This window comes from Mycobacterium asiaticum, from assembly GCF_001673635.1.
GTDB lineage: Bacteria > Actinomycetota > Actinomycetes > Mycobacteriales > Mycobacteriaceae > Mycobacterium > Mycobacterium asiaticum_C.
This window is the reverse complement of record NZ_LZMH01000073.1, coordinates 57,407-114,325: the sequence shown is the minus strand read 5'-3', so window position 1 is coordinate 114,325 and position 56,919 is coordinate 57,407. Positions and strand designations below refer to the sequence as shown.

The window sequence follows — 56,919 nt, the reverse complement described above, 5'->3', positions numbered from 1 at the left end:
GGCGATCACCACGTCGTAGGCGCCGGCGATGACGCCCTGAGCGGCGAAGCTGATGGCCTGCTGGCTGCTGCCACACTGCCGGTCGACGGTGGTGCCAGGGACCGACTCGGGAAAACCGGCTCCGAGCAACGCGTTTCGGGCGATGTTGACGGCTTGGTCACCGACCTGGGTGACGGCGCCGGCGATGACATCGTCGACGAGCACCGGGTCTACGCCGGTGCGGGCCACCACCTCGCGCAGGCTGTGGGCTAGCAGGTCGGCGGGCAGCACATCATGCAGGGCGCCGTTGGCCTTGCCTTTGCCGATGGGGGTGCGGACAGCGCCGACGATAACGGCGTCACGGGACATGGCTCCTCCTTGAGCTGGGTACATATCACTGTACTCAGCTATAACAGCTAGGTATAGTGAAAGCAACCCAGATTGAGGAGTGATTTGCGTGACAATGCTGCAGGGGGCTCTTGCCGATCGTGACTCCTGGTCGGCGATCGGCGAGTGCGCGATCGAGAAGACGATGACCGTGGTGGGCACCAAGTCCGCCATGCTGATCATGCGCGAGGCGTACTACGGCACCACGCGGTTCGACGACTTCGCCCGCCGGGTTGGCATCACCAAGGCCGCGACCGCGGCCCGGCTGGCCGAACTCGTCGAGCTCGGCCTACTGGCCCGCCGGCCCTACCGCGAGCCCGGCCAGCGCAGCCGTGACGAGTATGTGCTGACCGAATCCGGCGTGGAGTTCATGCCGGTGGTGTGGTCGATGTTCCAGTGGGGGCAGCGGCACCTGCCAGGCCGGCACCGGCTGCGGCTCACGCATGTGGGTTGCGGAGCCGATGCCGCGGTGGAGATACGTTGCACCGAAGGGCATTTGGTTGCTCCGGACAAGCTCGGCATGCGGCTGGCCAAGTCGCGAAGCTAGCTGCCCCGCCCGCTCGCCGAGCGTGCGGAGAATGCCACGCCCGCTCGCCGAGCGTGCGGAGAATGCCACGCTCCTCGGCGTGTCGGCGTACATGTGCGCACGTTGGGCGATCGCTCGGGTCACGTCTCCCTCAGCACGGCCAACAGACGCCGGGCCGCGGTTACCCGGCGCACCGCGGTGCCAGTCAGCGCGTCCAGCGCACACTCGGGGTCGGCCGGCGGGCCCATGTGCCCGCAGCCGCGGGGACAGTTTTCGATCGCCTCGGCCAGGTCGGCGAACGCCAACAGCACATCGTCGGGCTGAATATGGGCCAGCCCGAACGAGCGGATTCCCGGCGTGTCGATCACCCAACCGCCGTTCTCCAGCGGCAGTGCCACCGACTGTGTCGACGTGTGCCGCCCCCGGCCGATATCGGTCACCACGCCGACCGCCCGGTCAGCCTCTGGCACAAGACGATTCACCAACGTTGACTTGCCCACCCCGGAATGACCGAGCAGCACGGTGATCTTGCCGGGAAGCAATTCCGCCACGGCAAGCAGCGGATCGTCGACACCCCCGGCGACCACCGTCAGGTCCAGGTCGACGAACTGCTCGGCGAACGGTCCGGGCGGGGCGAGGTCGGTCTTGGTCAGGCACAGAATCGGCCGTAACCCGCCGGCATAGGCGGCGATCAGCGCCCGGTCGACCAGCCCGGTGCGGGGCGGGGGGTCGGCCAACGCCACCACCATCAGCAGCTGGTCGGCGTTGGCGACCACCACCCGCTCGGTCGGGTCGGTGTCGTCGGCGGTGCGCCGCAACACCGTTCGTCGTGTCCCACGCCGCACGATGCGGGCCAGCGTGTCGGTGCGCCCGGAAAGATCGCCCACGATGTCGACATCGTCACCGACGACGATGGGGGTGCGACCCAGTTCACGCGCGCGCATCGCGGTGACGCGGCGATCCGGGCGTCCGCCCAGCACGCATCCCCAGCGGCCCCGGTCGACACTGACCACCATGGCGGCCTCGGCATCGGCGTGCAGCGGACGGGTCTTGGTCCTGGGCCGCGTCCGTTTTCCGGCGCGGACCTTGACGTCGGACTCGTCGTAGTCGCCAGGCCTCAAGCGCCGGGCTCCGGCTCGATTGTCCGGCTCCTCCTCGGGCCGCCAGGGCGGCCCGCATCGTCGCCGGACACCATCTGGCCCCACAGCTGCGGGAATTCCGGCAGCGTCTTCGTCGTCGCCGCGATGTCGTCGACCTCGACGCCAGGCACCCGCAATCCGACGATCGCACCCGCCATCGCCATCCGGTGATCGGCATAGGCCCGCCAGAGGCCGGAACGCAGCCGGGTCGCGGTGATCACCAGGCCGTCGGGCGTCTCCCGACACTCGCCACCGAGTCGGTTGATCTCGGCGCTCAAGGCGGCGAGCCGGTCGGTTTCGTGGCCCCGCAGATGCGCGATGCCGCTGAGGTGTGACACCGACCCGGGCGTGGCCAACGCCGCCAGGGCGGCCACCGACGGGGTGAGCTCGCCGACGTCGCGCAGGTCGACGTCGAAGCCGTCGTATCCCTCCGAACCGCGCACCTCCAAAGACGAATCAGATTGCGAAACAACGGCATTCATCTTCTGCAGGACGTCGAGGATGTGTCCGGCCGGCTGTACGCTGGCCGCCGGCCAGCCGGTGATGCGCACCGCGCCGCCGGTGACGACGGCGGCGGCGAGGAACGCGACGGCATTGGTCAGGTCGGGTTCCACCTGCCAGTGCCGGGCGTGAACCGCGCCCGGGGGGACCCGCCAGGTATTGGCGGCAGAATCGTCGACGTCCACTCCGGCCTGGCGCAGCATCGCCACCGTCATCGCGATATGTGGCGCCGACGGCAACGACGCGCCCGTGTGCCGCACGGTCAATCCGTCGGTGAACGACGCCCCGGCCAGCAGCAGCCCCGAGACAAACTGCGACGACGCCGAGGCGTCGATCGCGACGGTGCCGCCCGCGACGGATCCGCTGCCCTGCACCCGAAACGGCAGCCCGGTTCCGTCGACGACGACGCCGAGTCCGCGCAACGCCTCCAGCAGCGGTGCGATGGGCCGGGCCCGAGCCTGCTCGTCACCGTCGAACACGACGGGGACCGAACTGAGTGCGGCCAGGGGAGGCACGAACCGCAGCACCGTGCCGGCCAGGCCGCAGTCGACCCGGGCATCGGGCCCCGGTGCGATGCCGCCACCGACCGTCAACTCGGTGCCTGCTCCGTCGACGTCGAGGCCCAGGGTGGCCAGCGCGCCGATCATCAGGTCGGTGTCGCGGCTGCGCAGCGCTCCGGTGATCGTGGAACTGCCCTGGCCCAGGGCCGCCGCCAGCGCCGCCAGCACCAGCGTCCGATTGGTCTGCGATTTCGAGCCTGGCACGGTCACGGTCGCGTGCACCGGTGCTGTGGTGGACGGGGCCTGCCATGCGCTCACCGGTCCATCATTGCGTGTCAGCCCGGTCAGGCAACATGGAGATATGTGCGGGCGTTTCGCGGTGACCACCGACCCGGCCTTGCTGGCCGAGAAGATCAAGGCGATCGACGAGGCCACGGGCGCCTCTGAAACGGGTGCGGGGCCCAATTTCAACGTCGCGCCCACCACCACCATCGCGACCGTGGTGACCCGGCACAACGAGCCGGACGACGAGGCCACGCGCCGGGTGCGGCTGATGCGCTGGGGGCTGCTGCCTCCGTGGGTCAAGGCGGGTCCGGACGGGGCGCCGGACACAAAGGGCCCGCTGCTGATCAACGCCCGGGCCGACAAGGTCGCCACCTCGCCCGCTTTCCGCAATTCGGCCAAGAGCAAGCGCTGCCTGGTGCCGATGGACGGCTGGTACGAGTGGCGCGGCAGCCTCGACGGCCCAAAAGGCAAAAAGGGCGGTAAGACACCGTTTTTCATGCACCGCGCGGATGGTGGTTTGGTGTGCATGGCCGGTCTGTGGTCGGTCTGGAAGCCGCACAAAGAGGCCGATCCCTTGCTGAGCTGCACCATCATCACTACCGACGCGGTGGGCGAGCTGGCTGGGATCCACGACCGGATGCCGCTGATGCTGGGTGAGGCGGACTGGGACGCCTGGCTGAATCCGGATGCTCCGTTGGATCAAGAGTTGCTGTCCCGCCCGCCCGACGTCAGCGGCATAGAGATGCGTCAGGTGTCGACGCTGGTCAACAGTGTCCGCAACAACGGGCCCGAGTTGCTGGAGCCGGCCGAAGCCGAGCCGGAGCAGATCACGTTGCTCTAAAAGCTAGCGGGGCAGTCGTCCCTCGACCATCACGCAGTGCGGAACCCCGGCGTCGTCCTCTTGCGGCGCGCGGCGCTGATAGCGGGCCATCATGTCGTGCACCTCGAGCTCGTCCGCCCGCCAGCCGTGTTCGCGCAGCCAGTCGGCTAGCTCGCTCCGCTCTTCGTCGAAGAAGAGGCTCGGCGTGTCCGGCAGGTCTCCACCGTTGCGAATCATCACCTCCCTGATCTCAGTGAAGAAGCTTCCGAGCCGAGTCAGGTTCTTTGGCAGAAAAAATGCGGCATTGAGCGCGTCGACGGCTATCCGGCTGCCCGGCGCGCTCAGGGCGTGCAGGCGTTCGAGGAGTACCTCCTGCGCGCTGGCCGGCAGGTAGGCCAGCAAACCCTCCACCGACCAGGCGGTCGGCAGGGCCGGGTCGAATCCGGCCTCGCACAAGGCTTTTGGCCAATCGGTACGTAGGTCGATCGGCAGGGATATCCTTCGTGCCGCCGGCTCTGCGCCGTGAGCTCGCAGCGTCTCGTCTTTGAATTCCAACACCTTTGGCTGATCTATCTCATACACGACCGCATCTGGTTGCCACTTCAGTCGCCACGCGCGAGCGTCCAGCCCGGCGGCCAGGATCACCGCCTGCCGGATGCCCGCCGCGGTTGCCGCGGCGAAGAAGTCGTCGAACCATTTGGTCCGTGCCGCGACAAAGTCTTGCTGCGCCCGCACACCCCGCACGATGTGTGGGTCGCTCTCCTGCAGCCGCGCCATCAGTTCTTCGCTGAACTCCGAGCTCGGAATTCCCCGGGCGGCGACCGCGTCGAGGAAGACCTGCGCGTAGGGATCGGTGAACAGCCGGTCCGGGCGGACGTTCTCCCGGGCACGCCATTCGGCGGCTCCGAGGGCGGTAGCGCCCACGCTCTCGCCCACGCCCCACGTGTCGTCGGCAGTTCATAGGTGATTCTGGCCCGGTTCGCGCACGCAAACAACGCCTAGCATTTTCGGTGTGACCGGCAAGTACACCTACACCTTCGAAGACATTCAGGACCGGCCCGTTGCGGTGATCGGGGCGGGGACGCTGGGTCCCCGGATTGCGCTGATGCTCGCCAGCCGCGGCGGGACCGTTCAGATCTACGCCCGGCGCGCCGAGCAGCGCGCCGAAGCCGTCCGGTTTGTGACCGAGAACCTGCCGAAGTTGTTGCAAAACAGAGGCTTTGGCGAGTTAGGCACCGCGGTGGGAACCGGTTCGCTCCACGAAGCGCTGGACGGCGCCTGGCTCGCTGTAGAGTCGGTGCCGGAACGGCTAGATATCAAGATCCCGCTTTGGGGCGAAATCGACCAGGCCGCCCCACCGAACACCATCTTCGCCACCAATTCGTCGTCGTTCCCGTCGCGGCTGATGGCCGAGAATATTCGTGACAAAACCAGGCTGTGCAACACGCACTTCTACATGCCGCCGCAGTTCAACGCTTTGGACCTCATGTCAGACGGGCAGACCGACCGCGGCCTGCTCGACACGTTGCTGGCCGTCCTGCCCGAGTTCGGGGTGCATCCCTTCGAAGCCCGTAGGGAGTGCACCGGCTTCATCTTCAATCGGGTCTGGGCCGCCATCAAACGCGAATCGCTGGCCGTCGTCGCCGAAGGCGTGGCCCGCCCGGAAGATGTCGACGGCATGTTCAAAGTGAACTGGGGGGTACCGGCTGGGCCGTTTCAGATGATGGACATCGTGGGTCTGGACGTGGTGCTCGACATCGAAAACAACTACGCGCAGGAGTTTCCGCACCTGCCCAAGAGCGTGCGTGAACTGCTGCAGTCCTACGTCGACGCAGGCAAGCTCGGGGTCAAAACGGGTGAGGGGTTTTACAACTACCGGTGACACCCGCCGGCGCGAGGGTAGCCTCGCGCTCATGACCGCTCTGAGCGCCAACCTCGTCGCCTCGAAAGAACGCGACCCCGACCACATCGCCCTGCGCTTGGACGATCTGCAGATGACCTTCGCCGAACTTGATTCCGCAGCGGCTCGGGTGGCCACCTTGCTGGAGCGCGCCGGCATCGAACCCGGCGACCGGGTCGGGCTCATGCTGCCCAACATCCCGGCGTTCGCCGTCGCCTTCTACGGAATCCTGTACCGCGGCGCCGTCGCCGTCCCGATGAACCCGCTGCTCAAGGGCCGCGAGGTGGCCTTCTACCTGTCCAACAGCGGCGCCAAGGCATTGTTCGCCACTCCGTTGTTCGCCGACGCGGCCACCGCCGGAGCCGGCGAAGTGCAGGCCGAGTGCTGGCTGGTCGACGACGCGGCCCTGACCGAGCTGATCGCCGACCTGCCCGCCCAATCTCCGTTGGACCGCGCCGACGACGACGTCGCGGTCATCCTGCACACCTCTGGCACCACCGGAAAACCCAAGGGCGCCACACTCACTCACGGTGGGTTGAGCCGTAACGCAGAGCTCACCGTCCGCACGCTGATCGAGATCGGGCCCAACGATGTGGTGATGGGCTGCCTTCCGCTGTTCCATGTCTTCGGGCTCACCTGTGGGCTCAATGGCGCGATTCTGGCGGGCGCGACGCTGACGCTGATACCGCGGTTCGACCCCGGCAAAGCGCTGGAAGTGATCAAGCGTGACGGTGTGACGGTGTTCCAGGGCGTGCCCACGATGTACGCCGCGCTGCTCAGCCTGGCCGACGAGACCGGACCAGAGGCCACCGCAAGCCTGCGCGCCTGCGTCTCCGGCGGCGCCTCGATGCCGGTCCAGGTGTTGAGCGACTTCGAAAAAGCCTTCGACTGCATAATTTTGGAGGGCTACGGACTTTCCGAGACTTCGCCGGTCGCCTCGTTCAACCATCCCGACCGCCCCCGCAAACCGGGTTCGATCGGGACCCCGGTGGAAGGGGTCGAGATGCGGGTGGTGGACGTCAACGGCGCCGAGGTCGCTCAAGGCGAGCCGGGCGAGATCCAGATCCGCGGGCACAACGTCATGAAGGGCTACTGGAACCTGCCCGACGCCACCAACGCCACCATCTCCGAAGACGGCTGGCTGTCCACCGGTGACATCGGTCGCGTCGACGAGGACGGCTACTTCTTCATCGTCGACCGCACCAAGGACATGATCATCCGCGGCGGCTACAACGTGTATCCGCGCGAAATCGAGGAAGTGCTTTACGAACACCCGGCCGTGGCCGAAGCGGCCGTCGTCGGTGTCCCGCACGACGAGCTCGGCGAGGAGGTCGGCGCGGCGGTGGCGCTGAAGAAGAACTCCGACGTCGAGCCCGACGAACTGCGCGAGTTCGTCAAAGACCGGGTCGCCGCCTACAAATACCCACGCCGGATCTGGGTCGTCGACGAACTGCCGAAGGGTCCGACCGGCAAGGTGCTCAAGCGCGAAATCAAAGCCCCGCCAAGCTAAGCCAGGATGTCGGCGGTGGTTGCCTCGGTCAGCCGGATCAGATCCCGGGGCGCCACGGCGACGTCCCAGCCCCGCCGGCCCGCGCTGCAGAAGATGCGGTGCCAGCCGAGCGCAGTCTCGTCGACGACGGTGGGCAGTTGCCTGCGCTGTCCCAACGGCGAAACTCCACCGACCACATAACCGGTGGCGCGCTGCACCGCCGCGGGCTCGGCCATCACGGCCTTGGCCACGCCCAGCGCCGCCGCGGCCGCTTTCAGCGACAACTTCGACGGCACCGGCACGACCGCCACCGCCAACCCGTCGGGCACCGCGATCACCAAGGTCTTGAAGATCTGCTCCGGCGCAACGTCACCGGCATCGGTCAACGCGCTGACCGCCGCCGCCCCGAACGACTGCTCGCGCGGGTCATGGGCGAACTTCACCACCTCATGCGGCACCCCGGCTTTGATCAGCGCCGCAATCGCGGGGGTAGCGGATGCGGCCACGTCGAACTAGGGGCCGGAGTATCCCGGCGGGTTCACTCCGTCCACCCAGAAGTCGACGCCGAGTTCGCCACCGGGCACGCAGTTGTACACCGACAGGTCGGTCACACCGGACTCCACCAGCACGTCCTCGCACAGCAGCGTGTTCCCGGTGTACTCGCGGGAGGGCTTGTTGAGGATGACGTAGGCCGCGTCCGAATACACCTCGGGCTTGCGGGCGCGTCCCATCGCCTCGTCGCCGCCGAGCAGGTTCTGCACCGCGGCCGTGGCCACCAGCGTGCGCGGCCACAATGTGTTCGACGCGATGCCCTCGTCCCGCATCTCCTCGGCGATTCCCAACGCGCACAACGTCATCCCGAACTTGGCCATCATGTACGCCGTCGGTTTCAACCACTCCTTGTCCAGCAGCACCGGCGGCGACAACGTCAGGATGTGCGGGTTCTCCCGGCCCTTGAGGTGCGGGATGCAGGCTCGCGACACCGCGTACGTGCCGCGCACCTGGATGCCGTTCATCAGGTCGAAACGCTTCATCGGCACGTCGGTGATCGAGCCCAGATTGATGGCCGACGCGTTGTTGACGACGATGTCGATGCCGCCGAACTGCTCCACGGCCTTGGCCACCGCGGACTCGACCGACTCCGGGTCGCGCACGTCGCCGACGATCGGCAAAGCCTGTCCGCCGGCTTCCTCGAGCTCCTTGGCCGCGGTGTACACCGTGCCCGGCAGCTTGGGGTGCGGCTCGGCCGTCTTGGCGATCAGAGCGATGTTGGCACCGTCTTGAGCGGCGCGTTTGGCGATTGCCAGGCCGATACCGCGGCTGGCACCGGAAATGAACATGGTCTTACCTTTGAGGGACATGGCGTCACACTAATACTCGCTCCGATCGCAAAATGCATGGGTCGCCGCTGCCGCACCGCGCCCGGGTTTGCCGGCAGGCGCAGGAAATAGACCGCCGCAAATTCCCGTTACTGAGGGCGGCGCCTGCACATGTCGGCCGCGGGCCTTAGATTGGGGAGGAGGAATCCCGGTGTCAACTGCGACGAGCCTGTTGGGTGCGGAGTGGTTGGATCGCGACACCGCAATCGAAGGGACCGTGTTAATCGAAATGGCCGACATCGATGGCGTGGCGGGGTCCGAGGTTGTCGAGGCCAGGCCGCCCGAGACCGACGCGGAGCTGACGGCGCGCTTCGAGCGCGACGCGATTCCGCTGCTAGACCAGCTCTACGGCGGTGCCCTGCGGATGACGCGCAATCCCGCCGACGCCGAGGACCTGCTGCAGGAAACGATGGTCAAGGCTTACGCCGGCTTCCGTTCCTTTCGCGAAGGCACCAACCTCAAGGCGTGGCTGTACCGGATCCTTACCAACACCTACATCAACAGCTACCGCAAGAAGCAGCGGCAGCCCTCGGAATATCCGACCGAGGAGATCACCGACTGGCAGTTAGCCGCAAACGCCGAGCATTCCTCGACCGGGCTGAGGTCGGCCGAGGTTGAGGCGTTGGAAGCGCTTCCGGACACCGAAATCAAAGCCGCCCTGCAGGCGTTGCCGGAAGAGTTCCGGATGGCCGTTTACTATGCCGATGTCGAAGGTTTTCCGTACAAGGAGATCGCCGAGATCATGGGCACCCCGATCGGTACCGTGATGTCGCGTCTCCACCGGGGGCGACGTCAGCTGCGTGATTTGCTGGCCGATGTCGCCAAGGACCGGGGCTTCGCCCGTGGTCAGCAAGCGCACGAGGAGGTGTCGTCATGAGTGAGATCACTGGCTCAACCGGCTCCTGCTCCAGCAATCACGAGTCGCACCTGGGCTGCGCGCAGGTCATCGCCCAGATCTGGACCCTGCTCGACGGCGAATGCCAGCCGGACGAGAAGGCGATCCTGCAGCGGCACCTCGACGCATGCCCGGGCTGCTTGCAGCACTACGGGCTGGAGGAGCGGATCAAGGAATTGATCGCGACCAAGTGCAGTGGTGAGAAGGCGCCCGAACGGTTACGGGAACGCCTGCGCCTCGAGATCCGCCGCACCACCATCGTGCAGACGGAAATCGAGACTCAGTAGAGCCAGACTCAGGCGTTGGGCCGCTTGCCGTGGTTGGCCTTGCTGTACTTGCGGTCACGCTTCTTGCGGCCACGCTTGGCCATGGTCGAACCTCGTTTCGTCTGATTTAGCGCAAATGCGGAGCGGCCGGCGGGCCGCTCAATTGATACCCATTGTCTCATGCGCAGGCCGACGCGCCCTCATCAGCCCGCGCGACATCGGTCTCACCGGCCTTATGGTTCGATATACGCAACCAACGGGCCGAAACGAGTGGGGTGATGATGTCCGAGGAGGTTCGCGCCGAAATCGTGGCCAGCGTGCTCGAAGTCGTGGTCAACGAAGGCGACCAAATCGGTCAGGGTGACGTCGTCGTGCTGCTGGAGTCCATGAAGATGGAGATTCCCGTGCTGGCCGAGGTCGCCGGAACCATCAGCCAGGTGAACGTGTCGGTCGGTGACGTCATCCAGGCCGGCGACCTCATCGCCGTCATCAGCTAGCTGCTCGCCCGTTGTCCACTCTCGGTAATCTGCTCGCCGAGCACACCGTCCTGCCCGGCAATGCCGTCGACCACCTGCACGCGGTGGTGGGGGAGTGGCAGCTGTTGGCCGATCTGTCGTTCGCCGACTATCTGATGTGGGTGCGCCGCGACGACGGTGTGCTGGTGTGTGTGGCGCAGTGCCGGCCGAATACGGCTCCGACGGTGCTGCAGACCGACGCGGTCGGCAGCGCCGTTCCCGAGGACCGGGCGCCGCTGGTAGCCAAAACCTTCGCCACCGGTGAGGCCGTGCCGGAAAGCGAAGCGGGCGAACAAAATTCGTGGCCATTGCCGGGACCGAACGTGTCTGCCTCGCCGGTGCGTTACCGCGATCAGGTGGTGGCGGTGCTCACCCAGCATCAGACCGAACTGGCCGCCGAGCGCATGTCCGGGCACCTGGAAACCGCCTACCGGGAGTGCGCCACCGACCTGCTGCAGATGATCGCCGAGGGAACCTTCCCCGACGTCGGCGACGTGGCGATGTCGCGCTCGACGCCGCGGGCCGGGGACGGCTTCATCCGGCTGGACGTGGACGGCATCGTCGCCTATGCCAGCCCCAACGCGTTGTCGGCCTACCACCGGATGGGCCTGACCAGCGATTTGGAAGGGCACAACCTGATCAAGGTCACCCGCCCGCTGATCTCGGACCCGTTCGAGGCGCAGGAGGTGGCCGAGCACGTCCTCAACCTGCTGGCCGGCGGGTCGAGCATGCGGATGGAGGTCGACGCGGGCGGCGCCACCGTCCTGCTGCGCACCCTGCCGCTGGTGGTGCGCGGTGAGAACGTCGGTGCGGCCATCCTGATCCGCGACGTCACCGAGGTGAAACGCCGTGACCGGGCATTGATCTCCAAGGACGCCACGATCCGCGAGATCCACCACCGAGTGAAGAACAACCTGCAGACCGTGGCGGCGCTGCTGCGACTTCAGGCCCGCCGGACCGTCAACGCCGAGGGGCGTGAGGCGCTGATCGAGTCGGTGCGCCGGGTGTCCTCGATTGCACTGGTGCACGACGCACTGTCGATGTCGGTCGACGAACAGGTCAACCTCGACGAGGTCATCGATCGGATCCTGCCGATCATGAACGACGTGGCGTCGGTGGACCGGCCCATCCGGATCAACAGGGTCGGCGACCTGGGTGTGCTGGATTCCGACCGGGCGACCGCGTTGATCATGGTCATCACCGAGCTGGTGCAGAACGCCATCGAGCACGCCTTCGACCCGACGGCCACGGGCGGATCGGTGACCATCCACGCCGAACGCTCTGCGCGGTGGCTGGACGTGGTGGTGCACGACGACGGACGCGGCCTGCCCGAAGGGTTCAGCCTGGAGAAGTCGGACAGCCTGGGCCTGCAGATCGTGCGCACGCTGGTGTCGGCGGAATTGGACGGCACACTGGGTATGCGCGAGGGTGCCGACCGCGGCACCGACGTGGTGCTACGGGTGCCGATCGGGCGGATGGGCCGCCTGTTTGTTTGAGCGCGCAGCAATACGGCCCCGACAGAAGCTGTCGGGGCCGCAAAGCTGCTTAGCCGAGTTGTCAGACTCCGCTGCGGGCCTTCGTCCGGGCGTTACGACGCTTGAGTGCACGCCGCTCGTCTTCGCTCATCCCACCCCAGACGCCCGAGTCCTGGCCGGTATTCAGAGCCCATCCGAGACACTCAGTGGTCACTGGACACCGATTACAGACCAGTTTCGCGTCAGCGATCTGCGCGAGTGCCGGGCCGCTGTTCCCAACCGGGAAGAACAGCTCCGGATCCTCGTCACGGCAGACCGCCCTGTGGCGCCAATCCATTAGTTGCTACTCCTCACTATGTGCGCAGCACTGCGCACGGGCGATTTTCCCTTGCCGGTTTCCTTGCTGTTGAGCGTGCGCAAGAAAGGTTTCCGTACCTCTGCATATCTCTGCATGCAACCTTTTGATCGTTTCACAGGCTCAACAGATGTCAATAGTGTTACGTGGGCCCGTGGGGTATCTCACTTCAACGAACTCTTACCCAAGCCCTTACTCCGTTGTACTACACTACCTGGGAAATTTCGCCCCACAATTTCGTCGCGGGCTTGTCACATCTTAGATTTCCGCAGGTCACGGCCTATTTCGGCGGTGGCGCTACAACTGCCAATGCATCCGGAACAGCCCGGAACGTCATGGATTCGCGCAGCCCGAGGTATTCCCCGTCGAACTGGCAGGCGGCGGGTGACGTCATGCTGCTAATCCGTACGTAATCCACGTCGTCGTCGCGGATCAGCTGCGGCGCCTCCAGCTTCGGACGCTTGGCGAGCAACTGGCGGAGCAACCTCAGCGTCGGGACCACCCTCATCTCGGTCAGCGCGAACAGCCCCAGGCCCGACTCGAAGCTGCAGCCGGGGTTGGTCACCATCGGCCGGTTGTTGCTGTAGGTCCACGGGTTGGTGTTGGACACCCACGCGAAGTGCACGCCCGAGACGGGCTGTTGGCCGGGGAGTTCGAGGATGAGGTTCGGTTCCCGGCGGCGAAACCGCAGGGTGACCGGCACCGCCACCCGCCAATACCGCAACGGCGTCACCTTGACGCCCCTGCTGCGCTCGGCCTGGACCGCCTCCACGACCTCGGCGTCGACGCCCATGCCGGCGTTGACCAGCGCCCAGATCTCACCGCAGTCGATGAGCCCGATGCGGCGCCACCGCCCGGTGCGCCCGTACTCGTCGAGCAGCGCAACGAGTTGTTCCAGGGCCGGGGCCGGATCTTTGGGTATCCCCAGCGCCCTGGCCAGCACATTCGCCGAGCCGCCCGGCACAATCCCTACCGCGGGAATCGGCCCTGTCGTTTGCGTGCCGGGCCGGCCCAGCATGCCGTTGACCAGACCGCTGACCGTTCCGTCGCCGCCGTGCACGACAACCAGGTCGTATCCGTCGGCAACCGCGGACCGCCCGAGTTCCTCGGCGTGGCCGACGCGTTTGGTCTCTTCGATGGTGAGCTGCAGGCGGCGGCTCAGGGTTTGGGTCACGAGGTCGCGAGCGGCCGGTGTGATAGTGCTGGCGGTCGGGTTCACGATCAACATGGCACGCATGGCAGTCGAGCTTAGGCCGTCTGACGATGCCGCCCACTGTGGGCGGCTGAGGAGGATGGCAGTTCAGGTCGGGCCGTCTGACGATGCCGCCCACTGTGGGCGGCTGAGGAGGACGGCAGTTCAGCCCGGGCGTTAGGGATAACGATTTACGCTGGCGCTGTGACCGATCGTCCTCCTGCCGCAGTGCGCCGAGCCGGATTCATCGTTGCCGCCGAAGGGGTGGCGGCGCTGGTCGTGGCCGCGGTCCTCGTCATTCGTGGCATCGCCGGAGCGGACCAGCACGTCGTCAACGGGTTGGGCACCGCGGTCTGGTTCGTGCTAATTGGCGGCGCGGTACTGGCCGGTGGCTGGGCCTTGACGACTGGCAAGCGCTGGGGCCGCGGACTTTCGGTGTTCACCCAGTTGTTGCTGCTGCCGGTGGCCTGGTACGTGGCGATCGGGTCACATCGCCTCATGTTCGGGATCCCACTGGGCCTGGTGGCCGTGGCGACGCTTGGGCTGCTGTTCAGCGCGCCGGCGGTGCGCTGGGTCGCCGGCGGTGATCAGGAGGGTCCCGCCAGCGCGGCCAGTTCCGACCCGGACACCCGGTAGGTGGTCCACTCCGTCTGCGGTTGCCCCCCGACGCCGTCGTAGAGCGCGATCGCATCGACGTTCCAGTTCAGCACCGCCCACGACAGCCGCGTGTAGCCGTTGCGGAGGCACTCGCCGGCCAGTGTCGCCAGCAAACCGCGGGCCAAGCCGCGGCGGCGAAATCGCGGCCGCACGTAAAGATCCTCGAGATAGATCCCCGGCACCCCGTCCCAGGTGGAGAAGTTCAGGAACCACAACGCCATCGCGCCGATCTCGCCGTCGATTTCGGCGACGTGTCCTCGCACCGTCGGGGAATCGCCGAAAAGCGCTGCGGACAATTGTTTTTCGGTCACGCTGCATTCGTCGGCAGCGTGCTCGAATTCGGCGAGTTCGTAGATCATGGCGATGATGTCGGAAACATCGGCCGCAGTCGCGTGACGAATTGTCTCGGTCATTGCTCGACCCCCAGTGCGGTCAATATTGTCGCGAATTTCGTTGTGGTTTCCTCGAGTTCGTCGTCGGGGTCCGATTCGGCGACGATCCCGCCGCCGGCGTGCGCCCGTGCCGTGCGCCGGTCGGCCGACAACTGCGCGCACCGAATGGCGACGACCCACTCGCCGTCACCCCGGGCGTCGCACCAACCGACGGCGCCGGCGTAGAACCCACGATCGCCTTCCAGTTCGGCGATGAGCTCGGTGGCCGCGGCGGTCGGTACGCCGCCGACCGCGGGGGTGGGATGCAGGGCCAGCGCGAGATCGATTGCGGTGGTTGCGGTATCGCGCAGCCGGCCGGCGATCGGGGTGCACAGGTGCCACACCGCGGCGGTGCGGCTCAACTGCGGTTCGGCGGCGATCGTCAGTTCGTCGCAGAGCGGCTCCAGGGCCGCCCGGATGGTGTCGATGACCAGTTGGTGCTCGTGGCGGTTCTTGTCCGAACCGGCCAGCGCGGCGCCGTTGGCGGCGTCGGTGCCGGGGTCGGCGGAGCGCGGCGCTGAACCGGCGAATGGGCGGCATACGACCCGGTCACCGGATCGCGCGACCAGAAGTTCCGGGCTGGCGCCCACCAGCACGGTCCCGGCGTGGTCCGCGCCGGCGGGGGTGAGGTCGACGAGATAGCCGTATGCGGCCGGGTCGGCGGTCACCAGCCTGCGCAAGACGGTGCGGCCGTCCAGCGGGGCGTCGGCGGTCAGCTCCAAGGCGCGGGCCAGCACCACCTTGGACAGCGGATTGTCCGTCGCGCCCAGCTGAACCCGGGCGCGGGCGATCCGCTGTCGATGTTCCCCGGGCGGGGGCACGGCGGCGCCGATGCGCACGATGGGCAGCGGCGCGGACGGCCACTCGGGCAGGGCGTCGACGCGGCGCAGGGCGTCGGGCACCTGCAGCGCGGCCGGTCTGGTGACGTCAAAGGGCAACGCGCCCAATATCATTGGGGCTTCGTTGGCGCGCAGCGCAACCTGCGCGGCGGCGATGTTGGAAAATCCGGCCCGTATACCTTCGGCGAGCAGGATGCCGCTCGGCCCGCTCAGCGCGAACGTCGGCTCGTCGGATGTCACAGGTACTCGTGACCGGTCAGCCCAAGCGTGGCGAGCTGACGAACGCCGTGTTCGTACCCGCAGACCGCGACCGAGGCGGTAACCATGCCGAACCGGCTGCCCTCTTGAAGCGGCAGCTCCACCCAGCGGGTGATCACCGCGCGCGAGAAGTGCCCGTGGCTGACGAACAGCACATCTCGTGTCTCGATGTGCTCGAGCGCTATCGCGACGGCTTTGTCGGCGCGATCGCTGACCTGTTGCACGGTTTCGCCGTCAGGACAGCCGTGGGTCCACACCAGCCAGTCGGGCTCGGTTTCCTGGATCTGAGGCGTCGTCAGGCCTTCGTATGATCCGTAATCCCATTCGGCGAGCAGGGGAGACACCTCGTCGACGCGCAGCCCGGCCAGTTCCGCGGTGACCAGGCAACGGGTCCGGGGGCTGCTGATCACCAGCGGGTCTTCGAGTTTGAGTGCCTGCAACACCCCCGCTGCCAGCACCGCCTGGTCGCGGCCGACATCGGTCAACGCGATGTCGGTGCGGCCGGTGTGCTGGCCCGACTTCGACCACTCGGTCTCGCCGTGGCGCAGCAGAAGCAGTCGATGGTGAGGCACGCCCATGCCGACCGATTCTGCCTGAGACACGCCGGGGCTGTGGCGGGCCCGCCACCGGAGCCCGAGCATGGGGTACATGCCAGGATGGGCACTGTGACTGACATGCGCGTACTGGCTGTGGCAAACCAGAAGGGCGGTGTGGCCAAGACGACGACGGTCGCTTCGCTCGGTGCGGCGATGGTGGACAAGGGCAAACGGGTGCTGCTCGTCGATCTGGATCCCCAGGGCTGTCTGACGTTTTCGCTGGGCCAGGATCCGGACAAGCTGGCGGTGTCCGTGCATGAGGTGTTGCTCGGTGAGGTGGAACCCGACGCCGCGCTGGTGCCTACCACCGAGGGAATGACATTGCTGCCGGCCAACATTGACCTGGCCGGCGCGGAGGCGATGCTGCTGATGCGGGCGGGGCGCGAGTACGCGCTCAAGCGGGCGCTGGCCAAACTCGCCGACGACTTCGACGTGGTGATCATCGACTGCCCGCCGTCGCTGGGTGTGCTCACCCTCAACGGGCTGACCGCGGCCGACGAGGTCATCGTCCCGCTGCAGTGCGAGACGCTGGCGCATCGCGGTGTGGGCCAGTTCCTGCGCACCGTGTCCGACGTTCAGCAGATCACCAACCCCAGCCTGCGCCTGTTGGGCGCGCTGCCGACGCTGTATGACTCGCGGACCACGCACACCCGGGACGTGCTGGTCGACGTCGCGGACCGGTATTCGTTGCCGGTGCTGGCGCCGCCGATTCCGCGGACCGTGCGGTTCGCCGAGGCCAGCGCGTCGGGCTCGTCGGTGCTGTCGGGCCGCAAGAACAAGGGTGCGCTGGCCTATCAGGAGTTGGCGCAGGCGCTGCTCAAGCACTGGAAGACCGGCAAGGCGCTGCCGACGTTCACCGTCGAGTACTGATCCCTGGCGAGCAGACGCAAAAGCCCCCGACACGCCGTGCGTGCGGGGGCTTTTGCGTCTGCTCGCGCAACCTACGCAACCTGATCAGCCCAGGGCCACCACGGTGTCGCCGCGCTGCTCGATCACCCGCGAACCCGCCACCACCGGGATCACCGGTGAACTGCTGGGCTGCCGCTGCACCGGGATGAATCGGCTGGATTCGCCGCTGACCGGGTCGTACACCCCGATCGCATTGGTTACCGGCACCAGTAGCTGACCGGCCATCATCACACCGGGGCCTAGCGGCGCCGCGGTCTCGCCGGCGGCGATGGTGTAGCGCTGAATCAGGGTGCTCGCGTCGAACACCAGCAGCGAGTCGCCGGTCCACCAGGTGACCAGGCTTCCGCTCTGCGACACAACCCCGGATTCGGACGGCGGCCCGGGCAGCAGCGTGCTGGACACCGTCGTACCGGTCTCGTCGACCACATCGACGCGCGGCTTCGGGGTGGGCAGGTACACCGCGGTCCTGTTCTGCGCCACTGCCAGGACCCGGGCCCCGGTGCCGGGCCGGACCCCACCCTCCTGGACCGCCTGTTGCTGAGGTTCGTCGTCCTCTTTCCCCGGACGCAGCAGGATCAGTCGCAGGTCGGCCTGGTTGGCGCACGACTCGAGCACCGCCACCGCCGACGAACTGGCGGCGGCCGATTCCAGCTTGCAGCCCGAGTGCAGGCCACGGTTGACCGGTTTGACCCGGGCATCGGTCTCGCCGTAGGCCATCATCCGGACCATGTCCGACCGCCACATCTCAAGCCGGGTGTCGCCGGCCGACAATACGGTTGTGCCGTCGGTGGACAGGCGCACCTGCGGGTCTGCGTAGCTGCTGCGTGAGGGCCCGCGCCGTCCGGTAGAGCCGTCGATGGTGCTGACCTGACCGCAGCCGCGGCCGTCCCGATAGACGGCGACGGTGTAGCGGTAAACCCACGTCACGCCGCACAGATCGGTGTCGCGCGAGTAACTCCACAGGACCTGTCCGGTGCCCGGGTCGCGGCCCTGCACCTCGCGGCCCACCGCCGTCGTGACCGTCCCGCCCACCGCGACCGGAACCCGGGTGCCCGGGCTCGGTGCCGTCCAGAGCTGGTGCAGCTCGGCCGGAACCTCACGAGCCTGAATGGGGGCAGGCGCGGGGGACGCCGCGGGCCGGCTGATGGTTGCCCGGAAGTCGCTGGTCCACCAGATCAGAGCCGCGACGACCGCGACAATGACCGCGATCGTCGCGGCGGCCAGGATGTCGGCCTTTGTGCGGCGTTCGGGTCGGACCATTCGATGAGTATGGCCGCTCAGGTGGCCTGCGCGGCAGCCTCGGCCGGTTTGCGACGACGCCGGCGACGGCGAGTGCCGTTGCCGGCCGCGGGACCGGCACCGGAGTTAGCGGCCGTCCCCGCCTCAGGGGCGGCGTCACTGGCCACGGCCGCGCCGGCCGGATGCCCGGTGACGGGCTTGCCGCCGCGGGTGCGCTTGCGTGGCTTGCTGCGTCGTGCGGCGCGCTCGGGGGCGCTGCTGCTGCTGCTGGCTTCGCGTCGCTTGGCCGGAGCCTTACGCGGCGCGCCGACGTTGCCGGTTGTCTCGGCCGGGATGGACAGCTCTTCGTAGAGGTGCGGCGAGCTGGAGTAGGTTTCGGACGGATCGGGCGAGCCCAGGCCCAGCGCCTTGTCGATCATCGCCCAGCGTTCCAGTTCGTCCCAGTCGACCAGCGTGACCGCGATGCCGGTGCGTCCGGCGCGGCCGGTGCGCCCGATGCGGTGGACGTACATCTTCTCGTCCTCGGGGCATTGGTAGTTGATGACGTGGGTGATGTCGTCGATGTCGATGCCGCGGGCGGCGACGTCGGTGGCGACCAGCACGTTCACCTCGCCGGCGCGAAACGCCTTGAGCGCCTTCTCGCGGGCGATCTGCCCGAGGTCACCATGTACGGCGCCGACGGCGAAGCCGCGCTCGTTCAGGTCGTCGGCCACCTTCTGGGCGGTGCGCTTGGTGCGGGTGAAGATCATCGTCGCGCCGCGGCCCTCGGCCTGCAGGATCCGGCTGACGAGCTCCACCTTGTCCAGCGCGTGGGCGCGGTAGACGAATTGCTTGGTGGTGTCGTGCACGGCAAGTGAGTGCGGCGCCTCGGCCCGGATGTGGGTGGGCTGGACCATGAAGGTACGGGCCAGCGTGATGATCGGGTCGGGCATGGTCGCCGAGAACAGCATCGACTGCCGGTCGGCGGGGATCTGCCGCAAGATGCGTTCGATATCCGGCAGGAAGCCCAGGTCGAGCATCTCGTCGGCTTCGTCGAGCACCAACACCGACAACCCGCCCAGCTGCAGGTGTCCCTGCTGGCAGAGGTCGAGCAACCGGCCCGGGGTGCCCACGACGACGTCGACGCCCTTGTGCAGCGCGTCGATCTGCGGCTCGTAGGCCCGGCCGCCGTAGATGGCGATCACCGACAGCGGACGTTGCCCGCCGTCTTCCTGGTCAGCGGTCAGGTACTTGGCCGCGGTGGCCAGGTCGCCGGTGACCTGCAGGCACAACTCCCGGGTGGGCACCACGATCAGGGCCCGCGGGGCGCCGGTCAGCGGCCGTGTCGCGGTCTCGGAGGTGATGCGCTGCAGCAGCGGCACCCCGAACCCGAAGGTCTTGCCCATGCCGGTGCGGGCCTGGCCGATTACATCCTCGCCGGCGAGCGCGAGGGGCAGGGTGAGTTCTTGGATGGCAAACGGAGTCTCGATGCCCTTCTCGCCCAGGGCACGAACAATCTCGTCGCGGACGCCGAGGCTGGCAAAGGTCAATCCAGTGGTGCTTTTGAGTGCGGTCATACGCGGGGGATGAGCCTTTCAATGGTGACGTAGTCGAAAATTGCGTCGGTACTTCTGTGTCGCGGTTCTCGCGCGCACGGTGTCCGACTCCGATTACGTCGCCGAGGCCTGCTGCCGCTTCCCTAGGGCGGGGGGCGGGCCTAGCGTGCACGCACATTTCTTCGGCGGTGGCAGCACAGATTCAGCCACTACCGTTGTCCATCATAGCTGGTCGGTCGGCGGGCACCGGTCGCTTCCTCTCCCGCCTACTACAGTGTTGCCATGACTTCGCCCTCGTCCGGGCCATCATCCGCCGACGCAGCAGCCGACCAGGAGGCGGATTCGCCCAGGCCACGGCTACCGGCGGATCATCCCGGCATCAACGAATTCTTCGCTTTGCTCGCTTACGGCGAGGTGGCCGCCTTCTACCGGTTGACCGACGAGGCGCGAATGGCACCGGACCTGCGGGGCCGGATCTCGATGGCCAGCATCGCCGCGGCCGAGATGGGCCACTATGAGCTGCTGCGCGACGCGCTGGAAAGCCGCGGCGTGGACGTCGTCTCGGCCATGTCGAAGTACGTGTCGGCGCTGGAGAATTACCACCGGCTCACCATGCCCAGCACCTGGCTGGAAGCCCTGGTGAAAACCTACGTCGCCGACGCGCTGGCCGCCGACCTGTACCTGGAGATCGCAGGCGGGCTGCCCGACGCGGTGGCAGACGTGGTGCGGGAGGCGTTGTCGGAGACCGGGCACTCGCAGTTCGTCGTCGCCGAGGTGCGCGCCGCCGTGACAGCGAGCGGCAAGCAGCGCAGCAGGCTGGCTTTGTGGGCTCGTCGGCTGCTCGGGGAGGCGATCACCCAGGCCCAATTCCTGCTGGCCGACCATGATGAGCTGGTCGATCTGGTGGTCGCCGGCACCGGCGGGCTCGGTCAGATCAGCACGTTCTTCGATCGGCTGCAGGAGACCCACAACCAGCGCATGCGCGAACTGGGTCTGGGCTGATCTAGCGGGTGCAGGTCGCCAGCGACGTGTTGTTGGTCGACGCTTTGACCAGCTGACCCTGTCCGTTGACGATCGAGCAGTTCAGCTGGCTGAGCAGGCTCGTGGCGATCACCGATTCGGTCTGCACGCCCGGGTTGAGCACCACCACCTTGGTCCACGGCAGCGCGACGTTGAACTCGGTCACCGGGAAGCCCCGCGCATCGGTGTAGGCGATGTTGACCAGGTCGAAGATCTGCTTTGTCCCGGTGACGCTGTACACCACGGTCCGCGGGCTCAGCGCGGCGCCCGGGGGAGCGGCCGTAGGCGCCGGTGCCGCGCTGGGGAGGCGGGTCGGCGCGTTGCCGGGTGTCAGCGTGGTGACGGTTTCCGGCGGCAGTGTTCGCGTGACGCCCGGGGTGGTGCTAGGCGCCGTGGCCGACGGCGGCGACATGCTGGGCGGGCTGGTCCTGGGCGTGGCCGACGGGGTGGTCGACATGGTCGGCGTCATCGCCGGGCGGGGTGGCAGCACGGTCGCCTTGGTGGTGGCGCTGTCGCCGCTGTTGATGATCACCGCGGTCGCGATCGCACCGATCGCGATGAGCGCACCGACGAACAGCGCGACCGGGCGCCAGCGGCGATCCGCCGGCCAGGCCCATTCATCAGTGTCGTCCCAGCCGCTGTCATCGGTGTCGTCCCAGCCGTCGTAGCCGTCGTCCGCGTACGCGTCATCGTCCGGGTAGTCCTCGAAGTCCCGGACATTGTCGTAGAGGGTGTTACGTGTGGTACTGATGGTGCCGATGGTAATGACGCGGACGGGCCACTTCCGGCCTCGCGCATGGGTTACACCGAATCGTGATGGGTTCGTTCGCTAACCGCGAAGCGGCGTCTGGGGGCAGGCCGCAGTGGGGCAGGTCGGCTTCCACTAGCCTGCTGCTACAGACGCCTGCGACGGAATACCAACGGAAGGGGCCCCGTGGAGGTCAAGATCGGTATCACCCAAAGTGCGCGCGAGCTGGTGTTTTCCAGTTCGCAGACACCGAGTGAAGTGGAAGAACTCGTCGCCGCCGCGCTTCGTGAGGACGCGGGCCTGTTGAGTCTGACCGACGAGCGCGGCCGCCGTTACCTGGTCAGCGCCGCCAAGATCGCCTACGTCGAGATCGGCGCCGCCGACTCGCGCCGGGTCGGCTTCGGGATCGGCGCGGAAACCGCCGCGCGGGCCTAAAGGGTTAGTTGCGGGCGAGCGGCACGTGCGACAGTCCGCCCCAGGCGAACTGCACGGTGCCTTCGACGGCGTCTGACTTCGAGATCGGGCGATCGGAGTCCAGCCAGTACCGTGCGCTGTCGACGCTCATGCCGACCAGCCCGACCGCGATCATTCGCGCCCGGTGCGGATCCAGCCCCGAATCCTCGGCAATCAGCGCGAAGACCGCGTCGATACAGGATTCGGTGGCCACCCGCACCTGCGCGGCGACTTCGGGTTCGGTGACGTAATCGTTCTCGAAGATCAGCCGGTAGCCCTGGCTGTCGTGCTCGATGAAGTCGAAGAACGCCTGGACCGCGGAGTGCAGCCGCTGTCGGTTGTCGGTGGTGCGGCCCAGGGCCTGCTGCACGCCGCTCACCAGGTTTTCGACGTGCCGGTTCAGCACCGCCAGGTAGAGCTCCAGCTTGCTGGAAAAATGCTGGTAGAGAACGGGTTTGCTGACGCCGGCCCGGTCGGCGATCTCGTCCATTCCGGCGGCGTGGTAGCCGCTCTCGACGAAGACGTCGCTGGCGACCACGAGCAGCTGGCCCCGCCGCTCGTCGCGGGGCAACCGGTTGCCGCGTCGGTTCGAGGGCGGCGCTCCTTCGATCGGGCGCACACCGGCAGGCGATCGGACGGCACGTCGCTGCGCCGCCTTGGCAAGATCGCTCATCGGTCCTCAATCTGATCGCTGCGGTTTCGCGGCCAGTTTGTCATCCCCGCGGCCGCGCGTTCGATCGCCATGACATTACTACCTGGGGCTGGCAAAGGGCTGTTATCCGGTCCGAACTGCTGGTATCGCGTTTTTCGGGCGCGCCAGGGCTGGCTGGCCCGAGTCGCTGTGCGATCCTGGAAAAATGACATCTCCGCGCCCTTCGCACGGCACCGGTCGGTCACCGGTGCTGCGTGACGACTGGCGGGAACCGCTGCGGGCCCAGCGTGATCCGCTCGGGCAGAGCGCGGGTCGGGCGCGGGCCGATCGTGACCGGCCGCGCCAGTGGCGCAAGCAATCGTGGCTGGGACGGTTCGTGTCCACCTACGGCTGGCGGGCCTACGCGCTGCCGCTGCTCACGGTGCTGACATTGGTGGTGGCTTACCAGACGGTGACCGGGACTAGTACGCCCAAGCCGGCCGCGCACTCGATCCACAAGGACCCGCCCACCATCGGGGCGGTCGGCACGTCGATCATCGACACGCCGCCCCGCGGCCTTGTCGCGTTCGACGCGAACCTGCCGGCCGGAACGCTGCCCGACGGCGGACCATTTACCGAGGCCGGCGAAAAGACCTACCGGGTGATCCCGGGCGGGACGCCGCAGATCGGTCAGGGTACCGGCAAGGTGTTCCGGTACACCATCGAGATCGAGAACGGCCTGGACCCGGTCAATTACGGTGGCGACAGCGCGTTCGCCCAGATGGTGGACCAGACGCTGGCCAACCCCAAGGGCTGGACCCACAACCCGCAGTTCGCCTTCATCCGCATCGACGGCACCACTGGTGTCAAGCCCGATTTCCGCCTCTCGCTGGTGTCGCCGGTGAGTGTCCGGGAGGGTTGCGGCTACGAATTCCGTCTCGAAACGTCTTGCTACAACCCGGCGTTCGGGGCGGACCGGCAGGCGCGGGTGTTCATCAATGAGGCACGCTGGATCCGCGGCGCCGTACCGTTCGAAGGTGATGTCGGCTCCTACCGTCAGTACGTGGTCAACCACGAGGTCGGCCACGCGATCGGGTATGTGCGCCACGAGCCCTGCGATCAGCAAGGGGGCTTGGCGCCGGTGATGATGCAGCAGACGTTCTCCACCGCCAACGACGACGGCGCCAAGTTCGACCCCGACCAGGTCAAGGCGGACGGCAAGACCTGCCGGTTCAACCCCTGGCCATACCCGATCGCCTAGGGCGAGCAGAAGCTAAAGCCCCTGATTTCGTGCCGAAACGGGGGGCGTGCGCGTCTGCTCACGGGTGTCCCGGATCGCCTAACCTCGTGTTGTGACACCATCGCTGCCGCCGCTGGTCGCGCCCGCGGACTCGCTCACGCGCGAAGAAGTGGCCCGCTACAGTCGCCACCTCATCCTGCCCGACCTGGGACTGGACGGGCAGAAGCGGCTCAAGAACGCGCGCGTGCTGGTGATCGGCGCGGGCGGGCTGGGCGCGCCGACCCTGCTGTACCTGGCCGCCGCGGGCGTCGGCACCATCGGGATCGTCGAATTCGACATCGTCGACGAGTCCAACCTGCAGCGCCAGATCATCCACGGTGTCGCCGATGTCGGGCGGCCCAAGGCACAGTCGGCCCGTGGTTCCATCGCGGCCATCAACCCGCTGGTCGATGTCCGCCTGCACGAGTTCCAGCTAGGTCCTGACAACGCCGTGGAGTTGTTCTCGGATTACGACCTGATCCTGGACGGCACCGACAACTTCGCCACTCGTTACTTGGTCAACGACGCGGCGGTGCTGGCGGGCAAGCCCTACGTTTGGGGATCGATCTTCCGCTTCGAGGGCCAGGTTTCGGTGTTCTGGGAAGACGCGCCCGATGGCCGAGGCCTCAATTACCGGGACCTGTATCCCGAGCCGCCGCCGCCGGGGCTGGTGCCGTCGTGTGCGGAAGGCGGTGTGCTGGGCATCATCTGCGCGTCCATTGGATCGGTGATGAGCACCGAAGCCATCAAGTTGATCACCGGGATCGGTGAGACGCTGTTGGGCCGGTTGATGGTCTACGACGCTCTCGAGATGAGTTACCGCACGATCCGGATCCGCAAGGACCCGTCGACGCCGAAGATCACCGAACTCGTCGACTACGAGGACTTCTGTGGTGTGGCGCCCGCTGAAGTACCCGACCATTCCGCCATCACCCCACGAGAACTGCGGGACATGCTGGAATCTGGCAACCCGCCGGTCCTGATCGACGTCCGAGAGCAGGCCGAATGGGACATCGTGCATATCGAGGGCGCCCAGCTGATCCCGAAGGGGCTGTTCACTTCCGGCGAGGCGCTGGCGAAGATGCCGCAGGACCGGACCGCGGTGCTGTACTGCAAGACGGGCGTGCGCTCGGCCGAGGCGTTGGCCGCGGTCAAGCGGGCCGGGTTCTCCGACGCGGTGCATCTGCAGGGGGGAATAACCGCCTGGGCCAAGCAAATGCAGCCCGACATGGTGCTGTACTGATAGTTCAGAATTCCGTCGCGGTGTCTGTCATACCGCTTGCGCGGTGTCGGCACAGCACACGGCGCCCCCGTCGTCGGTGCCATTGCCCGCGTCGAAGGTGTCCGACTCTGCCAACACCGTGTAGACCTCCCAGCGCTCATCGGCGGGTCCGGTCACCCAAACCTTGTCTTGTTTCGCGAAGCAGCACGTCGTACCGATTTCCTCCTCGGTGAGCATGCCTGCAGAAGTCAGGCGGGCAATCTCGTCGTGCACCGCCGCGCTGCAGTCGACCTCGACGCCCAGGTGATTGAGGGTGCCGCCGTGACCGGGATTCTCGAGCAGCACCAGTTTCAATGGGGGGTCCAAGACCGCGAAGTTGGCGTAGCCAGGTTTGACTTTGGCGGGTTCGGTTCGGAAAAGCTTCGAGTAGAACCCGATCGCTGTGTCTAGATCATCGACGTTGAGCGCGAGCTGTATGCGAGACACTGGAAGCCCTAACTTGTGAGACATATATCGAAGTTGTGCAACTCAGCATGCCACCTTTTTGATATATGTCAAAGTCTATGTCAAAATCGCCTCGTGCCTAAAGCATTGCCAGTGATCGACACGACCGCGCCCGTGTGTTGCGCCCCATTGGCATCGGGCTCGATGAGCGACGAGGATGCGTTGCAGGTTGCGGTGCGCCTGAAGGCTCTGGCCGACCCGGTGCGGGTCAAACTTGTGTCATACCTGCTCGGCTCGCCTGCCGGCGAAGAGATCTCGGGGGACCTGGCGGCCGTGCTGCAGTTGAGCGAATCGACGATCAGTCATCACCTGACTCAGCTCCGCAAGGCCGGGCTAGTGGTCTCGGATCGTAGGGGCATGAACGTGTTTCATCGAGTCCGCGCGGACGCGCTGCAAGCCTTATGCGTTGCACTGGACCCGAACTGCTGCCGCTGACCTCCGTCACTGCGACAGGGCAGCGGCGTTTTCCACCAGCGCGCGGCTGGCCGGCAACGACGGAGCTAACGGTCCAGCCTGAGCCGAGGGCTGCATATCTCGATCGTCGTATGCGTCAGCGCGTCGTGCTGATGCGCAAATCAGCTCTACTAGGCTGGTCCTCGTGACCGTCGAGCCGCCGCCCGAGCACGTGCTGGCGGCTTTTGGTTTGACCGGTGTGCAACCCGCCCCGCTCGGCGCTGCCTGGGAAGGCGGCTGGCGATGCGGCGAAGTGGTGCTGTCGATGGTGGCCGACAACGCACGCGCCACCTGGTCGGCCCGGATGCGGGAAACGTTGTTCGTAGACGGCGTGCGCCTGGCCCGGCCGGTCCGGTCGACCGACGGCCGGTACGTGGTGTCAGGTTGGCGGGCGGACACGTTCGTGGCCGGCGCGCCCGAACCTCGGCACGACGAGGTGGTTTCGGCCGCGGTGCGCCTGCACGAGGCCACCGGCAAGCTGGAGCGGCCGCGGTTTCTGACGCAAGGACCCACCGCGCCCTGGGGTGACGTCGACGTCTTCATCGCGGCCGACCGTGCGGCCTGGGAAGAGCGGCCGCTGCAGTCGATCCCGCCCGGGGCGCGCACCGCGCCGGCCACCGCGGACGCCGAGCGGTCGATCGAGTTGATCAATCAGCTTGCGACACTGCGCAAACCAACCCGCAGCCCCAATCAATTGGTGCACGGCGATCTCTACGGCACGGTGCTTTTCGCGGGCACGGCACCGCCGGGCATCACCGACATCACGCCGTACTGGCGGCCCGCGTCCTGGGCGGCCGGCGTGGTCGTCGTCGACGCCCTGTCCTGGGGCGAGGCGGACGACGGTCTCATCGAACGGTGGAACGCGTTGCCCGAGTGGTCGCAGATGTTGTTGCGCGCGTTGATGTTCCGCCTGGCGGTGCATGCGCTTCACCCGAGGTCCACGGCCGAGGCGTTTCCTGGTCTGGCCCGCACCGCGGCGCTGGTACGGCTGATCCTTTAGTCGTTCGGCCCGAACTCGTAGCGAACTTCGTCGAGCGCGATTCTGCCGTCGTTGGCCAGCACTCCTTCGGCGCGCAGCAGTTCCAACTGCCGGGACGTGAGATGCTGGGCCGGTCGTCCCGATGCGGTGATGACCCGGTGCCAGGGCAGGTCGGCCGAATCGGTGCGCATGATCCAGCCGACGATGCGTGGGCTGGAAAGCCCTGCCACCGCGGCGATGTCGCCGTACGTCGATACCCTCCCGGCCGGGATGGCCGCGACCAGCGAACGGACCCGCTCGATCTGTTCGTCGGTCACCTGCGCCATCGGCATCGCTTACGAATCAGGGCCGCGACGTCGTCGGGCTTGGCGTGCGGCACCATGTGATCACACTCGTAGTCGAGCAATTCGAAATCGTCGCCCAGCCGATCGCGCAGACCGGTGATCAGCCGCTCCCCGACGTAGGGCGGCGACGTCCACTTGGCCCGCACCAGTGTGGTCGGCACGCCGGCGGGCGGCAGCGCGATGTCGCGGGCCAGCTCGCTCCAGTAAGACATCATTGCGGGCAAACTGATGCGCCACCCGTATCGCCCGTTGGGCAGCGCGATCAGGTGCTCATCCAGATCCGCGTCCAAAGCCGTGGGGTCGACGTCCGCCCAGGAGCCCGACGCCTTCTCCTGCCGGGCCTCGGCGCGGTCGGGATAGTCCGGGTTGGCCAGCATCGCCTCGGCGATCTGCGCCATCCAGCTTCCATCCAGCCCGATGGCGGGGTCCAGCAACAACAACGACGCCACCAGATCGGGACGGGCGGCGGCCAGGTGCAGCCCGAGCGCGCCGCCGAACGAGTGGCCGATTACGTGTACCGGTGCCTGTGCCTCGTCCTCGAGCAGTGCGCTCAGCGCCGACACGTTCGCCTCGATGGTCCATGGCGCGGCCCAGGTGGACCGGCCATGGCCGATCAGATCGGGTGCCGCGAGGGCGATTTCGGGCACGTAGTCGGCGAAGTGCTGCCAGCGCTGGCCGTGGCCGGTCAGCCCGTGCAGCGCCAGCACTTGCGGTGGGCCGGGTGGACCGAAACGGTGCACGTGTAGGGCGGCTGTCACGGGTCGATCATGCCATTGCGCTGGTCAAGGCAACTTGTCAGAGGTGCGTGGTTGCATGCCCGGTATGTCGATGACCTGGGGTCCCGAGGCGGAGAAGGTTCTGCAACCCGGTCTGGGTGGCGTGGTGCGTATCCTGGGCGGCCCGGGGACGGGCAAGAGCAGCCTGCTCGTCGAGGCCGCGGTCGGTCGCATCGAGGCGGGCGCGCAGCCGGAATCGGTTCTGCTGCTGACGGGTTCGGGCCGCATCGGGATGCGGCAGCGCAGCGCATTGACCACGGCGTTGCTGCGTTCGAGTAGCGGTCGGTCCGCGGTGCGTGAGCCGTTGGTGCGCACCCTGCACAGCTATGCCTATGCGGTGCTGCGCCGGTCGGCCGAACGCGCCGGTGACCCACCGCCACGCCTGCTCACCGGCGCCGAGCACGACGCGATCATCCGGGAGCTGCTGGCCGGTGACCTCGCGGACGGACCGGCCGCCGGATCGTGTTGGCCGGCGCACCTGCTGCCCGCGCTGAGCACCGCGGGATTCGCTAACGAGCTGCGAAACCTGTTGGCGCGCTGCGCCGAACGTGGAATTGACCCACAGGAGCTGGAGCGCCTGGGTCGCCGCTGTGACCGCCCGGACTGGGCGGCGGCCGGACGCTTCGCCCGACAGTACGAGCAGGTGATGTTGCTGCGCGCGGCGGTCGGCACGGCGGCCCCGCAGGCGACCGCCCCGGCGTTGGCTGCCGCCGAACTGGTTGGGGCGGCATTGGAGGCGCTGGCGGTAGATCCTGAACTGCTCGCCGCCGAGCGGGCCCGGGTCCGGGTGCTCCTGGTCGACGACGCCCAACAACTCGATCCGCAGGCGGCGCAACTGATCCGGGTGCTGGCATTTGGCGCCGACGTCGCTCTGATCGCCGGTGATCCCAATCAGGCGGTGTTCGGTTTCCGGGGCGGTGAGGCGGCGGGACTGCTCGATTCGGAGGGGTCTGCGGTGATCTTGACCGAGTCCCATCGCTGTGCTTCGGCCGTGGCCCGCGCCATCAGCGGCATCGCGAGTCGGCTGCCCGGCACCAGCGCCGGCCGGCGAATCGACGGCACCGGTGCCGACGACGGGTCGGTGACGGCACGCCTGGCCACCTCCGCGCATGCGGAAGCAGCGTTGATCGCCGACACCTTGCGGCGCGCGCATTTGGTCGACGGGGTGCCGTGGTCGCAGATGGCGGTGATCGTCAGGTCGGTGCCGCGCGCCGGCGCGCGGTTGCCGCGTGCGTTGTCGGCCGCCGGTGTTCCGGTGGCGGCTCCGGCAATGGGTGGCTGCCTCGCCGAGGAGCCGGCGGCGCGTGCGCTACTCAGCGTTCTGGCCGCGACAGCAGACGGGCTCGACGGCGACACGGCGCTCGCCCTGGTATCCGGTCCGATCGGGCGTGTCGATCCCGTGTCGCTCCGCCAGCTCCACAGGACGCTGCGTCGCAGGGGCATGACCCTGGTCGAAGCGTTGGTCGGCGACGAACCTTTGTCCGGCCCGCAGTCCGCCGCCCTGCGCCGGGTGCGGTCGGTGCTGGCGGCGGCGGCCCGGTGCCACCGCGACGGGCAGGATCCCCGCTACACCCTGTGGGCGGCGTGGCACCGGTCCGGCTTGCAGCGGCGCTGGCTGTCGGCCATCGAGCGGGGCGGGACGGCCGCGGCTCAGGCCACCCGGGACCTGGAGGTGGTGACCGCGCTGTTCGACATCACCGAGGACTACGTGTCCCGGACCGCCGGTGCGTCCTTGCGCGGGCTGACCGAGCACGTCGCGGCGTTGCAGCTGCCGCCGGCCAATCGTGAACCGGCCGCCGAGGTTGAGCAGGTTCGGGTGCTCAGCCCGCACGCCGCCCTGGGTCAGGAATGGGATCTGGTCGTCATCGCGGGTTTGCAGGACGGTCTGTGGCCCAACACGATTCCCCGGGGCGGCGTCCTGGCGACCCAGCGGCTGCTCGACGAACTGGACGGTGTCACCCAGGATGCGTCGGTGCGCGCACCACTGGTGGCCGAGGAGCGCAGGCTGCTGGTCGCGGCGATGGGCAGGGCGCGGCGCCGACTGCTGGTGACGGCGGTAGACAGCGATTCGGGCGGCGGTGGTCAGGCCGCCGCCCTGCCGTCAGCGTTCTTCTTCGAGATTGCACGCGAGGCCGGCCAGGAAAGCGTTGCGCCGCAGCCAGTCTCGACGCCCCGGGTCTTATCTACCGCCGCGGTGGTGGGCCGGTTGCGCGCGGTGGTATGCGCGCCGGATGGCTCGGTAGACGACGGCGCGCGCGCTTGTGCCGCAACACAATTGGCTCGACTGGCAGCGGCCGGCGTGCCGGGCGCCGACCCGACCGGGTGGCACGGCCTGGTCCCGGTGAGCACCGGCGCCGCGCTCTGCGGCCCCGATGATGCCGTCACGCTGACACCGTCGACTCTGCAGAACCTGACCGACTGCCCGCTGCGCTGGCTGGCCGAACGGCACGGCGGGACCGACCCGCGGCCACTGCGGTCCACCATCGGTTCGGTGCTGCATGCGCTGATCGCCGAGCCCGGCAAGACCGAATCGCAGCTCCTCGCCGAGCTCGACCGCGTGTGGCGGCACCTGCCGTTCGACGCCGACTGGCATTCGGCCAACGAGCTGACCCGGCACCAAGCCATGCTTCGCGCGTTCCTCGACTGGCGAGCGCAGACGCGCGGTGAGCTGACCGAGGTGGGCGTCGAAGTCGACGTCGACGGCGTACTGGACACCCCGAACGGCAGGGAAGTCCGGTTACGCGGCCGGATCGACCGGCTGGAACGCGACGGCGCCGGGCGGCTGGTGATCGTCGACGTCAAGACCGGCAAGACACCGGTCAGTAAGGACGACGCGCAGCAACACGCCCAGCTGGCGATGTATCAGCTGGCGATCGCCGAGGGCATGCTGCCCGCCGGTGACGAGCCGGGCGGGGCCCGATTGGTCTATCCCGGCAAGACCGGAGCGGCAGGTGCCACCCAGCGCGAGCAGGATCCGTTGACGGAGCAGGCTCGCGAACAGTGGCGCACCCTGGTTCGGCAGGCGGCCGAAGCCACCGCCGGACCGCAGTTCGTCGCTCGGCGCAACGACGGCTGCTCGCACTGCCCGATTCGGCCCTCCTGCCCGGCCCACACCGAGGCGGCGGCGCGATGAGCCCCCGCTACAGTCCGGCCGAATTAGCCGCCGCACTAGGCGTTTTCCCGCCCACCGACGAGCAGGCGGCGGTCATCGCCGCCCCGCCGGGCCCGCTGGTGGTGATCGCGGGGGCGGGAGCCGGCAAAACCGAGACCATGGCCGCGCGGGTGGTGTGGCTGATCGCGAACGGTTACGCCGAACCCAGCCAGGTGCTCGGGTTGACCTTCACCCGCAAGGCGGCCGGCCAGCTGCTGCGCCGCGTCCGGTCCCGGCTGGCCCGGCTGGCCGGCGCCGGGGTGGGATCCGCGGTGGGCGGTGAGCCGGCCGGCACGCCGACCGTCAACACTTACCACGCGTTCGCCGGTGCGCTGCTGCGCGAATACGGCCTGCTGCTGCCGGTGGAGCCGGACACCCGGCTGCTCACCGAAACCGAACTCTGGCAACTGGCTTTCGATGTGGTCGCCGGCTACCGCGGCGAACTGCAGACCGAGAAGACGCCGACGGCGGTTACCTCGCTGGTGTTGCGATTGTGGGGCCAGCTGGCTGAGCACCTCGTCGACACCGACCAGCTCCGAGACACCCATGTCGAGCTGGAGAGGCTGGTGTACAGCCTGCCCGCCGGGCCACACCAGCGCGACCGCGGCCCTAATCAGTCGCTGCTGCGGATGCTGGCCACCCAGACCGAACGCACTGAGCTGGTGCCGCTGCTCGACGCCTTGCGCGACCGCATGCGCACCGACAAGGTGATGGACTTCGGGATGCAGATGGCATCCGCAGCCCGGCTGGCCGCGACGTTCCCGCAGGTGGGAAATGATCTGCGCAGCCGGTACCGGGTGGTGTTGCTCGACGAGTACCAGGACACGGGGCATTCCCAGCGAATCGCGTTGTCCTCGCTGTTCGGCGGGGGCCTGGATGACGGCCTGGCGCTGACCGCCGTCGGCGACCCGATCCAGTCGATCTACGGCTGGCGGGGAGCGTCGGCGACCAACCTGCCGCGATTCACCACCGACTTCCCGCTCTCCGACGGCTCCCCGGCGCCGACGCTGGAGCTGCGGACCAGCTGGCGCAACCCGCCCCGCGCGCTGCACCTCGCGAACGCCATTTCGGCCGAGGCGCGGCGGCGCTCGGTCGCGGTGCGTCCGCTGCGGCCGCGGCCCGACGCTCCACTTGGGACGGTGCGCTGCGCGCTGCTGCCCGACATCCAGGCCGAGCGGGAGTGGATCGCCGACCATCTGCAGGAGCGTTACGCGGCCGCCCGCGCCGACGGCGACGCCCCGCCGACCGCGGCGGTGCTGGTGCGCCGTAACGCCGACGCTGCGCCCATCGCGGATGTGTTGCGCGGCAGGGGAATTCCGGTGGAGGTCGTCGGCCTGGCCGGTTTGTTGTCGATCCCCGAGGTCGCCGACCTGGTGGCCATGCTGCGCCTGGTCGCCGAGCCGACGGCCGGCGGGGCCGCGATGCGGGTGCTCACCGGGGCGCGTTGGCGCCTCGGCGGCCGCGACATCGCCGCGTTGTGGCGGCGCGCGCTGGAGTTGGGCGGCGCAACGCGATCAGCCGAGCCGCTCACCGCCGAGGCGATCGCGAGGACCGCCGACGCCGACATTGCCTGCCTGGCCGACGCCATCTCCGACCCCGGGCCGGCCGACGGCTACTCGGCAGCCGGATACGCCCGCATCAATGCCCTCGCCGCAGAACTGGCCGCGCTGCGCAGCCATCTCGGCTACTCCCTGCCCGACCTGGTTGCCGAGGTGCGTCGGGCGCTCGGACTGGACTGCGAGGTGCGCGCCACCGCCGTAGGCGAGTGGTCGGGAGCCGAGCACCTCGACGCGCTCGCCGACGAAGTCGCGGGCTACGCCGAACGGGCCGGCGCAGGGTCCAATCAAGCCACGGTCGCGGGGTTGCTTGCCTACCTCGACGTGGCCGCCGAGGTGGAGAACGGCTTGGCGCCCGGCCAGCCTGCCGTCGCCCGCGACCGCGTCCAAGTGCTCACCGTGCACGCCGCCAAGGGACTGGAATGGCAGGTCGTCGCGGTTGCGCACCTGTCCGGCGGCACGTTCCCGTCGACGGCGTCGCGAAGCAGCTGGCTCACCGACCCCGGCGAGCTGCCGCCGTTACTGCGCGGCGACCGTGCCGGGGCCGGAGCACTCGGCGTCCCGGTGCTGGACACTTCCGCCGTGACAAACCGAAAGCAGCTGTCGGACAATATCTCCCAGCATCGGGCAGAACTCGACCAGCGCCGCGTCGACGAGGAACGCAGACTGTTGTATGTCGCGGTGACGCGGGCCGAGGACACGCTGCTGGTATCTGGGCATCACTGGGCGGCCACCGGTATCAAACCGCGCGGCCCTTCAGAATTCCTGTGCGAGCTCAAGGACATCATCGACCGTTCCGCCGCGGCGGGAGAGCCCTGCGGCAACGTCGAGCAGTGGGCGCCGCCGCCCGCCGAAGGGGAGCGAAACCCATTGCGGGACAACGTTGTCGAAGCGATCTGGCCCGCCGACCCGTTGGCCACCCGGCGCGGTGACGTCGAGCGCGGAGCCATGCTGGTCAGCCAAGCGACAACGGCGGACACCGGCCAGCCCGATGTGGAGGGCTGGATCGCTGATGTCGACGCGCTGCTGGCCGAGCGCGCCCGGATAACACTTCCGCCCCAGCGCATTCTGCCCGGCCAGTTGTCCGTCAGCGGCCTGGTCGAGCTGGCGCGCGACCCCAAGGCCGCAGCCCAGCGCCTGATCCATCGGCTGCCCACCCGGCCGGACCCGCACGCTCTCTTGGGCAACGCTTTCCACGCCTGGGTGCAACAGTTCTACGGGGCCGAGTTGTTGTTCGACCTCGGTGATCTGCCGGGCGCCGCCGACTCCGATGTCGGCGACTCGGCGGAGCTGGCCGCGTTGCAGGACAAGTTCACCGACTCGCCGTGGGCCGCCCGCACCCCGATCGCGGTCGAGGTGCCCTTCGAGATGCCGATCGGCGACACCGTGGTGCGAGGACGAATCGATGCGGTCTTCGCCGATGCCGATGGCGGCATCACCGTGGTGGATTGGAAAACGGGTGACCCCCCCCGCGGCCAGGAATCCCGGCGGCATGCGGCGATCCAGCTGTCGGTGTACCGATTGGCCTGGGCGGCGTTGCACGGCTGCCCGGAATCGATGGTGCGTACCGCCTTTTACTACGTGCGCAGCGGCATCACGATCACTCCCGACGAGCTGGCCGATGCCGATGAGCTGGCCGCACTGCTGAAAGACGCCGGTCGCCCCTGCACGGTCTAACCGTGGTTACATGAACTCCGTGGCGAAGGGTAGCTGGCGGCGACTGCGGCGGCTCGATGAGAGATTGACGGTCCAGCCCAGCTACGCCCTGGTCGGCGTGCTACGCATTCCGCAGGGCCAATCCAGCCCCGCCCGCATCATCACCCGCCGGATCACCATCGCCCTGGCGGCGTTGTTCATCGCCGCCGTCACCGTCTACGTCGACCGAGATGGCTACCGGGACTCGCAAGGCGACCGCCTGAGTTTTCTGGACTGCCTGTATTACGCGGCAGTGACGCTCTCGACGACCGGTTACGGCGACATCACACCCATCTCGGAAGTCGCGCGGGCCACCAACGTCCTGATCATCACGCCGCTCCGCATCGCGTTCCTGATCTTGCTGGTCGGTACGACGCTCGAGGTGGTCACCGAAACGTCCCGACAGGCACTGAAGATCCAGCGTTGGAGGAGCAGAGTGCGTAACCACACCGTCGTCATCGGCTATGGGACCAAAGGCAAAACGGCGATCGCCGCCATGCTCAGCGACGAGATGACCCCGGGTGAGATCGTCGTCGTCGACACCGACCGGTCGGCGCTGGACCGCGCCGCCTCCGCCGGACTGGTCACCGTCAGTGGTGATGCCACGAAATCCGATGTGTTGCGGCTGGCCGGGGCGCAGCACGCGGCGTCGATCATCGTGGCCGCCAGCCGCGATGACACCGCGGTGCTGGTCACGTTGACCGCGCGGGAGATATCGCCCAAAGCCAAGATCGTCGCGTCGATCCGTGAAGCCGAGAACCAGCATCTCCTGCAGCAGTCTGGCGCCGACTCGGTCGTGGTGTCCTCGGAGACCGCCGGCCGGCTGCTCGGCCTGGCCACCACCACACCGAGCGTCGTGCAGATGATCGAAGACCTGCTGACCCCCGACGAGGGCCTGGCCATCGCCGAACGAGAGGTCGAACAGTCAGAGGTCGGCGGCTCGCCGCGGCATCTCAAGGACATCGTGCTGGGAGTGGTGCGCGACGGTCGGCTGCTGCGCATCGGTGCGCCCGAGGTGGACGCCATCGAGGCCAGCGATCGGCTGCTGTACGTCCGCCAGGGCCAGGAACGATAGGACGTGGACTTCCGGCTGCGTGACATCCCGCTGTTGTCGCGCGTCGGCGCCGACCGCGCCGACCAATTGCGCACCGACGTCGACGCCGCCGCGGCCGGCTGGGCCGAGGCCGCGCTGCTCCGGGTCGACTCCCGCAACCAGGTGCTGGCGGCCGACGGCAAGGTGGTGCTCGGTCCGGCCGCGGCACTGGGCGACAAACCGCCGCCCGAGGCCGTGTTTCTGGGGCGCATCGAGGACGGTCGGCACGTCTGGGCGATCCGAAGCGCCCTGCAGCCGCCCGAAGACGGCGCCGAACATGTCGAGGTACTGGACCTGCGCCGGCTCGGACGCATCATCGATGACACCAGCAGCCAACTGGTGTCGTCGGCGCTGGCGCTGCTCAATTGGCACGACAGCGCCCGGTTCAGTCCGGTGGACGGCACCCCGACCAAGCCGGCCCGGGCCGGATGGGCACGCGTCAACCCACTTACCGGGCAGGAAGAGTTCCCGCGCGTCGACCCCGCGGTGATCTGTCTGGTACACGACGGCGGCGACCGTGCCGTGCTGGCCCGCCAGGCAACCTGGCCGCCGCGAATGTTCTCGCTGCTGGCCGGGTTCGTCGAAGCCGGCGAGTCGTTCGAGGTCTGCGTGGCCAGGGAGATCCGCGAGGAGATCGGCCTGACCGTCCGCGATGTCCGCTACCTGGGCAGCCAGCCCTGGCCGTTCCCGCGCTCGTTGATGGTCGGATTCCACGCCGTGGCCGACCCGGACGAGGAGTTCTCGTTCAACGACGGCGAGATCGCCGAAGCCGCCTGGTTCACCCGCGACGAGGTGCGCGAGGCCCTGGACGCCGGCGACTGGTCCAGCAGGTCGGACTCGAAACTGCTTCTGCCCGGGTCGATTTCGATCGCTCGGGTGATCATCGAGTCCTGGGCCGCTATTTGATCCGGTCGGTGATGTTGTCAAGGATCGTGGAAGCGATCCGCTCGGCCGGTTCGATGCCCAGCACCCCCACCGACATCAACACCGCGTTCTTCACACGGTACTGATGGCTCCAGCCGTTGTCGGTGATCCGCAGCGTGCCCGGGCTGGGTTTGTCCAGCTTGAAGTCGTACTTGGGATCATGCAGCGCTACGCAGGCGTTGAGCGACGATTCCAGTTGGTCCAGTGCGTTGCGCGCGGCGTGCGTGTCGGGGTAGATCGCCACGGCCTGGCTGACCGAGTCCACCAGGGCCAGCCCGCCCGGGTCGATGTCGTCGGTCACCCCGCTGTAGCCGGCGCTGCGGAACTCGGTCCACCCGCTGGCGAAGGTGAGGTCACTTGTGCCGGCCGCTCGGCACGGACCGGGTGCGTTCACGTCGCCCGACGGCGGATGCCGCAGGTCGGCGTGCGCGTGGGCGGTCAGCTCCTCGTAGTTGGCGATGCGCCGCACCTCTTCGACGCTGACGATCAGCGCGTCGGCGCTGGGTGTGCCGGTTGGCGTCGCAGCCGGCGCGTTGTGGTGCGAGCAACCGATAAGCAATGCACAGCAGACGACCACAACCACTCGCCGGGCCAGCGCCGATGCCATGCAGCTAATCGTAAAGGCGACCAGACCCGGTGCCGTGCACGCATATCGGCCGAGTCGGCCTTAGCCGGCGACCTGGGCCAGCTTGGCCTTGACCTCATTCGCGCTCGGGTTGGTCAGCGTCGACCCGTCGGCGAACTGGACGGTCGGGACGGTGCGGTTGCCGCCGTTGACGGAGCTTACGAAGTCCGCGGCCGCCGGGTCCTGCTCGATGTCGACCTCTTCGTACGAGATGCCCTGAGCCTTGAGTGCGGTCTTGAGCCGGAAGCAGTAGCCACACCAGGTCGTCGAGTAAAGGGTCAGCGCAGCGTTGGTCATGACCCCTTAACGTAGCCGGGCGATGAACAATTCCGAGCGCGACCCCGACGGCCGGGGCGACACGCCAGGTTTGTCGCCCGGGACTGTCAAGATGGACGCCATGCCGGTGGTGGCCGATCCGTTGATCGCGGGACTGGACGACGAGCAACGTGAGGCCGTGCTGGCCCCGCGCGGTCCGGTCTGTGTGCTGGCCGGCGCCGGGACCGGCAAGACCCGCACCATTACCCACCGCATCGCTCAGCTGGTGGCCGGTGGCCACGTCGCGGCCGGCCAGGTGCTGGCCGTCACCTTCACACAGCGCGCGGCGGGGGAGATGCGGTCGCGGTTGCGGTCGCTTGACGCGGCGGCACAGCTCGGTTCGGGTGTCGGGGCGGTGCAGGCGCTCACCTTCCACGCCGCCGCGCACCGTCAGCTGCGGTACTTCTGGCCGCGGGTGGTCGGGAACACGCGCTGGGAACTGATGGACACCAAGTTCGCCGTCGTCGCCCGCGCGGCCGCCCGCTGCCGGCTCAACGTCAGCACCGATGACGTACGGGACCTCGCCGGCGAGATCGAATGGGCCAAGGCGTCCCTGATCGTCCCGGAGGGCTACGCGAGCGCGGTGGCCGCCGCCGGCCGCGACACTCCGATGGACGCCGAGAAGGTGGTGGCCGTCTACACGGCGTACGAGGCGTTGAAGGTCCGTGACGAGGCCGTCACGCTGCTTGATTTCGACGACCTGCTGCTGCACACCGCCGCCGCGATCGAGAACGACGCGGCGGTGGCCGCGGAGTTCCGCGACCGCTACCGCTGCTTCGTCGTCGACGAGTACCAGGACGTAACACCGCTGCAGCAGCGGGTGTTGACGGCCTGGCTCGGTGACCGCGACGACCTGACCGTCGTCGGGGACGCCAATCAGACCATCTACTCGTTCACCGGAGCCTCGCCGCGTTTCCTGCTCGACTTCTCGCGGCGCTTCCCGGATGCGGCGGTGGTGCGGCTGGAACGCGACTACCGGTCCACCCCGCAGGTGGTGTCGCTGGCCAACCAAGTGATCGCCGCGGCCCGGGGGCGCGTCGCGGGCAGCAAGCTGCAGCTGATCGGGCAGCGCGAACCGGGCCCGGCGCCGTCGTTCCGCGAGCATCCTGACGAGGCCACCGAGGCCGCCGCCGTCGCCGCTCAGATCGCCGCACTTATCGAATCCGGAACCGCGCCGGCCCAAATCGCGATCCTGTACCGGGTGAACGCCCAGTCCGAGGTCTACGAGGAGGCGCTGACCGCGGCCGGCATCGCCTACCAGGTCCGCGGCGGTGAGGGGTTCTTCAACCGCCAAGAGATCAAGCAGGCGCTGCTGGCTCTGCGCCGCGCCGCCGAGCGCGGCGCCGAGGGCGACCAGCCGGACCTGCCGGAACTGGTCCGCGGGGTGCTGGAGCCGCTCGGGCTCACCGCCGAGCCACCGGTCGGCACCCGGGCGCGTGATCGTTGGGAGGCGCTGGGTGCGCTGGCCGAACTGGTCGACGACGAGGTGGCGCAGCGCCCGCAGCTGGACCTGCCCGGCTTGGTGGCCGAGCTGCGGGTACGGGCCGACTCGCGGCACCCACCGGTGGTCCAGGGCGTCACCCTGGCCTCCCTGCACGCGGCCAAGGGTCTGGAATGGGATGCGGTGTTCCTGGTCGGACTGGCCGACGGCACGCTGCCCATCTCGCATGCCCTCGCGCACGGCCCCGACAGCGAGGCGGTCGAAGAAGAGCGTCGGCTGCTGTACGTCGGAATCACCAGGGCCCGCACGCATCTGGCGCTCAGCTGGGCGCTGGCGCGCTCGGCGGGCGGCCGGCAGAGCCGCAAGCCGTCGCGCTTCCTCAACGGCATCGCGCCGCAGACCCGGGTCGAGGCGACACCGCCGAAGTCGCGCCGCAACCGGGGTCCCGCGCGCTGCCGGGTCTGCAACAAGGACCTGTCCACGCCGGCGGCGATCATGTTGCGGCGTTGCGAATCCTGTTCCGGCGACGTCGACGAGGACCTGCTGCTGCAGCTCAAAGACTGGCGGCGCGACACCGCCAAGGAACAGGACGTTCCCGCCTACATCGTGTTCAGCGACAACACGCTGATCGCGATCGCCGAGCTGCGGCCCACCGACGAAGCTGGCCTGATCGCCATCCCCGGCATCGGTGCGCGCAAGCTCGAACAGTACGGACCCGACGTGCTGGAGCTGGTTCGCCAAGCCCGCTGACGGTGCATTTCCGCAGGTCAGAAAATCGGTTGTCAGGCTGCGATGGTATTCTCTACTCTCGATGCACGTTGGCCTCTGTCGAGACCCGGAAGGAGGGTGGCCCGCAATGATCACTACGAACATGAGCGTGTTCGGCGTATCGGCGGCTACCCGCCTGCCCAGCGCGCATGCCGCCGCACCGGCGGCCGCGGGTAAGCACCGTGTCGCCGCCGCGACTGAAGCGTCCGTGAATCGGGGCTCGACGTAGAGACCCCCTAATTTCGCCAAATGGCCACGGACCCGAAGTCACCGGATCCGTGGCCGATTTCTTTTGGGAGGCAACCTCCCTGGTCCGGATCGCGAAGACAATCAACCGACCAGGAAGCAGGTGAACAGGACATGTCGGCTCTGACAGTCCCCAGACGGACGCAGCCGGTCCTGCCATGTCATGCCGGCGATCCCGACCTGTGGTTCGCCGAAACCCCGACGGACCTCGAGCGCGCCAAGACGCTGTGCGCCAGCTGTCCGATCCGGCGCCAGTGCCTAGCTGCGGCGTTGGAAAGGGCTGAGCCATGGGGAGTTTGGGGCGGCGAGATCTTCGAACGGGGATCGGTCGTTAGCCGGAAGCGTCCACGTGGGCGTCCTCGCAAGGAGGCCGCCTAGGGCGAGCAGACGCAAAAGCACCCGACACGCCGAGCGTGCGGGTGCTTTTGCGTCTGCTCGCGGGGCCCCGGACTCGCGGGGGCCGCTAGACCAGCGCGGCCGCGTCCGGTTCGTTGAAGCCGGGGATCAGCTCTTCGGTCAGCGCCTTGATCGGCACATGCGCATCGAGCTGGCACAGGATCGCCGCCACCGAGGCGATCACCCGCATCGGAATCGCGAGCTTGGGTGGCAGGTCCATCTGCCGGGCCGTCTTGATCTGCGCGACCGAGCGGTCGAACTGGCTGACGGTCATCCGCTGCAACCACTTGCGGTTGTAGTGGAACACCTCGACCTCGATAGGTTCGACGTACTGCCGCAGCATCTCGTCGATTTCGCGGACCGACACTTGCTGGCCACGCTGGATGAAACCGACCTTCTCCATCGTCGGCAGCAGCAGGTCGTAGTTCTTGTCGCGGGCCAGGCGGATCGTCATACCAAGCTCGACGGGGTAGCCGCCGGGCAGGGGAGCCACGGCGCCGAAGTCGATGACGCCCATCCGTCCGTCGGGCAGCAGCATGAAGTTGCCCGGGTGCGCGTCCCCGTGCAGCATCTCCAGCCGCCGCGGTGCGTCGAAGGTGAGCTCGAGCAGCCGAACCCCGATCAAATCGCGCTGTTCGGGGGTGCCGTTGCGGATGATCTCGGCCATGTGGATGCCTTCGATCCACTCCTGGATGACGACCTTGGGCGCGCTGGCCACCACGTGTGGAATCGCGAAGTGCGGGTGTCCCTCGTACGCCTTGGCGAACTTGCGCTGGTTGTCTGCCTCTAGCCGGTAGTCGAGCTCCATCTCGGTGCGCTGGATCAGTTCGTCGACCACGCCCTGCACATCGGCACCAGGCGAAAGCTGCTTGAACACCCCGACCATGCGTTGCATCGTCTTGAGGTCGGCCCGCAGCGCCTCATCGGCGCCCGGGTACTGGATCTTCACGGCTACCTCGCGCCCGTCCGACCACACCGCTTTGTGCACCTGGCCGATGCTGGCCGACGCGACGGGGGTGTCGTCGAAGGAACTGAAGCGCTCGCGCCACTTGGTGCCCAGCTGCGCGTCGAGCACCCGATGCACCTTGGCGGCCGGCAGCGGCGGGGCGTCCTTCTGCAGTTTGGTCAGCGCCTCCCGGTAGGGCTCGCCGAACTGCTCGGGGATGGCGGCTTCCATCACCGACAACGCCTGACCGACCTTCATGGCGCCGCCCTTGAGCTCACCCAGCACGGTGAACAGCTGATTGGCCGCCTTCTCCATGAGTTCGGCGTTGACCTCGTCTTTTGACTTGCCGGTCAGCCGCTTACCGAAGCCCAGGGCAGCCCGGCCGGCCATGCCCACCGGCAGGCTGGCCAGCTTTGCATTGCGGGCCGCGCGGCCGCGCTTGATCTCTGACACATACCCATCATCCACGACGGCCAGCGCATCAAGTGCACCGAATATTCATCTGCGTGGTAGATGGTGAGCGCCATGGGAGCCAAACAGACACAACACGACGCCGCGGACGCCCTGTATCGGGCGATCATCGAGACACTGGACCGGCACCGCAACGAGCGCACGCTTGACGAGCATGTCCTGGATGCGCTCGGCCGGGCGTATGCGTCGATCTCGTCGAACGTCCCGGAGCAGGGCCGGCTCGGGTAACTAACTCAGCAATCGCATAGCGGGTGTCGAGTCCACGGCCGCGCCACAATCGAGCTGGCGTGGAGATCGAACTCCAGCGTGGCGTTGAGCGCCGAGGGTGGGTCCGGATCCGACTGCCGGCCGCGCACCGCGGCGACCACGCGGTGCACCTGGCTGAGCGCCAAGGCCGCGGTGGCCAGCAGCGTCGCGCGATCGGCGACCCCGACGGTGTCGCGCAGCTGGGCGGCGATAGCCGGCCATGCGGCGTCCCGGTCCCGGCGGTGCAGGTCGGCGCAACCCAGGCAACTGGTGACGCCGGGTATCACCAGCGGCCCGACCAGGCCGGTGCCGTCGCGCACCCGCACCGGCAGGTGCGGCACTCCCGCGGTGTGCAGGTCACGCACGATTCGCGGATCGGCCACCAGAAAGTCGGCCAAGACCACCAGATCCACCGCCGCGGCGGTGACAGTCGCGTGCGGCTGACTGCTGTGGCCGGTACGCACGCCCGACCCGCGCAGCGCCTGCACCAACAGATCCGAAAGCGGGCCACGGCCGTGTACCCGGATGGACGCCGCCCGGCCGGTGGACATGCCGTCGCCGCGGGTCGCCACCCCGGCGCTGACCAACTGGGTCACCAGTTCGGTCAGGTCCTTGCCGGCTTGACGTTGCAGTTCGCCGATCGAGGTCGGCGACCGCATGGACCGCAGCACGGCGGCGAGTCGCGCTGCCGTCAGGTCGCTCGGCGGACGGACCAGCACGGCACGACGCGGATCCCAACCCACCTGAACCACGCCGTCAGGACGCAGCAGCACCGGCATCGCCGGATCCAGCGCATACAGGCAAGTGGCGGCCCCGACCATGACGTGTCACGCTGCCACGCCACACGCGTCGACGCAGTCAGTTATCCCCAGGCTCAGGATCGTCGGTGTCGCGTCCGAGTTCGGCTTCCAAGTCGGAGAGGGCCTCGTCGATCCCGCTGGTGTCGCCGCCGATGATGCGGTCGATGAACGCCGCCGGGTCGTCCAGGTCGTCCGCGCCCGGCAGCAGGTCCGGGTGCTGCCAGACCGCGTCGCGGGCATCCATGCCGGCGGCCTCGGTCAGACGTGCCCACAGTGCTGCGGCCTCGCGGAGTTTGCGCGGCCGCAGCTCCAGCCCGACCAGGGTGGCGAAGGTCTGCTCGGCCGGGCCGCCGCTGGCCCGGCGTCGGCGCAGCGTTTCGCTCAGCGCGGCTTCACCCGGAAGCCGCTCACCCAGCGCGTCCGTCACGACCGTCTGCACCCAGCCCTCGATCAGCGCGAGCAGCGCCTCGAGCCGTTCCAGCGCCTGGGTCTGTGCAGGCGTGGCCTTCGGCTCGAACACGCCCTGGCTCAGCAGTTGCTCCATCGCGGCGGGATCGGCCAGCGACGCCGGGTTGAAGCCGCGGGCCAGTTCCTCGATGCCGGACATGTCGATCTTGATGCCCATCGCATACGCCTCGACCGCCCCCAGCAGCTGGCTCGACAGCCACGGAACATGGCTGAACAGCCGGTGATGCGCGGCCTCGCGCGCGGCCAGGAACGTCATGATCTCGCTGCGCGGCTGCTCGAGGCCCGCGGCAAAAGACTCCACCGCATCCGGCAGGATCGCGGCAATTCCCTTGGGGCCGAGCGGCAGACCGACCTCCGTCGACGTCAGCACTTCCCGGGACAGCCGGCCCAGCGCCTGGCCCAGCTGCGACCCGAACGCCACGCCGCCCATTTGCGACATCATCTGCAGCAGCGGGCCGGCCATGCTCTTGGCTTCCTCCGGCAGCGATTGCACCCACACCGCCGAGATCTGCTGGGCCATCGGGTCACACAGCCGCTTCCAGGTCTGCAGCGTGTTGTCGACCCAGTCAGAAGGGCTCCAGCCCACCGCTTTGGTGGTGCCGGCGGGCAGCGCCGTCGCCCCGTTCAACCAGGTCTCCGCCAGATGCACGGCATCGGAGATGGCCGAGTTGGTGGTCGCGGGAATGGGCGCGACGAAGCCGATCGAGCTCGTCGCGACCTGCCGGGCCAGGTCGTAGTTGACCGGCCCCGCGTCTTTGCCCGAGGTCATGGCGCTCCCGACGCCACCAAACATCTCACCCAGCCGGGTGAACAGCTGGCCGAGGTTGGCCATGTCGAACTCGCCGCCCAGGGGGAACGAACCGAACGGGTTGGCACCCGATCCGGAGTCGGGATCGTCCTTCCCGCGCTTGTCGCGCTCGGGGTCGTCGCCCGCGGAGAAGCCGAAAGGCAGGTCAGCCATAGGCTCAACGGTACCCACCGCAGAAACAGAAAGCGCGGTCCCCGGTCACGCTCGCAGCTGAACTGGTCTGTCCGGCGCCGTCTAAGGTGAGCGGCGTGAACAGGCGGATTTTGACCCTGATGGTCGCGCTGGTGCCGATCGTGGTGTTCGGCGTGCTCCTGGCGGTGGTGACGGTGCCGTTCGTGTCACTGGGACCCGGTCCGACGTTCGACACCCTGGGCGAGGTCGACGGCAAGCAGGTCGTCCAGATCGAGGGAACCCAGACGCACCCGACATCGGGCCACCTGAATATGACGACGGTTTCCCAACGCGACGACCTGACCCTTGGTGAAGCCCTCACGCTGTGGATCTCCGGGCAGGAGCAGCTGGTGCCGCGGGACCTGATCTACCCGCCGGGCAAGTCGCGCGACGAAGTCGACAAGGCCAACAACGCCGACTTCAAGAGCTCCGAGGACAGTGCCGAGTACGCCGCGCTCGGCTACCTGAAGTATCCCGAAGCGGTCACCATCGCTTCGGTGAGCGAAGGCGGCCCGTCCGTAAGCAAACTCAAGCCCGGCGACGCCATCGACGCGGTCGACCGCACCCCGGTCGCCAACGTCGAGCAATTCACCGGTTTGCTCAAGAAGACGAAGCCCGGCCAGGTGGTGACGATCGACTACCGCCGCAAGAACGAGCCCGCCGGGGTTGCGCAAATCACGCTGGGCACCAATAAGGATCGCGACTACGGGTTCCTGGGTGTCGCGGTGCTGGATGCGCCGTGGGCGCCGTTCTCGGTGAGCTTCAACCTGGCCAACATCGGTGGGCCGTCCGCCGGGCTGATGTTCAGTCTGGCGGTGGTGGACAAGCTCACCACCGGCGACCTGGCCGGTTCCACATTCGTGGCGGGCACCGGAACGATCAGTGTCGACGGCAAGGTGGGGCCCATCGGTGGCATCACCCACAAGATGGCCGCGGCCCGGGCGGCCGGCGCCACGGTGTTCCTGGTGCCCGCGAAGAACTGCTACGAAGCGGTTTCGCAGATTCCGGCCGGGTTGAAGCTGGTCAAGGTCGAGACGCTGGGTTCGGCGGTGGACGCTTTGCACGCGATGACGTCTGGCGGGCCCACCCCGAGTTGCTAGCCGGGTTGCTGATCGGGCCATCCGGCCGGGGCCGCCCGGTGCGTAGAGTTGTGACCGTCGGGGAAACAGAGCAGGGAGCGTAACCAGTGGGAATGCGGCCGGCCGCCAGGATGCCGAAGCTGACCCGGCGCAGCCGGATTCTGATCCTGATCGCACTGGGTGCGATCGTGTTGCTGCTGGCCGGCCCGCGTCTGATCGACGCGTACGTGGACTGGCTGTGGTTCGGTGAATTGGGCTATCGCTCGGTGTTCACCACCGTGCTGGTCACCCGCATCGTGGTGTTTCTGGTGGCGGGCCTGCTGGTCGGCGGCATCGTGCTCGGCGCTTTGGCGCTGGCCTACCGGACTCGCCCCGTGTTCGTCCCGAGTAACGACAACGACCCGGTGGCGCGGTATCGCGCGGTTGTGCTGCAGCGTCTCCGGTTGATGGGCTTCGGTGTGCCGGCCGCAATCGGCCTGCTGGCCGGGGTGGTGGCACAGAGCTACTGGGTGCGGATCCAGCTGTTCCTGCACGGCGGGGACTTCGGGATCAGGGATCCGCAGTTCGGCAAGGACCTCGGGTTCTACGCCTTCGAGTTGCCGTTCTACCGGCTGGTGCTCAGCTACCTGTTTGTCTCGGTGTTCCTCGCTCTCGTCGCGAGTTTGGTGGCGCACTACCTGTTCGGCGGAATCCGGCTGTCCGGGCGCGCCGGTGCGCTGAGTCGGTCGGCAAGGATCCAACTGATCAGCCTGGTCGGTGTGCTGGTGCTGCTCAAAGCCGTTGCCTACTGGCTGGATCGGTACGAACTGCTGTCGCACACCCGCGGTGGCAAGCCCTTCACCGGTGCGGGATACACCGACATCAATGCCGTGCTGCCCGCGAAGCTGATTCTGATGGCGATCGCGCTGATCTGCGCGGCGGCGGTGTTCTCCGCAATCACGCTGCGGGACCTGCGCATTCCGGCGATCGGGCTGGTTCTGCTGCTGCTCTCATCGCTGATCGTGGGTGCCGGCTGGCCGCTGATCGTCGAGCAGATCAGCGTCAAACCCAATGCGGCGCAGAAGGAAAGCGAATACATCAGCCGAAGTATCACCGCGACCCGGCAAGCGTACGGTCTGACGCCCGACGTGGTGACCTACCGTAACTACACCGGCGACGGGCAAGCCACGGCGCAGCAGGTCGCCGCCGACCGCGCCACCACGTCCAACATCAGGTTGCTCGACCCGACCATCATCAGCCCCGCCTTCACCCAATTCCAGCAGGGCAAGAACTTCTACAACTTCCCCGACCAGCTCTCCATCGACCGCTACCTCGACCGCAACGGCAACCTGCGCGACTATGTCGTCGCCGCAAGGGAACTCAACCCCGACCGGCTGATCGAAAACCAGCGCGACTGGATCAACCGCCACACCGTCTACACCCACGGCAATGGGTTTATCGCCTCGCCGGCCAACACGGTGCGCGGGGTCGCCAACGACCCGAACCAGAATGGCGGCTACCCGGAGTTCCTGGTCAACGTGGTGGGCGCCAACGGCAACGTGGTCTCCGACGGTCCAGCGCCCCTGGACCAGCCACGGATCTACTTCGGACCGGTGATCTCCAACACGTCGGCCGACTACGCGATCGTCGGGAAGACCGGGGCCGACCGCGAGTACGACTACGAGACCAGCACCGAGACCAAGAACTACACATACACCGGCGCCGGTGGGGTGCCGATCGGCAGCTGGCTGTCCCGCACTGTGTTCGCTGCGAAGTTCGCCGAGCGAAACTTCCTGTTCTCCAACGTGATCGGCAACAACAGCCGGATCCTGTTCAACCGTGATCCGGCGCAGCGGGTGGAGGCGGTGGCGCCCTGGCTGACCACCGACAGCTCCGTCTACCCGGCGGTCGTCAACAAGCGACTGGTCTGGATCATCGACGGCTACACCACACTGGACAACTACCCGTACTCCGAACTGACCTCCCTGTCATCGGCGACCGCGGACTCCACCGAAGTGGCGTTCAACCGGCTGGCTCCCGATAAGAAGGTTTCCTACATCCGCAATTCGGTGAAGGCGACTGTGGACGCCTATGACGGCACCGTCTCGCTCTACCAGCAGGACGAGAACGACCCGGTGCTCAAGGCCTGGATGCGGGTCTTCCCCGGAACCGTCAAGCCCAAGAGCGACATCTCGCCCGAGCTCGCCGAGCACCTGCGCTATCCCGAGGACCTGTTCAAGGTGCAGCGCATGTTGCTGGCCAAGTACCACGTCAACGACCCGGTAACGTTCTTCTCCACGTCGGACTTCTGGGACGTGCCGCTGGACCCGAATCCGACCGCCAGCAGCTATCAGCCGCCGTACTACATCGTCGCGAAAAACATTGCGAAGAATGATAATTCGGCGTCGTATCAATTGACCAGCGCGATGAACAGGTTCAAGCGCGACTATCTGGCCGCCTACATCACGGCCAGTTCCGATCCGGCCACCTACGGCAGGATCACGGTGCTGACGATCCCCGGTCAGGTGAACGGGCCGAAGTTGGCCAACAATGCGATCACCACCGATCCGGCGGTGTCCCAGGACCTCGGTGTGATCGGTCGCGACAACCAGAACCGGATCCGGTGGGGCAACCTGCTCACCCTCCCGGTGGGCCAGGGTGGGCTGCTTTACGTCGAACCGGTCTACGCCTCGCCGGGTGCCAGTGACGCGGCATCCTCGTATCCACGTCTGATCCGGGTGGCGATGATGTACAACGACAAGGTCGGCTACGGGCCCACCGTGGGTGACGCCCTGACCGCGTTGTTCGGACCCGGCGCGGGTGCGGCCGCCACCGGAATCCAGCCGACCGAGGTCGGTGCCCCGGCGAGTCCGCCCGCGAACCTGCCGGCGCCCCCGGCAGCCGGGCCCGGGACACCACCGCCAACTGCGGCCGTACCACCCCCACCGGACGGTGCGCAAACCCTCTCACCCGCCAAAGCCGCTGCCCTGCAAGAGATTCAGGCTGCCATTGGCGCAGCAAGAGACGCGCAGAAGAAGGGTGACTTCGCCGGTTACGGGTCGGCGCTGCAGCGGCTCGACGAGGCCATCACCAAGTTCAACAACACGAAGTAACCTGTCCGCCCGCTCTGCGGGGCGAGCGTGCGTCCGTGTCTTACGGTCGGAAGAACCCCGATTGTCCAGTACCGGTGTTGAAACCGCCCGAGTTGTTGGGATCGCCCGGGTTTGGTTCGCTGCCCGAGTTGTAAAAGCCCGAGTTATGACCGCCGATTCCAAAATTGAAAAAGCCTGCGTTACCGCCGGCGAGGTCGTCACCCGAGTTCAACACGCCAACGTTGAAGCCGGCGGTGCCCGAGTTGGAGATGCCGACGTTGTCGCCGAAGCCCGTGTTCAGGAAGCCTGAGTTGTGCCCGTGGGTGGTCGAGTTCAAGAAGCCCGAGTCAAGCTCGCCGGTCCCCGAGTTCCAAAAGCCGGAGCTGAAACCGCCGCTTAGTGAGTTCCCGTAGCCCGAGGTGAAACCCTGAGCGGCCGAATTGTTGAGGCCGGAGGTGTTACCGCCGAGGCCCGAGTTTCCATAGCCTGAGTTGCCCTGACCCGAATTGAAGAAGCCGGAATTAGCCGTGCCCGTGTTGCCGAATCCCGAGTTCGCGACCGATTGATCGTCTGAGCTGCCAACTCCGGTATTGCGGTCGCCGGCGTTGAACGCACCCGTATTCGTGTCACCTGAGTTCGCGAAGCCGGTGCTCCCGGTACCTGAGTTGTGGGTGCCGGTATTTCCCGAGCCCGAGTTGAAGGAGCCCGTGTTTCTCACGCCAGAGTTGAAGTTTCCGGTGTTCAAATTACCCGAATTGAAGCTGCCGGTGTTGTTGACGCCGGCGTTGAAGCTGCCGACATTGTGACCGCCCGAGTTGAAGCTACCCATGTCGTTGTTGCTCGAGTTGAAATTGCCCATGTTGGTGTCACCAGCATTCGCAAAACCGACATTGGTGGAACCTGGATTGAAGAATCCCGTGTTCAAGGTCCCTGCGTTCCATAATCCGGTGTTGGTGGTTCCGGTGTTCCCGATGCCGGTGTTGACGCTACCGGAGTTTATTATCCCCCAGTTTGTGCTGCCCGAGTTGCCGAACCCGGTGTTTCCACTGCCCGAATTGAAGAAACCGATGTTGTTAGTACCCGAATTCCCGAAGCCAACATTGCCTGTGCCGGAGTTGAGCGCGCCGAAGCCCAGCTGCCCGTCGCCGGTGAGTCCGATGCCGATATTACCGTTGCCGGTGTTGCCGAATCCGACGTTGTTGATACCGCTGTTGCCGAAGCCTAGGTTGTAGCTGCCCGTGTTTCCGAAGCCGATATTCCAGGTTTTACCATCAAAGTTTAATCCGCCCAGACCTATTTGATTACTGCCGTTGAGTCCGATGCCGATGTTGTTGCTACCGTGGTTGCCGAAGCCGATATTGTTGTTCCCAAAGTTCGCAAACCCGTTATTGTGGTTGCCCAGGTTGCCGGCACCCGAGTTGTAATCGCCGTGATTACTGAGGCCTGTATTGTTGCTACCGGAGTTAGCTATTCCGAAGTTGTTTTGCCCGCCAGTGGGGCCGCTGTTTCCGAGGCCAATATTTGAATTGCCTGTGTTTCCGCTCCCGAAGTTGCTCTTGCCGATGTTTGAGCTGCCGATGTTCCCATTGCCGTTATTTCCACTGCCAAAATTTCCATTTCCGGTGTTCCCATTTCCGAAATTGCTATCACCGGTGTTACCGTTGCCGACGTTGCCATTTCCAAGGTTGCCAAACCCGAAGTTCGAAGCCAGGTCGGTGACGGCGGCGGCGGCGCTATGGATCTGTTGACCCGGCAGGAAAGTCAGCCCCGATAGGTTTCCCAGCGCGTCTTGCCATGGCGTCAGCTGGGCGAGTGCTGCGGACGCACCGCTGTGGTAATCCACCATCGCGGCCACATCCCTGGCCCACATCTCGATATACGCGTCCTCAGCAGCCGCTATCGCCGGCGCATTCTGACCCAGCAAATTCGAAAGCGCCAGCTGCACAAAGGCGTTGCGGTTGGCAGCCACGACCAACGGATGAATTGTCGCCGCCTGCGCAGCCTCGAATACGCTGACCATCACCCGCGCCTGACCCGCTGCGCCCGCAGCCTGTGCCGCGGCGGCATCGAGCCAACCGGCATAAGGAGCCGCAGCGGCCACCATTGCCGCCGACGCCGCACCCTGCCAAGCCTGCCCCGCCAAATTGGAGGTGACCGAAACAAACGACGATGCCGCCGCACCAAGCTCAGAAGCCAAGCCCTCCCAGGCCGCCGCGGCCGCCAGCAACGGCGTCGAGCCCGCACCGGAAAACATCCGTGCCGAGTTCAACTCCGGCGGCAATATCCAAAAGTTCACTACCGTGCCTTCCCATGCCAAGTCAGTGAATCCGGTGCGGTCGCATCATTATTCGACCTAAGACACTGTGGCCTCGGATTTTCTGAATCCTCATGCGATTGTTCAGCTAAGTTTTCTGCGTTGCAGAGGATAACGCCGATGCGATGCGTCATGCCGCGAATCTGCAAAGTTTTTACCTTGGCTGCACGCCTTGTCTGCGCCTGAGCAGATCGTGAGTAGCTAACAACAGCCAAGGCTGGTTGAAACTTTCCGACGGCGCTCCGATCATGGCGAGCGCTATGTCCCTGGGCGCAAAACGATTTCGGAAGCTGGCGCGCTTATGATCTTCAGCCGCGCGACGCGGTGCGGAATCTCTCCCGGTAGGCCTTCGGGGAGACGCCGAGGTGGTCGACAAACACCCGACGCAGGCTTTCGGCGCTGCCGAACCCCGCCAACCGTGCGGTGTCGGCCACCGTGCGGCCGGCATCGAGTGCGGCGCGGGCGGCATCTATGCGCACCAACTCCACGTAGCGGGCCGGCGTGGTGCCGAGCTCGGACTGGAAAAGCCGAGTCAGCTGCCGAGTGCTTAAAGAGGCCCGCGCCGCGAGCGAATTCACGCTGTGGTTAGCCGCCGGGTCGGCCGAGATGGCATCGGTGACCTTGCGCAGCGGAGACTCCGGCGGTGGGTCGGCCTCGACGAGCACCGAGAATTGCGACTGGCCGCCGGCGCGCTTGAGGTACACGACCAACCAGCGGGCCACGGCGCGAACCAGGTCGGTCCCGTGATCCGCTTCGACCAGGGCCAGGGCCAGGTCGATGCCGGCCGAAATCCCGGCTGAGGTGAAGATGTCGCCGTCGCGGACGAAAATTGCGTCCGGTTCGACGGTAATTTTGGGGAAGGCGCGAGCGAACAACCGGACGTCATGCCAGTGCGTGGTCGCGCGCCGGCCGTTGAGCAGGCCGGCCTGCGCCAGGATGAACGATCCGGTGCAGATCGACGCCAGCCGCTTGGTCCGGCGCGCAACCGATCTGACCGCCTCGACGAGGGCAGGGTCGATCGGCCGCCGGGGCAGGTGGTCGCTGCCGGCGACCATGACGGTGTCGGCCGACTCGATCGAGGAAATGGCATCGGTGACGCCCAGCCGGGTGCCGATCGAGGTGACGACGTCGCCGCCGTCGATTGATGCGATCTTCAACCGGTAATTGGCGCCGAACCGATTGGCCTCGGCAAAGACCTCGCCCGCGCCGGCAACGTCCAGCATGGTCACGTCGTCGAAGACGACGATCACCACCACCCGAGGAGCCCCGTTGGCATGGATTGCGGACCGCACCCACCCATTCTGCTGACTCGTGTCGGTTTTTGTGGGAATCACGGCACAAATGCCGCGAACCATCAGCAGTGCAACGGCTCACACTGATCACACCAAACCGAGGAGGAAACCATGACCACTCACTCGATCGAAGCCGTAGCCGGCATCGTCATCCCCGACACGCCGCTGGTACGCGAGGTTACCGAGTACATCCGCGACGTCGAAGACGATCTGCTTTTCGACCATTCCCGACGGGTGTTCCTGTTCGGTGCACTGCACGGCCGTCGGCTGGGCCTGCAGCCTGACCTGGAGTTGCTGTACGTCGGCGCGATGTTCCACGACATCGGGCTGACGCCGCGCTACCGGAGCTCCAAATTGCGCTTCGAGGTCGATGGCGCGAACGCGGCGCGCGACTTCCTGCTCGAGCGCGGCTACGACCCGGCCGATGCCGAAAAGGTGTGGCTAGGTATTGCGCTGCACACGACTCCTGGCGTGCCGGAGTTCCTGGACCCCGAAATCGCATTGGTCACAGCCGGTGTGGAGACTGACGTGCTGGGCATGGGCCGCGACGACCTGATGCCCGAGTCGTTGGACGCGGTGACGGCTGCCCACCCGCGTCCGGACTTCAAGAATCGCATCATCGCGGCGTTCAACGAGGGCATGAAGCACCGCCCGGAGAGCACCTTCGGCACCATGAACGACGACGTGCTCGCGCACTTCGACCCGAACTTCAAGCGTGAGAACTTCGTCGACATCATCCGCAACAACAGCTGGCCCGAGTAGTGGAAGGAGTGACCGATGGATGTCTATGAGGCCCTGTACACGACCAGAATGATGCGGCGGTTACAGCCGGACCCGATTCCGCTGGAGACCCAGGCGCGGATCATCGATGCGGCCGTTCGCGCGCCGAACGGCGGTAACACCCAACGCTGGCACTTCCTGGCGGTGGATGACCCGGAACTCAAAGGCGAGTTCGCTCAACTCTTTCGGCAGGCCCGCGCGCTGGAATACGAAAAGTTCAGCTCGGGGACGGGGCCGATGGCGGTTGCGGCACCGGGTGTGGACGCGGCCGCGCACGCCGAGAACATGCGGCGGATCAAGGGCTCGGGAAACTACCTCGCCGACCACTTCGAGGAAATTCCGTTGCTGCTATTCGTCTACGCCATCGACGATCTCGGTGGTGCCAACATCTATCCGGCGATCTGGAGCGCACTGCTCGCCGCGCGTGCCGAGGGAGTCGGCGGCGTCATGACCATGGTGCTCCGCAATTGCGAGGACAAGGTGAACGAGTTGCTGGGCGTGCCGGTCGAGCAGGGCTGGAAGATGTCGGCCATGTTAGCCCTGGGCTACCCGCGCGGCCGGTGGGGTGTTGCAGCCAACCGGCTTCCGGTGCAGGAGGTTTCGTCCCGGAACCACTGGGATGCACCGTTCGGTGTCGAGGTGCCGCAACCGTTGTGGCCGCCTCAGGACGGTCCCGAAACGGTTCTGACGGCCGTGGGGTAATTTTTCGCGCACCGCTGTTCAGACGGTCAGGATCGCTTGGGCAATTTCGTCCGGATGGGTCAGCATGGCGTTGTGGGTGCCCGGGACAGGGATGGGTGGCACGTTGAGCCGGGCCGCGAACTCAGCGGCCGGCCACTGCAACGCCTGATCGCGGTCGCTGGCGAGATAGGCGACGGGAATGCCAAGCGTCGCCGCATCGACATCAAGAGCGTCGGTGAAGTAGCGGCCGGGCTGCGGGGTGAGCAGGTCAGCGACCAGTCGCTGCAGCTCGGGCGCTACGTCTTGCATGAACCCCCGCTGTACGTCTTCGAGCGTGGCCGCAATGGAGCCGGTCGCTGATTCGGCGATCAACCGCAGATTGTGTTCGCGCAGCTCCGGTGGATCGTCGTCCACCAGGCTTCTGCCCCGAACCGGTATCTGCGCATTGAGGTACACGATCTTGCTGACGCGCCCGACAAGTAGTCCGGCCGCGCCGGTGGCGGGGTAGCCACCCCAGCTGTGGGCAACCAGGACCACGTTGTCGGACGGCAGGCGACGCACTTCGCGAACGATGTGGTCGACCGCGTCGCTGAGCCGGTGTCCTGAGGAGTCATCGCCGTCGCCGAGGCCGGGGAGCGTCAGGGTGACCGCCCGATGCCCCTGCGCGCGAAGCCGTTTGGCTACCGGTTGCCAGGACCAGCCGCCGTGCCAGCTGCCGGGGACCAGGACGTACGTTGCGGACGGGTTCACCGTGCTGCAGCGGCGCCGGCCGCATTGAAGATCGACCTGGTCGTCTGATAGGCGGCCAAACCCTCAGGCCCGAGTTCACGGCCGAAACCGCTGGCCTTGATGCCGCCGAAGGGGGCGCCCAAGTCGGGCTGATACATGTTGATGCCGATCGTTCCCGTCTGGACGGCACCGGCCACCTGCGTCGCCCGTACCTCGTCGGACGACCACACGCTGCCCGCGAGTCCGAACTCCGAGTCATTGGCGATGTCGATCGCTTCACGATCCGACTCGTAGGGGATCACCGCCAGCACCGGTCCGAAGATCTCCTCGCGGGCGATTCGCGCCGAATTGTGCACGTTGGCAAACACCGTCGGCGCCACATACCAGCCGCGGCGGCAACCTGCCGGTACACCGCCGCCCGTGACGATTCGGGCGCCTTCGCCCCTCCCGATCTCGATATAGTTCAATACGCGTTGCTGCTGGCGCGAACTAACCATCGGGCCGATCTCGACCGCCTCGTCGAGCGGGTTCCCGACGACCAGCGCGTCAGCCATCTCGGCGAGCGCGTCGACGAACTCCCCATAGCGGCTGTGCGGCGCGAGGATTCGGGTGCTGGCGTAACACAATTGGCCGTTGTTGCCGAAGGACACCGTTCGCAGGCCTTGGATGGTGAATTCCAAGTCGGCGTCGTCCAGGATGATGGCGGCAGATTTCCCACCCAGCTCCAGCGTTATGGGCCGGACAAGTTGCCCGCACGTCTGCCCGATGAGCCGTCCCGTGTCCGTCGACCCGGTGAACGCCACCTTGTCAATATCGGGGTGAGCGACCAAATACGCGCCGACCTCACGTCCGCCCGGGACGACGTTGAGAACGCCGGGTGGTAGGCCGGCCTCGACGGCCGCCTGTGCGATCGCCAGCGCGTCCAGCGCCGTCTCGGGCGCCGGTTTGAAGACCACGGTGCAGCCCGCCGCCAGTGCCGGGGCCAGCTTCATCGTCGCCAGGAGTTGGGGCACATTCCATGGAACGATGGCGCCCACCACGCCGATCGGCTCCTGTCGCACCAGGGTGTGCCCCGCGAGACTTGGCCTGAACTCCTCGGTTTCGGTTGCATCGATCAATCCGGCGTAGTACCGAAAAATCACCGTCGGCAGGAACCCGTTCGCCTGCCGGGAGTACGCGATAGGGGCGCCCGTCTCCCGGGTGCACAGCTCACTCGTGTGGGGCGCTCGTGCCTCGAGCGCGTCGGCCAGCCGATAGAGGGCTTTGGCGCGGTCGGTGGGCGGAGTCGACCGCCAGCCGGGGAGCGCGCGCCGGGCCGCGGCCACGGCGTCGTCGATGTCACCGCGGGAGGCGCTCGCTCCGAGACCCAGGACCGCTTCTGTCGCGGCTTCCAGCACCGGCTCGACACCCTCGGCGTCGCGAAACTGCCCGTCGCTAAAGAGCTTCCCCTCAATCAAGTCCACTGCGATCCTTTCGTTCGTCACCCTTCTACCGGAAGCGCGTCACCCGACGCGTGTCTCTGGCATGTGCCGTGTACATGCGATGCACATCCATGTGACGTGTCGCGATTTGAGGGAAAAGTGTCTCGATACCCGGCCTTGACGGTTCGTCACCGACCCCAAACTGGCACTTGTGATTTCGCGACCACTCCTCGATTCCTCGTGCACTTATACGGTGGCCACCGCGCCCGAGAACATCGCGAGTGCGGTGGGTTTCGCGCCGCACAAGCGCATCACGTCTGCGAGCCACGGCGTGTCAGCGGCGATCTGGCGCTTTCACGGTGAGCCGGTCTACGAGCTGCGGGGGCCGGCGCGGGAAAACATAGATCTGGTTGCCCTCGCGCTCACCGGCAACCACCACCACACCTACTTCGCCAACGGCCGCAAGAAGTGGAGCCGCCCGCATCCGGCGTTCCATATGAACCTGGTCGCGGCCGGCGAACATCCCCGAGGGATATTCAGGTCAGAGCGGCCGTTCAGTTACCTGCACGTGTATCTACCGCACAGGCTGGTCGAACGCGTCGCCGCGCAGAGCGGTGTGCTGAAGACAGCCGGCTCCGTATCCCTCATCGACCCGATGTGCTCGCGTGATCCGTTCGTGGAAAGCATCGGCCGTCAAATCGTTCGCGAGATGAGCTACCCCGACGCGTATTCGGCAATGACGATCGACCTGCTCGCCCAGCATCTGGCCGTTCGCCTGATCCGGGAGCATTCCAGCCTGTCCGGTTCGATTCCCAGAAGCGAGAGAAGTGTTGCCGGCTATCGTGATTGGCGACTGAAGCGGCTGGTCGACTATCTCGAAGCGCACGTGTCCGATGATGTCGGCCTGGACGACCTCGCCGGACTGGTAGGACTGTCCGCGGCGCGCGTGGCAACAC

The 56,919-nt window shown here is 67.1% G+C and carries 57 protein-coding genes (2 of these 57 only partly in view); 29 read left to right on the top strand and 28 right to left on the bottom strand.

All coding sequences use genetic code 11. From position 1 onward, the window contains the following. Positions 1-348: the beginning of a thiolase family protein gene (locus tag A5645_RS22275; RefSeq protein ID WP_065131051.1), read on the bottom strand. 828 nt of this gene lie to the left of the window's left edge; the window shows 348 of its 1,176 coding nt (coding positions 1-348); it begins with the start codon at positions 346-348; its stop codon lies off the left edge, out of view. Positions 349-436: 88 nt separating this feature from the next. Between A5645_RS22275 and A5645_RS22270 the strand changes: the two genes are divergently transcribed. Beyond that, complete coding sequence (locus A5645_RS22270; protein WP_065038424.1) at positions 437-913, top strand: winged helix-turn-helix transcriptional regulator; 477 nt, start codon at positions 437-439, stop codon at positions 911-913. A 119-nt stretch (positions 914-1,032) separates the two neighbouring features. On the opposite strand, the gene rsgA is transcribed toward A5645_RS22270, so the two are convergent. Continuing rightward, positions 1,033-2,013 carry a ribosome small subunit-dependent GTPase A gene (rsgA, locus tag A5645_RS22265; RefSeq protein ID WP_065038425.1) on the bottom strand — a complete coding sequence of 327 codons (981 nt, stop codon included), beginning with the start codon at positions 2,011-2,013 and terminating at the stop codon, positions 1,033-1,035. Next, positions 2,010-3,350: a 3-phosphoshikimate 1-carboxyvinyltransferase gene (gene aroA / locus A5645_RS22260; protein WP_065131050.1), complete on the bottom strand. Its 1,341-nt coding sequence runs from the start codon at positions 3,348-3,350 to the stop codon at positions 2,010-2,012. Before aroA ends, rsgA begins: the two co-directional genes overlap by 4 nt. A gap of 43 nt (positions 3,351-3,393) precedes the next feature. On the opposite strand from aroA, the gene A5645_RS22255 reads away from it, so the two are divergent. After that, positions 3,394-4,158 (top strand): SOS response-associated peptidase, encoded by a 765-nt coding sequence (locus tag A5645_RS22255; protein ID WP_065131049.1) that lies wholly within the window; start codon positions 3,394-3,396, stop codon positions 4,156-4,158. Positions 4,159-4,161: 3 nt separating this feature from the next. Here the strand turns inward: A5645_RS22255 and A5645_RS22250 are convergent, their stop codons facing one another. Beyond that, a complete protein-coding gene (locus tag A5645_RS22250) occupies positions 4,162-5,061 on the bottom strand; it encodes an SAM-dependent methyltransferase (protein WP_253867104.1) in 900 nt (299 codons plus the stop codon). A gap of 88 nt (positions 5,062-5,149) precedes the next feature. Between A5645_RS22250 and A5645_RS22245 the strand changes: the two genes are divergently transcribed. Next, entirely contained in the window at positions 5,150-6,019 is an 870-nt protein-coding gene (locus A5645_RS22245; protein ID WP_065131047.1) for a 3-hydroxyacyl-CoA dehydrogenase family protein, read from the top strand. A gap of 31 nt (positions 6,020-6,050) precedes the next feature. After that, positions 6,051-7,547 (top strand): long-chain-fatty-acid--CoA ligase, encoded by a 1,497-nt coding sequence (locus A5645_RS22240; RefSeq protein ID WP_065131046.1) that lies wholly within the window; start codon positions 6,051-6,053, stop codon positions 7,545-7,547. Here the strand turns inward: A5645_RS22240 and A5645_RS22235 are convergent. Then, positions 7,544-8,032: a YbaK/EbsC family protein gene (locus A5645_RS22235; protein ID WP_065038431.1), complete on the bottom strand. Its 489-nt coding sequence runs from the start codon at positions 8,030-8,032 to the stop codon at positions 7,544-7,546. The two genes, A5645_RS22240 and A5645_RS22235, sit on opposite strands and share 4 nt — an antisense overlap. Positions 8,033-8,038: 6 nt before the next feature. Next, positions 8,039-8,887, bottom strand: a complete 849-nt coding sequence (locus A5645_RS22230; protein ID WP_065121201.1) for an SDR family oxidoreductase — start codon at positions 8,885-8,887, stop codon at positions 8,039-8,041. Between the two features lie 247 nt (positions 8,888-9,134). Between A5645_RS22230 and A5645_RS22225 the strand changes: the two genes are divergently transcribed. Together A5645_RS22225 and rsrA are read left to right on the top strand one after the other, a co-directional pair. After that, positions 9,135-9,782 carry a sigma-70 family RNA polymerase sigma factor gene (locus tag A5645_RS22225; RefSeq protein ID WP_172830591.1) on the top strand — a complete coding sequence of 216 codons (648 nt, stop codon included), beginning with the start codon at positions 9,135-9,137 and terminating at the stop codon, positions 9,780-9,782. Further along, a complete protein-coding gene (rsrA, locus tag A5645_RS22220; RefSeq protein WP_036353351.1) occupies positions 9,779-10,087 on the top strand; it encodes a mycothiol system anti-sigma-R factor in 309 nt (102 codons plus the stop codon). Before A5645_RS22225 ends, rsrA begins: the two co-directional genes overlap by 4 nt. 8 nt (positions 10,088-10,095) lie before the next feature. On the opposite strand, the gene A5645_RS29465 is transcribed toward rsrA, so the two are convergent. Continuing rightward, a complete protein-coding gene (locus tag A5645_RS29465) occupies positions 10,096-10,170 on the bottom strand; it encodes a 50S ribosomal protein bL37 (RefSeq protein WP_089025046.1) in 75 nt (24 codons plus the stop codon). Positions 10,171-10,347: 177 nt separating this feature from the next. Here A5645_RS29465 and A5645_RS22215 point away from each other — a divergent pair, with 177 nt between their 5' ends. Next, complete coding sequence (locus A5645_RS22215) at positions 10,348-10,563, top strand: biotin/lipoyl-binding carrier protein (protein WP_065038436.1); 216 nt, start codon at positions 10,348-10,350, stop codon at positions 10,561-10,563. An 11-nt stretch (positions 10,564-10,574) separates the two neighbouring features. Then, positions 10,575-12,077 (top strand): sensor histidine kinase, encoded by a 1,503-nt coding sequence (locus A5645_RS22210; protein WP_065038434.1) that lies wholly within the window; start codon positions 10,575-10,577, stop codon positions 12,075-12,077. 61 nt (positions 12,078-12,138) lie between these two features. Here A5645_RS22210 and whiB1 read toward each other — a convergent pair whose 3' ends face one another. Both whiB1 and A5645_RS22205 read right to left on the bottom strand, forming a co-directional pair. Then, entirely contained in the window at positions 12,139-12,393 is a 255-nt protein-coding gene (gene whiB1 / locus A5645_RS27335; protein ID WP_036353357.1) for a transcriptional regulator WhiB1, read from the bottom strand. Between the two features lie 298 nt (positions 12,394-12,691). Beyond that, positions 12,692-13,648: a diacylglycerol/lipid kinase family protein gene (locus tag A5645_RS22205; RefSeq protein ID WP_065038435.1), complete on the bottom strand. Its 957-nt coding sequence runs from the start codon at positions 13,646-13,648 to the stop codon at positions 12,692-12,694. Positions 13,649-13,807: 159 nt separating this feature from the next. Here A5645_RS22205 and A5645_RS22200 point away from each other — a divergent pair, with 159 nt between their 5' ends. Then, positions 13,808-14,239 carry a hypothetical protein gene (locus tag A5645_RS22200; RefSeq protein WP_065131045.1) on the top strand — a complete coding sequence of 144 codons (432 nt, stop codon included), beginning with the start codon at positions 13,808-13,810 and terminating at the stop codon, positions 14,237-14,239. On the opposite strand, the gene A5645_RS22195 is transcribed toward A5645_RS22200, so the two are convergent. Genes A5645_RS22195 through A5645_RS22185 form a run of 3 tightly spaced genes read right to left on the bottom strand, consistent with a single transcriptional unit; the run spans position 14,191 to position 16,366 of the window. Beyond that, a complete protein-coding gene (locus tag A5645_RS22195; protein WP_065131044.1) occupies positions 14,191-14,673 on the bottom strand; it encodes a GNAT family N-acetyltransferase in 483 nt (160 codons plus the stop codon). The two genes, A5645_RS22200 and A5645_RS22195, sit on opposite strands and share 49 nt — an antisense overlap. Then, the gene (locus tag A5645_RS22190; protein WP_065131043.1) at positions 14,670-15,770 is read right to left on the bottom strand and encodes an isochorismate synthase; all 1,101 of its coding nucleotides are present in this window, start codon (positions 15,768-15,770) and stop codon (positions 14,670-14,672) included. Before A5645_RS22190 ends, A5645_RS22195 begins: the two co-directional genes overlap by 4 nt. Then, entirely contained in the window at positions 15,767-16,366 is a 600-nt protein-coding gene (locus tag A5645_RS22185; RefSeq protein WP_065131042.1) for an acid phosphatase, read from the bottom strand. The genes A5645_RS22190 and A5645_RS22185 overlap by 4 nt, the downstream gene beginning before the upstream one ends. 87 nt (positions 16,367-16,453) lie before the next feature. On the opposite strand from A5645_RS22185, the gene A5645_RS22180 reads away from it, so the two are divergent. Then, positions 16,454-17,254 (top strand): ParA family protein, encoded by an 801-nt coding sequence (locus A5645_RS22180; RefSeq protein ID WP_080696787.1) that lies wholly within the window; start codon positions 16,454-16,456, stop codon positions 17,252-17,254. Between the two features lie 84 nt (positions 17,255-17,338). Here the strand turns inward: A5645_RS22180 and A5645_RS22175 are convergent, their stop codons facing one another. Then, the gene (locus A5645_RS22175; protein ID WP_065131041.1) at positions 17,339-18,553 is read right to left on the bottom strand and encodes an Rv3212 family protein; all 1,215 of its coding nucleotides are present in this window, start codon (positions 18,551-18,553) and stop codon (positions 17,339-17,341) included. 17 nt (positions 18,554-18,570) lie between these two features. Next, positions 18,571-20,088 (bottom strand): DEAD/DEAH box helicase, encoded by a 1,518-nt coding sequence (locus A5645_RS22170; RefSeq protein ID WP_065131040.1) that lies wholly within the window; start codon positions 20,086-20,088, stop codon positions 18,571-18,573. 261 nt (positions 20,089-20,349) lie between these two features. Here A5645_RS22170 and A5645_RS22165 point away from each other — a divergent pair, with 261 nt between their 5' ends. Then, complete coding sequence (locus A5645_RS22165) at positions 20,350-21,069, top strand: ferritin-like fold-containing protein (protein WP_065131039.1); 720 nt, start codon at positions 20,350-20,352, stop codon at positions 21,067-21,069. Position 21,070: 1 nt separating this feature from the next. Here the strand turns inward: A5645_RS22165 and A5645_RS27330 are convergent, their stop codons facing one another. Further along, positions 21,071-21,838: an MmpS family transport accessory protein gene (locus tag A5645_RS27330; protein WP_081288495.1), complete on the bottom strand. Its 768-nt coding sequence runs from the start codon at positions 21,836-21,838 to the stop codon at positions 21,071-21,073. 183 nt (positions 21,839-22,021) lie between these two features. Between A5645_RS27330 and A5645_RS22150 the strand changes: the two genes are divergently transcribed. Next, positions 22,022-22,270 (top strand): DUF3107 domain-containing protein, encoded by a 249-nt coding sequence (locus A5645_RS22150; protein WP_065035326.1) that lies wholly within the window; start codon positions 22,022-22,024, stop codon positions 22,268-22,270. Positions 22,271-22,274: 4 nt separating this feature from the next. Here A5645_RS22150 and fasR read toward each other — a convergent pair whose 3' ends face one another. Further along, positions 22,275-22,961, bottom strand: a complete 687-nt coding sequence (gene fasR, locus A5645_RS22145; protein WP_065035325.1) for an HTH-type transcriptional activator FasR — start codon at positions 22,959-22,961, stop codon at positions 22,275-22,277. A gap of 184 nt (positions 22,962-23,145) precedes the next feature. Here fasR and A5645_RS22140 point away from each other — a divergent pair, with 184 nt between their 5' ends. Together A5645_RS22140 and moeZ are read left to right on the top strand one after the other, a co-directional pair. Next, on the top strand, positions 23,146-24,180 hold the full coding sequence (locus A5645_RS22140) for a DUF3152 domain-containing protein (protein ID WP_065131038.1): 1,035 nt from the start codon (positions 23,146-23,148) through the stop codon (positions 24,178-24,180). 91 nt (positions 24,181-24,271) lie between these two features. After that, on the top strand, positions 24,272-25,441 hold the full coding sequence (moeZ, locus tag A5645_RS22135) for an adenylyltransferase/sulfurtransferase MoeZ (RefSeq protein WP_065131037.1): 1,170 nt from the start codon (positions 24,272-24,274) through the stop codon (positions 25,439-25,441). Positions 25,442-25,468: 27 nt separating this feature from the next. On the opposite strand, the gene A5645_RS22130 is transcribed toward moeZ, so the two are convergent. After that, complete coding sequence (locus A5645_RS22130; protein WP_065131036.1) at positions 25,469-25,906, bottom strand: ArsI/CadI family heavy metal resistance metalloenzyme; 438 nt, start codon at positions 25,904-25,906, stop codon at positions 25,469-25,471. A gap of 93 nt (positions 25,907-25,999) precedes the next feature. On the opposite strand from A5645_RS22130, the gene A5645_RS22125 reads away from it, so the two are divergent. Beyond that, positions 26,000-26,359 (top strand): Rv2640c family ArsR-like transcriptional regulator, encoded by a 360-nt coding sequence (locus A5645_RS22125; RefSeq protein ID WP_065131035.1) that lies wholly within the window; start codon positions 26,000-26,002, stop codon positions 26,357-26,359. A 163-nt stretch (positions 26,360-26,522) separates the two neighbouring features. Beyond that, positions 26,523-27,377, top strand: coding sequence for a TIGR02569 family protein (locus tag A5645_RS22120; RefSeq protein ID WP_065131034.1), 855 nt, complete (start codon positions 26,523-26,525; stop codon positions 27,375-27,377). On the opposite strand, the gene A5645_RS22115 is transcribed toward A5645_RS22120, so the two are convergent. Both A5645_RS22115 and A5645_RS22110 read right to left on the bottom strand, forming a co-directional pair. After that, the gene (locus tag A5645_RS22115; RefSeq protein WP_065035340.1) at positions 27,374-27,682 is read right to left on the bottom strand and encodes an MGMT family protein; all 309 of its coding nucleotides are present in this window, start codon (positions 27,680-27,682) and stop codon (positions 27,374-27,376) included. The two genes, A5645_RS22120 and A5645_RS22115, sit on opposite strands and share 4 nt — an antisense overlap. Further along, complete coding sequence (locus A5645_RS22110) at positions 27,670-28,458, bottom strand: alpha/beta fold hydrolase (protein WP_065035319.1); 789 nt, start codon at positions 28,456-28,458, stop codon at positions 27,670-27,672. The genes A5645_RS22115 and A5645_RS22110 overlap by 13 nt, the downstream gene beginning before the upstream one ends. 64 nt (positions 28,459-28,522) lie before the next feature. Between A5645_RS22110 and A5645_RS22105 the strand changes: the two genes are divergently transcribed. Genes A5645_RS22105 through nudC form a run of 4 tightly spaced genes read left to right on the top strand, consistent with a single transcriptional unit; the run spans position 28,523 to position 36,877 of the window. Continuing rightward, positions 28,523-31,609: an ATP-dependent helicase gene (locus A5645_RS22105; RefSeq protein WP_065131033.1), complete on the top strand. Its 3,087-nt coding sequence runs from the start codon at positions 28,523-28,525 to the stop codon at positions 31,607-31,609. Next, positions 31,606-34,860 (top strand): ATP-dependent helicase, encoded by a 3,255-nt coding sequence (locus tag A5645_RS22100; RefSeq protein ID WP_065131032.1) that lies wholly within the window; start codon positions 31,606-31,608, stop codon positions 34,858-34,860. Before A5645_RS22105 ends, A5645_RS22100 begins: the two co-directional genes overlap by 4 nt. Before the next feature lie 10 nt (positions 34,861-34,870). Continuing rightward, positions 34,871-35,953, top strand: coding sequence for a potassium channel family protein (locus tag A5645_RS22095; RefSeq protein WP_065131031.1), 1,083 nt, complete (start codon positions 34,871-34,873; stop codon positions 35,951-35,953). A 3-nt stretch (positions 35,954-35,956) separates the two neighbouring features. Next, positions 35,957-36,877 (top strand): NAD(+) diphosphatase, encoded by a 921-nt coding sequence (gene nudC, locus A5645_RS22090; protein WP_065131030.1) that lies wholly within the window; start codon positions 35,957-35,959, stop codon positions 36,875-36,877. Here nudC and A5645_RS22085 read toward each other — a convergent pair. Together A5645_RS22085 and mrx1 are read right to left on the bottom strand one after the other, a co-directional pair. Next, a complete protein-coding gene (locus A5645_RS22085; protein WP_065035314.1) occupies positions 36,870-37,502 on the bottom strand; it encodes a sensor domain-containing protein in 633 nt (210 codons plus the stop codon). The two genes, nudC and A5645_RS22085, sit on opposite strands and share 8 nt — an antisense overlap. A 60-nt stretch (positions 37,503-37,562) precedes the next feature. Further along, positions 37,563-37,817, bottom strand: coding sequence for a mycoredoxin Mrx1 (gene mrx1, locus A5645_RS22080; protein WP_065131029.1), 255 nt, complete (start codon positions 37,815-37,817; stop codon positions 37,563-37,565). A 100-nt stretch (positions 37,818-37,917) separates the two neighbouring features. On the opposite strand from mrx1, the gene A5645_RS22075 reads away from it, so the two are divergent. From A5645_RS22075 to A5645_RS27325, 3 genes are all read left to right on the top strand, one after another. Then, on the top strand, positions 37,918-40,026 hold the full coding sequence (locus A5645_RS22075; protein ID WP_172830589.1) for an ATP-dependent DNA helicase UvrD2: 2,109 nt from the start codon (positions 37,918-37,920) through the stop codon (positions 40,024-40,026). Between the two features lie 106 nt (positions 40,027-40,132). Then, on the top strand, positions 40,133-40,273 hold the full coding sequence (locus A5645_RS27905; RefSeq protein WP_155768121.1) for a hypothetical protein: 141 nt from the start codon (positions 40,133-40,135) through the stop codon (positions 40,271-40,273). A 131-nt stretch (positions 40,274-40,404) separates the two neighbouring features. Beyond that, positions 40,405-40,668, top strand: coding sequence for a WhiB family transcriptional regulator (locus A5645_RS27325; RefSeq protein ID WP_081282326.1), 264 nt, complete (start codon positions 40,405-40,407; stop codon positions 40,666-40,668). 85 nt (positions 40,669-40,753) lie between these two features. On the opposite strand, the gene A5645_RS22070 is transcribed toward A5645_RS27325, so the two are convergent. Further along, on the bottom strand, positions 40,754-42,100 hold the full coding sequence (locus A5645_RS22070; RefSeq protein ID WP_065035312.1) for a macrolide-binding ATPase MABP-1: 1,347 nt from the start codon (positions 42,098-42,100) through the stop codon (positions 40,754-40,756). A gap of 57 nt (positions 42,101-42,157) precedes the next feature. Between A5645_RS22070 and A5645_RS22065 the strand changes: the two genes are divergently transcribed. Beyond that, complete coding sequence (locus A5645_RS22065) at positions 42,158-42,331, top strand: hypothetical protein (protein WP_155768120.1); 174 nt, start codon at positions 42,158-42,160, stop codon at positions 42,329-42,331. Between the two features lie 5 nt (positions 42,332-42,336). Here the strand turns inward: A5645_RS22065 and A5645_RS22060 are convergent, their stop codons facing one another. Further along, positions 42,337-43,170, bottom strand: a complete 834-nt coding sequence (locus tag A5645_RS22060) for a TOMM precursor leader peptide-binding protein (protein WP_065131027.1) — start codon at positions 43,168-43,170, stop codon at positions 42,337-42,339. A gap of 37 nt (positions 43,171-43,207) precedes the next feature. Continuing rightward, a complete protein-coding gene (locus tag A5645_RS22055; protein ID WP_155768119.1) occupies positions 43,208-44,596 on the bottom strand; it encodes a zinc-dependent metalloprotease in 1,389 nt (462 codons plus the stop codon). Between the two features lie 77 nt (positions 44,597-44,673). Between A5645_RS22055 and A5645_RS22050 the strand changes: the two genes are divergently transcribed. Together A5645_RS22050 and A5645_RS22045 are read left to right on the top strand one after the other, a co-directional pair. Further along, positions 44,674-45,696 (top strand): YlbL family protein, encoded by a 1,023-nt coding sequence (locus tag A5645_RS22050; protein WP_065131068.1) that lies wholly within the window; start codon positions 44,674-44,676, stop codon positions 45,694-45,696. 86 nt (positions 45,697-45,782) lie between these two features. Then, positions 45,783-48,767 carry a UPF0182 family protein gene (locus A5645_RS22045; RefSeq protein ID WP_065131025.1) on the top strand — a complete coding sequence of 995 codons (2,985 nt, stop codon included), beginning with the start codon at positions 45,783-45,785 and terminating at the stop codon, positions 48,765-48,767. A gap of 40 nt (positions 48,768-48,807) precedes the next feature. On the opposite strand, the gene A5645_RS22040 is transcribed toward A5645_RS22045, so the two are convergent. Then, the gene (locus A5645_RS22040; RefSeq protein ID WP_065131024.1) at positions 48,808-51,042 is read right to left on the bottom strand and encodes a PPE family protein; all 2,235 of its coding nucleotides are present in this window, start codon (positions 51,040-51,042) and stop codon (positions 48,808-48,810) included. A gap of 326 nt (positions 51,043-51,368) precedes the next feature. Further along, positions 51,369-52,316, bottom strand: a complete 948-nt coding sequence (locus A5645_RS22035) for a GlxA family transcriptional regulator (protein WP_065035338.1) — start codon at positions 52,314-52,316, stop codon at positions 51,369-51,371. A 147-nt stretch (positions 52,317-52,463) separates the two neighbouring features. Here A5645_RS22035 and A5645_RS22030 point away from each other — a divergent pair, with 147 nt between their 5' ends. Continuing rightward, positions 52,464-53,114, top strand: coding sequence for an HD domain-containing protein (locus tag A5645_RS22030; RefSeq protein WP_065035306.1), 651 nt, complete (start codon positions 52,464-52,466; stop codon positions 53,112-53,114). A gap of 15 nt (positions 53,115-53,129) precedes the next feature. Further along, positions 53,130-53,834, top strand: coding sequence for a nitroreductase family protein (locus tag A5645_RS22025; protein WP_065035305.1), 705 nt, complete (start codon positions 53,130-53,132; stop codon positions 53,832-53,834). Between the two features lie 18 nt (positions 53,835-53,852). Here A5645_RS22025 and A5645_RS22020 read toward each other — a convergent pair whose 3' ends face one another. Continuing rightward, positions 53,853-54,563 carry an alpha/beta fold hydrolase gene (locus A5645_RS22020; protein WP_065131023.1) on the bottom strand — a complete coding sequence of 237 codons (711 nt, stop codon included), beginning with the start codon at positions 54,561-54,563 and terminating at the stop codon, positions 53,853-53,855. After that, complete coding sequence (locus A5645_RS22015; RefSeq protein ID WP_065131067.1) at positions 54,560-56,011, bottom strand: aldehyde dehydrogenase; 1,452 nt, start codon at positions 56,009-56,011, stop codon at positions 54,560-54,562. Before A5645_RS22015 ends, A5645_RS22020 begins: the two co-directional genes overlap by 4 nt. Positions 56,012-56,216: 205 nt before the next feature. Here A5645_RS22015 and A5645_RS22010 point away from each other — a divergent pair, with 205 nt between their 5' ends. Further along, positions 56,217-56,919 carry the 5' portion of a helix-turn-helix domain-containing protein gene (locus tag A5645_RS22010; protein WP_065131022.1) on the top strand. It continues 221 nt past the right edge of the window, so only the first 703 of its 924 coding nucleotides appear in the window; its start codon is at positions 56,217-56,219; its stop codon lies off the right edge, out of view.

Coding starts and splice junctions, on each gene's coding strand:
- fasR (WP_065035325.1), bottom strand. CDS start 22,961: ATGAGCGATCTTGCCAAGGCGGCGCAGCGACGTGCCGTCCGATCGCCT.
- A5645_RS22205 (WP_065038435.1), bottom strand. CDS start 13,648: ATGCGTGCCATGTTGATCGTGAACCCGACCGCCAGCACTATCACACCG.
- A5645_RS22140 (WP_065131038.1), top strand. CDS start 23,146: ATGACATCTCCGCGCCCTTCGCACGGCACCGGTCGGTCACCGGTGCTG.
- A5645_RS22115 (WP_065035340.1), bottom strand. CDS start 27,682: ATGGCGCAGGTGACCGACGAACAGATCGAGCGGGTCCGTTCGCTGGTC.
- A5645_RS22195 (WP_065131044.1), bottom strand. CDS start 14,673: ATGACCGAGACAATTCGTCACGCGACTGCGGCCGATGTTTCCGACATC.
- A5645_RS22065 (WP_155768120.1), top strand. CDS start 42,158: ATGGGAGCCAAACAGACACAACACGACGCCGCGGACGCCCTGTATCGG.
- A5645_RS22255 (WP_065131049.1), top strand. CDS start 3,394: ATGTGCGGGCGTTTCGCGGTGACCACCGACCCGGCCTTGCTGGCCGAG.
- A5645_RS22170 (WP_065131040.1), bottom strand. CDS start 20,088: ATGACCGCACTCAAAAGCACCACTGGATTGACCTTTGCCAGCCTCGGC.
- A5645_RS27325 (WP_081282326.1), top strand. CDS start 40,405: ATGTCGGCTCTGACAGTCCCCAGACGGACGCAGCCGGTCCTGCCATGT.
- A5645_RS22085 (WP_065035314.1), bottom strand. CDS start 37,502: ATGGCATCGGCGCTGGCCCGGCGAGTGGTTGTGGTCGTCTGCTGTGCA.
- A5645_RS22095 (WP_065131031.1), top strand. CDS start 34,871: ATGAACTCCGTGGCGAAGGGTAGCTGGCGGCGACTGCGGCGGCTCGAT.
- A5645_RS27905 (WP_155768121.1), top strand. CDS start 40,133: ATGATCACTACGAACATGAGCGTGTTCGGCGTATCGGCGGCTACCCGC.
- mrx1 (WP_065131029.1), bottom strand. CDS start 37,817: ATGACCAACGCTGCGCTGACCCTTTACTCGACGACCTGGTGTGGCTAC.
- A5645_RS22225 (WP_172830591.1), top strand. CDS start 9,135: ATGGCCGACATCGATGGCGTGGCGGGGTCCGAGGTTGTCGAGGCCAGG.
- A5645_RS22215 (WP_065038436.1), top strand. CDS start 10,348: ATGTCCGAGGAGGTTCGCGCCGAAATCGTGGCCAGCGTGCTCGAAGTC.
- A5645_RS22105 (WP_065131033.1), top strand. CDS start 28,523: ATGTCGATGACCTGGGGTCCCGAGGCGGAGAAGGTTCTGCAACCCGGT.
- A5645_RS22060 (WP_065131027.1), bottom strand. CDS start 43,170: ATGGTCGGGGCCGCCACTTGCCTGTATGCGCTGGATCCGGCGATGCCG.
- whiB1 (WP_036353357.1), bottom strand. CDS start 12,393: ATGGATTGGCGCCACAGGGCGGTCTGCCGTGACGAGGATCCGGAGCTG.
- A5645_RS22100 (WP_065131032.1), top strand. CDS start 31,606: ATGAGCCCCCGCTACAGTCCGGCCGAATTAGCCGCCGCACTAGGCGTT.
- A5645_RS22030 (WP_065035306.1), top strand. CDS start 52,464: ATGACCACTCACTCGATCGAAGCCGTAGCCGGCATCGTCATCCCCGAC.
- A5645_RS22175 (WP_065131041.1), bottom strand. CDS start 18,553: ATGGTCCGACCCGAACGCCGCACAAAGGCCGACATCCTGGCCGCCGCG.
- rsrA (WP_036353351.1), top strand. CDS start 9,779: ATGAGTGAGATCACTGGCTCAACCGGCTCCTGCTCCAGCAATCACGAG.
- A5645_RS22025 (WP_065035305.1), top strand. CDS start 53,130: ATGGATGTCTATGAGGCCCTGTACACGACCAGAATGATGCGGCGGTTA.
- A5645_RS22240 (WP_065131046.1), top strand. CDS start 6,051: ATGACCGCTCTGAGCGCCAACCTCGTCGCCTCGAAAGAACGCGACCCC.
- A5645_RS22165 (WP_065131039.1), top strand. CDS start 20,350: ATGACTTCGCCCTCGTCCGGGCCATCATCCGCCGACGCAGCAGCCGAC.
- A5645_RS22075 (WP_172830589.1), top strand. CDS start 37,918: ATGCCGGTGGTGGCCGATCCGTTGATCGCGGGACTGGACGACGAGCAA.
- A5645_RS22185 (WP_065131042.1), bottom strand. CDS start 16,366: ATGGGCGTGCCTCACCATCGACTGCTTCTGCTGCGCCACGGCGAGACC.
- A5645_RS22230 (WP_065121201.1), bottom strand. CDS start 8,887: ATGTCCCTCAAAGGTAAGACCATGTTCATTTCCGGTGCCAGCCGCGGT.